Below are 55,215 nucleotides of genomic sequence, written 5' to 3' on the forward strand. Positions count from 1 at the left end.
ATCTGATCGCCCGGGTTGCCCTGGTGGTGCCGGGCGAGGCGTGCAGCCATTTCCAGTTGCCGGCGCCGCCCGGGCTCAAGCGTGAGGAATGGCCGCTGCTGCTGGAGGACCGTCTGTTGCAGGGGAGCGATGAGGTGCACTGTGCATGCATCGGTCGTACGGCAGGGCAACTGCGGTTGGTGGTCGTGGCGCGGGATCGGCTCGATGGCTGGTTGGCCCAGTGCGTGGAGTGGGGGCTGGAGGTAGAGCGTTGCTGGTCGCAGTTCCAGCTGTTGCCGACACTCGCCCCGGGCTGTGGATGGCAATGGCGACAGGCACATTCGACCCTGTACGCGCGGGTTGACGAAGAGGGCAGCGAGCACTGGCTGGCCTGGCCACAAGTGTTGGGCTCTGCACCTGCGCTGTGGGATACGCAGGCGCTTGAGCCGGTCGATGGACACTGGCCACAGCGGATTGCCGATCTCGATACCTTGCCAGCGCTGCGGGAAACGCGTCGTCCGCGCCAATCATTGAAGGTCACGGGGCTGCAAAAGCGCTTGGTAGCCGCCTGCCTGGTGCTCGCCGCCGTCTGGGGCGGTCTGTGGATCAGCCAGCAATGGCGCCAGGCCCAGCTGTATCGGCAGCAGGTGCTGGCGGTTACCGGCCCGCAAGCCACGCCACGCCAGGCAGCGCAGGCGCTCAGGCGGCTGCGTGACGCCGACGGCGAGCGGGTTTTGCGTCTGCGTCGGCTCGACGGTTTGCAAGGGCAGTTGCAGGGCTGGCTGCACGAGCACCCGCAGTGGCGCCTGCGCGCCGTGCGCTTCGATGGGCAGCGCTGGCATCTGCAATTGGACGGCGACGGCACGGTGCCGCCGTGGGATGAAATGGCCGCAACGGTCGGGGCGGCGGTACAGGTGCAGGCACAGGGCGTGGTGTTCGACCTGGGGAGCGGTTCATGATCCGCGTCTTTTTACAGCGCCAGCGTATGCGTCTGGCATGGGGGCTGATCGCGCTGTTGCTGATCGTCATCCTGGTGCGTGAGGCGAGCGCACGCTGGGCCGAGATGAGCCAGTGGCGCGGGCTGGCAGAAGCGGCGATCAGCCTTGAGGGCGGCCCGGTCTTGAGCCTGGAGCGTCTGCGTCAGTCTGCCCAGGCCCGGCACATCGAGCTGACGGAGGTCGAGCCGCAGGAGCAGGGCTGGCAGGTGCGTGGCTCGGTCGCGGACGAGCAGGCGCTGCTGGGGTGGTTGCAGGCGTTGCAGATCGAGGGCGCACAGCCGCTGCAATGGGGTATGGAACAGGAGGGCAAGCGCCTGCGCTTCGACCTGCGGGTCCGGCCATGAGGGCGCGCGTGCTGCTGTGGCCGGCGCTGGTGTGTGCTGTCACGCTGCTCGTCGAGTTGCCTGCACCCTGGCTGGTGCCAGGCAGGGCCGTCAGCGGCAGCCTCTGGCACGGACAGGCCGAGCAGGTGGGCGATGTCGGGCCGTTGAGTTGGCAGTGGCGACCGTGGCAGGCACAGGGCGAAATCCGCCTGGGTTATCAGGGCCAGGATTGGCTGATGCGGTTGAGCGGTTGGCCCTGGCGCTGGCGGGCGGATGTCGAGGCGCTCGAGGCTGCGGCGAGTGTGCCGGTGGCTTATCGCCTGGCGGGGCATTGGCAGGGGCGTGTCAATGTGAAGGGTGCGTGGCGACAGTGCGTCGGTGCCGAGGGGCGTTTGCAGGTGAACGACCTGGCGCTGGTATCGCCATGGTCGCTGGGGTTGGGGCAGGGCTGGCTCCAAATGCGCTGTGCAGGTGACTGGCACTTGCAGGGCGCGCTGGCCCTGCAAGGGCAGCACCAGCTCGATCTTGACGCCGACCTGCTGGCCAGGCGCGCCCAGGTCCGTTTCGAGGTCCAGCCTGAGGCCGCGCTGACACCCTTGCTGCGCGGCGCCCAGTGGTTGGGGCCGGAGGCTGCCAAGGGCGAGCGGCAGCTCAGGTGGTAGCTACAGTGCATGAGTCTGTTCCTTGCCAGCTCAATCCTTGTAGGAGCGGGCTTGCCCGCGAACACCGGCATAGCCGGTGCCATGCCCCCACCACCCACTCAACTCCAGGTCCGATAACCCCGCTTTTACCGGCCCATCCCCAGTTCCGCATCGTCCATCAATGCCTTGGCCAATGCGCTCAGGTAGTACGAAGCCCAGACCAGTTGCGGGTTCTCATCCATCACTGCGCTCAAGGTCATGTCGCGCACGTACCCCATCAACTCCGAAGCCTGCTCGCGTGCACGCTCGCACGGGATGCCCGGCTCGATGCAGAACAGCGGCTGGGTCATGCCCTTGCCTTGGTAGAACCGAGTCTTGCCAACGGTAGTGTTCGGTGTGGTGTCGCTTGTATCCATCCCTTCATCTCCCGAAAACCGCTTAGTGAGCTGTCTGCGGCTCTGCCGGCATCTGAATCTGTATCAAAGCCGACTCCAGCAAAATCCTTAGCGCTTCCATTTCATGAATGGCAGCCATTACCAGGAGCGAGACGGGGGACTTGGGTTGGAGGAGGACCGCTTGATGGGCCACGGTTTGTGCGCAGAGTGCGTACTCGGTGGCTTGGATGATGGTGTCTTCGAGAGAGTGGTTGTTGTGAGGTGGGTCGGGGACGATCTTTAACATAGCTATTTACCTTCATGTGCGGCCACCTACCTGCTGTCAAACAGAAGGGTGGCAGCTGTACGTGGGTTGACAGACCGGCGGAAATAGCAAAGTTCCGGCGCACGCGAGCGTGCCCGCACGTACAGCCGCCATCAAGGTTTGGCCATACGCTATTTACCGTCACAGCCTGTCAAAGCTGTGTCGTTGATGTGCAACGACGCGCCGAGACTAGAGCGCTGCCCCAGGAGCCGCAACGGAAAAAAGGCGCCGGGAGTATCTTTGGGAAATGGACTACAGGAAAGGCGTATTTTCTGATTTTCGAAGGATGCGATACGCATAGGCGACGCCAGGAATACCAGGCACCTACGCCACCCCCTTGTAGGAGCGGGCTTGCCCGCGAACACCGGCATAGCCGGTGCCATCCACCGCGGTGTTGCCATCGCGGGACCAGCCCGCTCCTACAGGATCTCCCTGCTCCTGCACTCAACGATCAGCGCGCACCTTTGCTCCCGACATTCGACACCCACTCCTCACTGCGGCTATGCCCGCTGGTGCGCAGCAGCCCCAGGTCCAGGGCATTCTCACCATCCGCCGCGCCCTTGCTCTTGGACAGTTCCGCAATGGCCGTACCCATGTCGACCGGCGAGTTGGAGAAGTCCACCGAGACATTGCGCTGGTAGTCACGACCCGTGAGCGTTTCGCGGCTGACCGACTGGGCCTGCAGATCGACGTCACCAGCGCTCGACTGGATCCGTGCCCCGACCAGACGCGCCTGGCCACCGACCTTCAGCTCGACGCCTTCATTGCCCTTGAGCGTGGCCTGGTGGGCGACGGTGTCGCGCTGGGTGTGGGACACCTCGACTTTCACGGTCGGCGACAGCTTCGGGTCCACCTTGCTCAGCGTCGGGCCAACCTTCTCGGTGACCTTGCCTGCCGCTGGGCCGGAGAGGGCTCCGGCAGCATCGAGATAACCCTGGGGATTCTTCTCGTGGCTCAGACGGGCGTCGGCCTTGACGACCAGTGTGTCGACGCGATCCTTGCGGCTGGCCAGCAGCAGATCGCCACCGATGTCGCCGCGGATCCGGTCGGCGTCCAGGCTTGCGCCTTCGATGCGGGTGTCACCTTGGCTTGCCAGCTCGATGCGGTCAGCGCGCAAGGTGCTGGCATTCCAGGTCTGGTTGTCGCGCTTGTCGAGATTGACCTGCACCCGCCCGTGCAGGCCGCGGATATCCTTGTCCGGGGTTTCGCCGCGGTTGAGCCTGAAACCGGCACCGGCAGTGATCTCCAGGTTGTCGCGCTGCTCCTTGTCGGACGAGGCTTCGAACAGCATGCCACCCTTGCTGGCCTCCAGCTTGATCTGCGCGGCCGAGGCTTGCAGGCCCTGGAGATGCAGGGCGATATCGTCGCGTGCACGGCTACTGATCTGCAGGGTGCCTTGGGTGTCGAAGCGGGCATCGACTGCCTGGCTGGCCTTCTCGTTGAGCTTGCCATTGGCGAAGTGACCACCCAGTGCGCCGCCTTTGCCCGTGCCGAACTTGGCTGCCAGCTCGAGCCCGCCGCCGAGGTTGTGGCCGCTGGCCTGCTGGCTGTCGTGGGCCGCCTTGACCTGCAACAGCCCGGCGCTGTCCAGTTCGATGCCGCCAGTCGGTGCTTCGCGGCTGCCGATGCGAGTGCCTTCGAGGATAAGGTCGGCGCCGCTGCTGAGCAGCACCTTGCCCTTGGCGTCGATCTGGCCGACCTGGGCCTTGCTTTCCTGGCGCTGGAGCTCGGTCAGGTCAAGGTAGCCGCGACCCTCGACACCGGTACTGCCGGGGCGGTTGCCCACCTTGGCCCAGGCATTGCCGTCGGTCTGGCGCTGGTGTTCGGAGCGCTGGTCGTGAGCTGCGCTCAGCAAGAGCTTGCCGTTGCTGGTGATGCTGAGGTCGCCGTTGCCGGCGTTGATGCGCGTACCTTCGTACAGGCCGTCGGCGCCCAGTTGGACCTGGATACCCGTTTGCCCATAGAGGCTGCCGACTCGGGCGTTGCGGGTGCTGTCTTCGCTGTTCGACGAGCCACCTTTAGCGCTGGCGCGCACATTGAGGTCGTTGCCGGTACTGGTGTCGACCCGCATGTCGACCTGGCTTGCCGACAGCGCCATGTCGCCCTCGCTGTGCATCCGGCTGCCCTGGACCTTGAGTGCCTCACCAGCCTTGGCGATCAGCGTGCCCCCCTGCAGATCGCTGGGTTTGGCGGTCTCCTGGTACTGGTCGCTGTCGCTGTCACCCCGCCACAGGTGCTTGCGATGGCGTACCTGCTCTTGGACACGTCGGCTCTGCTTGCCGGCTTCGATGCTCAGGTTGGTCGCGCTGTCGAGGTTGAGTTCGCCGCCGGCCTTGAGGGTGGCCGCTACCAGTTGCATGTCGCCGCCGGACTTCAGCGCCAGGCGGTCATCGGCTTGCAAGTGCGTGCCGGTAAGCGTGCGCTCGGTCTCGGTGGTGTTGCGTTCGTAGGTCTCGGTGGTGACGAACAGCCACTTCTTGTCCCATGACTTACGGTCACGTTCGATGTTTTCCCGGGCTGTGGTATCCAGCGTGAGTTTCTGGCCCGCATTGACGTTGATCGATTTGCCCTCGCCCGTGACGGCCTGCAGCCTCAGGTCGCCGCTGGCGCTGAGGTCGAGGTCGCCCTGTCGGCTGCGCAGTGCGGCGTTGCGCGTGCCGTCGTCACCGATGTGCAGCCCGCCGGCCGACTGGACGTGGATGCCATCGTACCCGTGCATGTCGATCGCGCCGATTCGCACGCCCGCGCCCTCGGCCGTGCTGACCACGCGGATGCGGCCGGCGTACATGGCGCCGAACAGGCTGGCATCGATGCTCGCCGGGGTGCCTGGCAGGTGTTCGAGGACCTGGCCGTTGCTGGCGTCGATGCGGTTGCGTCCGGCAATCAACTGCAGGTCGTCGCGGGTCTTGAGCGTACCCTTGCTGTCGATGCGCGGGGCGATCAGTTCGAGGGCGCCGCCATCGTTGCTCTGGCCACCGTCGAGCACGCTGAGCATGCCATGGGCGTTGCGTGAGTCGAGCAGGCGCACGCGGCCGTCCTCGAGCTGCACATCACCGACCAGGAAACCGGCGCGGGTCGTGTTGATGAAGCTGCCACCATTGAGGGTGATGCCATTGCTGTTGGCGAGGATGTAGTCGGCGGGGCGGCCGAAGATTTCCTGTGGGCCTTCGATCAGCGAGGCGTTGCGGCTGATCACTTCGTTGAGGATGGTCGAGGCAGCCTGCCCCTGGAACTGCGGGTTGGCGGCCAGGGCGCCTGCCAGTTGCGACTGGCCGGCCTGCAGGGCGTTGTTGAGCACCGCACCCGCCTGGCCGATGTTGTAGTGGAGGAACTGGTTGTGCGACAGGCCGCTGGCGTTGGGTGCGACGATCTCGATGACCGGCACGCCATGGGCGTTGTTGATCAGCGGGGTGCCGCCCGGTCCAGGAGCCGGTTGCAGGCTGCCTTGGGCGAGCAGGGCCGGTGAGGCGGCTGCCAGTGTGAGAAATATGCTCCAGCGCAGGGTGTCGGGGGTGGTCGCTTTGCGGGGCTTTTTATCGTTCACGGGGTTGTCTCTCTTGTTGTGGGTGAATCAGATCGTCAAGGTCCATTCGAACACCCAGAAGCCCGGCTCCAGGGTGCTGCGTGATCGGTCGCTGGCACTCAGCGCGCGCTGGTAGTCCAGGCGCAGGCGATTGCCCGGCGTGCCCAGTACCACGCCGAGCACGGCCCCGCTCAGGCGTTGCGAGCTGCTGCCGTGATCGAAGCGCGTCCAGCCCAGGTCCAGCCCGAGGTGCGGGCGGATTTCCAGGGGCAGGCTGAGTGGAAGGGTGTGGCTCAAGGTGTTGCGCCACACCGCACCGCTGGCGCCGGAGACGCTGTGCTGGCGAAAGCCGCGCACGGCGAGGTCGTCGGAGAGGGCAAGCTGTTCGATGGCCGGCAGGCGGTCGGGGCTGTATTGCAGGTTCAGTTCGCTCTGCCAGCGCCAGGGCCCCGGGTGCAGGTACAGGAGGTTGGCGCGGTACTTGCGAAAACCAGGCTCGGCGCTCTTGCGGCCAAGCGGTGCGCGGTCGGCACCGAACAGATCCACGCCTTGGGCGACGCCGACATAGGCGTTCCACAGGCCGCCTTCGAGCCAGAGCAGGTTGAGGCCCGCCTCGAGGGTGGTGAGTGTCGGACTCTGCTGGGCGATCTTCAGCGGGCCGAGCCAGTTGCCCACGCGTTTGTGGTCAAGGCGCAGGCTGGCGTTGAGCATGCCCTGCTGGTTGCGCCACAGCATGCGGTCGGCACTCAGCCCTTGCAGGCTGCTGCTGCCCCGGCTGCTGAGGCGGTTGCCGGGTAGCGGTGCGCGGTAGCTGAGCTGGCTGGCGTTCAGGGCGAAGGTCCAGGGGCCGTAGGGAACGCTGTAGTAGAGGCTGGCACCCTGGCTGCGCCCCGGTGCCTGGAAGACACTGGAGTTCAATGACAGGCGCAGGTCGTCGTTCAGCCCCAGCGGGCTGTCCAGGCCGAGGCTCAGGTTCAGGCGATGGCGGCCGGTGAGTGCGCTGCCGCGGTTGTCGAGGCGGCTGTCCAGATGCCAGCGCGAACCGATCCGGCGTAGTTCGAGTTGTATCCGCGTACCGCCGGGTACGTCGCCGGGCAACAGGTTGGCGCCCAGGTCATAGGCGCGCAGGCGGTTCAGTTGATCGAGCCCTTGCTCCAGGTCGGGCAGGTACAGTGGATGGCCGAGCATGTCGGGAAAGGCACCGGCCAGCGACAGCGGCAGCGCGGTATCCAACTCGATACTCTCGACGAAGCCTTCGACGATAACGATGTCGAGGGGGGCGCCAGCCTTGGGGGGATGTCTCAGATATGGGCGGCTTGCCGGATACCCCGCCCTTACGTAGCCTTCGGTGATTGCCAGGAGCAGTCGGTTGATGGCGTGCGCAGTCATGCACGAGTGCAGCAGCGGGCGCAGGCTCTGTTCGAGCGTGGCGTTGGTGATGCGCACGTTGCCGCTCAGGCGCAGGCCGCTGACCGGCCAGCATTGGGCTGAAGGGGTTGCCGATGGTGCCGGCTGCCCTGATCCTTGCGGGGCAGGGCGGCGCTGCCAGTGCTCCAGCCGCTGCTGTTGCTGCAATTGCTGAAGCTCGCGTTGCTGGTCGCGTAGCTGCTCGCTGGCGGTATCGGCTGCAAGGGCAACCGAGCTGGTCAGCAGCGCGAGCAATGCACTGATGATTGAAAGGCAGATAGCCGGAAACGGGGTGTTCGCCATCGAAGAATTCCGCAGAGGTCGTACGGTTCAAGTACTCGTTTGCGTGGATTCTAAAAATTCGAACAGTCGTTTGGATGCGATACATTGCCTGTATGGGTATCAGGCAAATAACCTTTTTGAGTCGGGATATTCTGAGGGCTTGCTGAAAATGTAGGACGCGCCGTCAGCCTGCGCCGTCTTTCTCAGGCGCGGGCGGGCTTCACGCTGGGGAAGTGGGAACTGCAAGGGTGAGCCCGAGGGCTCAGGGGCGAATCTCGATCATGGTCCCGTCCTTGACCATGCTCCACACTTCACGCATGTCGTCGTTGCGCATGGCGATGCAGCCTTCGGTCCAGTCGAGGGTGTGGAAGTACCACTCCGGGTATTCTTCGTTGATCGGTGTGCCGTGGATCATGATCATGCTGCCGGCATTGACCCCTTCGCGGCGCGCCTTGGCGGCGTCGCTGATGTTTGGGTAGGAGATGTGCATGGCCAGGTTGTAGCGGTCGCTGACCTTGCGCCAGTCGAGCCAGTAGAAGCCTTCAGGGGTGCGCTTGTCGCCTTCGCGCTCCTTGGCGCCCTTGGGTTGTTTGCCCAGGGAGATGCGGTAGGTCTTGAGTGGCTCGCCGCGGCTGATCAATTGCAGGCGCCGCTCTGACTTGAGCACCAGCACCTTGTCGATCTGCGGCTGGCTGCTGCTTTGCACAGGCCTGGCCTGGGGCTGCGTGCCCTGCGACGTGGTCGCGGGCAGGGGCTTGCGAATGATGGTCTCGGTGAACGCCGCCTGGGACACCGATGCAACGCACAAGCAAAAGAGGGCAAGCAACCAGCGCATGAAACGTATCCTGAAATAGCTAGGTGGACGACGAAACGTTCATCGGCGGCAGGTATTCATGGCCTATGGGGTACTGCTGCCCGATGCGGTCGCGATAATAGCATTCTAGTGTCCGCGTGACGGTGCGGAAAGCCAGTTCGTTCCAGGGTATTTCATGCTCTTCGAACAACCGCACTTCCAGGCTCTCGACACCGACGTCGAAGTCCAGGTCGGCGAGCTCTGCGCGGAAGAACACGTGCACCTGGTTGATGTGCGGCAGGTCGAACAACTGGTAGAGGGTGGTTGGGCCGACGCGTGCGCAGGCTTCCTCGACGGTCTCGCGACGAGCGGCCTGGTCAAGGGTTTCGCCGTTCTCCATGAAGCCGGCGGGCAGGGTCCAGAAGCCGCGGCGGGGCTCGATGGCGCGGCGACACAGCAACACCTGGCTGCCCCAGATCGGCAAGACGCCTGCGACGATGTTGGGGTTCTGGTAGTGGATGGTCTGGCAGGAGGGGCAGACGTACCGCAGGCGGCTGTCGCCCTCGGGAATCTGCTGAATGACCGGTTGGCCGCACGCGCTGCAGAATTTCATGCTTTTATTCCTGTGTGAGCCGCTATCTTGGCGCGGCCGACGGGGTTGTCGCAAGCCGTCGGGGCTTGGGTGCCTCGCGGCTTTGGTGCATCATGCAAGGCAGGCCTTGGAATCGAGAGTGCGTAATGCTGGACGAGCTTCTTCGCCGAATGAGCAACCATACCCCTGCGTCACTGGAGGCGGATCGCCGTTTTCCCGAGGCGGCGGTGCTGCTGCCCATTACCCGTAGCGAAGAGCCCGAGCTGGTGCTCACTCTGCGTGCCAAGGGGCTTTCCACCCATGGTGGCGAGGTGGCCTTTCCCGGAGGGCGCCGCGATCCGGAGGACCCGGACCTGGTGTTCACCGCCCTGCGCGAAGCCGAGGAGGAAATCGGCCTGCCGCCGGGGTTGGTCGAGGTGATCGGCCCCCTGAGCCCGCTTATTTCGTTGCACGGGCTGAAGGTAACGCCGTTCGTCGGGCTGATTCCGGATTACGTCGAGTACCAGCCCAACGATGCCGAAATCGCCGCGGTCTTCAACGTCCCTCTGTCGTTTTTTCGCCAGGACCCACGCGACCACACCCATCGCATCGACTACCAGGGGCGCAGTTGGTACGTGCCCAGCTACCGTTATGGCGACTACAAGATCTGGGGGCTGTCGGCGATCATGATCGTCGAGCTGGTCAACGTGCTGTTCGACGCCGGTATCAGCCTGCACCAGCCGCCAGAGCGCTTTATCCAGAACTGAGCGGGGTTCACCCGCCGACTGCGTTCAACCGTGAGGAACACGACATGAAATACCGCTTGGGCGACCTGCGGGTCGAAGCCCATCCCAGCAGTTGGGCTGCCCCCACTGCCACCTTGATCGGCAAGGTGCGCCTGCAGGCCCGGGCCAGTGTTTGGTTCGGCGCCGTGCTGCGCGGCGACATCGAGCTGATCGACATCGGCGAGGACAGCAATGTCCAGGACGGTACCGTCATGCACACCGACATGGGGTCGCCGCTGACCCTGGGCAAGGGCGTGACCATTGGCCACAACGCCATGCTGCATGGCTGCAGCGTCGGCGACTACAGCCTGGTCGGCATCAATGCGGTCATCCTCAACGGTGCGCGGATCGGCAAGCACTGCATCATCGGCGCCAATGCGCTGATCCCGGAAGGCAAGGAGATTCCCGACGGTTCGCTGGTGATGGGCTCGCCGGGCAAGGTGGTGCGCGAGCTGACCGAGCAGCAGAAGCGCATGCTCGAAGCCAGCGCCGCGCACTATGTGCACAACGCCGAGCGCTATGCGCGGGAGCTGGTGGTCGATGAAGACTGACGAGCGGCCGGTCGCCTCGCCGTGCGTGAACGTCTGTGCGTTGGATGAGCAGGACATCTGCATCGGTTGCCAGCGTACGGTGCAGGAGATCACCCGGTGGGCACGGATGGCCAATGACGAGCGCCGGGCGGTGATCAAGCTGTGCCATGAGCGGGCCGTGGCGGCGGGGTTGGTGATCGGTTGAGCTAGCGGCGGTTTGCCGCTGCGACTTGTCCCACGATGGGGCTGGCGCTAATCTGTCGGGCTTGCCCCTCGAATCTCCGGATCATGTTCTACCTCATCGCCTACATCAGCAGCGTGGTGCTCATCAACTACGCCTTCTCCAGCGCTCCGCACCTGGACGTGATCTGGTCCGCCTGGGGCGGGCTGGTGTTCATCCTGCGTGACATGGTGCAGACCCGTTACGGGCATGGCGCACTGATCGCGATGCTGGCGGCGCTGGTGCTGTCCTACGCGACTTCGGAGCCGGCCATCGCCCTGGCCAGCGCTACGGCGTTCTTCGTGTCCGAACTGATTGACTGGCTGGTGTTCAGCGTCACCCGCAGACCCCTGCGTGACCGCCTGTGGCTGAGCTCGGCGCTGAGCATCCCGGTGGACACCTTCATCTTCTTCGGCATGATCGGTGCACTGACGCCTGCCGTGATCGGCACGGCGATGGCCTCGAAGTTTGCTGGTGTGACGGCGGTCTGGCTGATCATGGCGTGGCGGGCGCGACGCGCGCTGGCGGTGGGTTGATCCGCGCCCGATTGATGTAGAATACCGGTCCTTTTTCAGCGGGCAGCACCAGCCGGCGCGCCCCGGACGCCTTCGAGGACCTGAAATGACCCGTATCGGAACCCCATTGTCGCCGACCGCGACCCGCGTACTGCTGTGTGGCTGCGGCGAGCTGGGCAAGGAAGTGGTGATCGAGCTGCAGCGCCTGGGCGTCGAGGTGATCGCCGTGGACCGTTACGCCAACGCGCCTGCCATGCAGGTCGCGCACCGCAGCCATGTGATCAACATGCTCGACGGCGTCGCCCTGCGTGCGGTGATCGAGGCTGAAAAACCGCACTACATCGTGCCGGAAATCGAGGCCATCGCCACCGCCACGCTGGTCGAGCTGGAGAACGAAGGTTTCAACGTGGTGCCGACCGCCCGCGCCACTCAGCTGACCATGAACCGCGAAGGAATTCGTCGCCTGGCTGCCGAAGAGCTGGAACTTCCGACCTCGCCCTACCACTTCGCCGACACTTATGAAGACTTCGCCAAGGGCGTGGCCGATGTTGGCTATCCGTGCGTGGTAAAGCCGGTAATGAGCTCGTCGGGCAAGGGCCAGAGCCTGCTGCGCAGTGATGCCGACCTGCAGAAAGCCTGGGACTACGCCCAGGAAGGTGGGCGTGCTGGCAAGGGCCGGGTGATCGTCGAGGGTTTCATTGATTTCGAGTACGAAATCACCCTGCTGACCGTGCGTCATGTGGGCGGCACCACCTTCCTCGCGCCGGTCGGTCACCGTCAGGAGAAGGGCGACTACCAGGAGTCCTGGCAGCCCCAGGCCATGAGCCCGAAGGCGCTGGCTGAGTCGCAGCGTGTGGCTCAGGCGGTCACCGATGCGCTGGGTGGTCGTGGCCTGTTCGGCGTCGAGCTGTTCGTCAAGGGCGACCAGGTGTGGTTCAGCGAAGTGTCGCCACGTCCGCATGACACCGGTCTGGTCACCCTGATTTCCCAGGACCTGTCGCAGTTCGCCCTGCATGCCCGTGCGATTCTTGGCCTGCCGATCCCGGTGGTGCGTCAGTTCGGTCCGTCGGCCTCGGCCGTGATCCTGCCCGAAGGCCAGTCGCAGCAGACCAGCTTTGCCAACCTCGGCGCAGCGCTGAGCGAGCCGGACACCGCCATTCGCTTGTTCGGCAAGCCGGAAATCAACGGCACCCGCCGCATGGGCGTGTGCCTGGCCCGCGACGAGTCGGTCGAAGCGGCGCGCGCCAAGGCGACCCGTGCTTCGCAGGCGGTGAAGGTCGAGTTCTGATCTGAGATCGCACGGGGCTGCTGCGCAGCCCATTCGCGGGCAAGCCCGCTCCTACAGACTCCTGCAGGAGCGGGCTTGCTACAACTGCTCAAAGCTCGGTATGGCGAGTTTCCTTCAGGCACAGCACTGCAATCAGGCTGATCACCGCCGCCACCGATACATATCCCCCCACCCAGCTCAAACCTCCCATGCTCACCAGTTGCTGGGCAAAGAACGGTGCCGCCGAGGCGCCGACGATGCCGCCCAGGTTGTAGGCCGCCGAGGCCCCGGTGTAACGCACGTGGGTCGGGAACAGCTCAGGCAGCAGCGCGCCCATCGGGGCGAAGGTCACGCCCATCAGGAACAGTTCGATCGCCAGGAACAGCGCCACGCCGGCAGTGGAACCCGAGGTCAGCAGGGGTTCCATGGTGAAGCCTGAGGCAATCGCCAGCAGCCCACCGACGATCAGCACCGGCTTGCGCCCATAGCGGTCGCTGAGCCAGGCCGAAAGCGGCGTAGCCAGGGCCATGAACACCACGGCGAAGCACAGCAGGCCGAGGAAGGTTTCGCGACTGTAGCCGAGTGTGGAGACGCCATAGCTGAGCGAGAACACCGTGGAGATGTAGAACAGTGCGTAGCACACCACCATCGCCGCAGCACCCAGCAAGGTGGGCATCCAGTACTTGGCGAACAGGTCGACCACCGGCATTTTCACCCGCTCTTGACGGGCCACGGCCTTGGCGAAGACCGGGCTTTCCTCGAGCTTCAGGCGTACGTAAAGGCCCACCAGCACCAATGCAGCGCTGAGCAGGAACGGAATACGCCAGCCCCATTCACGGAACTGTTCGTCGCTGAGCACCAGTGCCAGGGTCAGGAACAGACCGTTGGCGGCGAGGAAACCAATCGAGGGGCCCAACTGCGGGAACATGCCGAACCAGGCGCGCTTGCCGGGCGGTGCGTTCTCGGTGGCGAGCAGGGCTGCACCGCCCCATTCGCCGCCCAATCCCAGCCCCTGGCCGAAGCGCAGCACGCAGAGAATGATCGGGGCCCATACGCCGATGCTGTCATAGCCTGGCAGGACACCGATCAGTGTGGTGGACACCCCCATCAGCAGCAACGAGGCGACCAGGGTCGACTTGCGCCCGATGCGATCACCGAAGTGGCCGAACAGGGCCGAACCCAGCGGCCGGGCGAGGAAGGCGATACCGAAGGTGAGGAAGGCTGCAAGCATCTGCGCGGTGCCTGAGCCGGACGGGAAGAACACCGGACCGATCACCAGCGCCGCAGCCGTGGCGTACACGTAGAAATCGTAGAACTCGATGGCGGTGCCGATGAAGCTGGCGGTGGCGACCCGGGCGGGCGAATTGACCGGAGTCGCCGAGACAGGTTCGGCGTAGGTGTTGCTGGTTGTCATGCGTAGGTCCCTGAACAGTCGTTCGCGCGGCCGATCAGGCGGGCCGCAGCGTATTGTTGTGGTTCGCCAGGCTGACGAGGGCCCCGGGGTGGCAGGGCGCGGACGCTGTTCGGGATAGGACGCAGGGCCGCTGGCACGTCAGTGAGGCGGACTGGCCGTGGGGCGCCGGGTGCGGGTAGCAGGCGGGACGGCAGGGCTGGGTAAGCGTGGCCCGAGTATAGCTATCGGGTTACGGTCCAGACCAGTACCTTGCTGGCGCAATTGTCCTCGGTTTCGAGGATTTCCAGGCGGTAGCGTCCGACTTTCAGGCAAACCGCGCTTGCCGGGATGCTTTCCAGTGCTTCGGTGACCAGGCCGTTGAGGGTTTTCGGGCCGCCGTCGCAGGGCAGGTGCCAGCCCAGGCTGCGGTTGAGCTCGCGCAGCGAGGCGGTGCCTTCGATGATGAAGCGGCCATCGGGCTGGGGATGGATATGGGGGTTGTCCAGGCTCTGCTCGTCCTCGAACTCGCCGACTATTTCTTCAAGGATGTCTTCGAGCGTCACGATCCCCAGCACTTCGCCGTACTCGTCCACGACCACGCCCATGCGCCGCTGCTGCTTGTGGAAGTTCAGCAGTTGCAGTTGCAGCGGGGTGCTTTCCGGGACGAAGTAGGGCTCGTAGCAGGCGGCCTGGAGTTTCTCCAGGGTCAGTTCGGCGCGTGGCAGCAGGTGGCTGATGAGCTTGGTGTTGAGGATCGCTTCGACCTGGTTGATGTCGTTGTGATAGACGGGCAGGCGGGTGTGGCGGCTGAGGATCAGCTGTTCGATGATCTGTTCGATCGGGTCGTCGAGGTTGATGCCATCGACTTCGTTGCGCGGGACCAGGATGTCGTTGACGGTAATCCTGTCCAGCGCTTGCAGGCCCTCGATCAGGCCCTGGCGTGGGGTTTCGTGCGGCTCGTCGTCATCCAGGGCGTCTTCGTCCTGTGGGTGCAGGGCGACGGCGGTAGGCTGCACGCGGAACGGGCGCAGGATCACTTTGGCCATGCCGTCGAGCAGGCAGGCCAGCGGCTGCAGCGCTGCCAGTGGCAGCTTGAGCAGGCTGCCACCGAGGCTGGCGAAGGCGTGCGGGTTGCGTCGTGCCAGGCGCCGCGGCAGGTACTCGGCCAGCACCAGCAGCGTCAGCGTGGCACAGAGCCCGGCCAGCCAGAAGCCATGTTCGCCGCTGTAGCGCTGGCCGATCAGGCAGGCCAGGCCCAGCACCAGCAACTTGCCGAGGCTGGCGCAAAGGACCAGTGCCTGGGCGGGCAGGGTGGGGGCTTCTGTCTCGCTGGAGCGGGCGTGGCCGTTGAGTTGCTGGCGGGCGGCCTCGACCGCACTGAACAGCGCCGACCACAGCAACGCCAGTACCAGGGTGCCGAGCAGCGGGGCGTACGGCAAAGTGTCCATGATTGCCCGTCAGATGTGCAGGATGAATTCGCGGACCAGCTTGCTGCCGAAGTAGGCCAGCATCAGCAGGCAGAAACCCGCCAGGGTCCAGCGGATCGCCTTGTGCCCGCGCCATCCCAGGCGATTGCGCCCCCACAGCAGGACGCTGAACACGATCCAGGCCAGGCACGACAGCGAGGTCTTGTGCACCAGGTGCTGGGCGAACAGGTTCTCGAAGAACAGCCAGCCGGAGATCAGCGACAGCGACAGAAGGATCCAGCCCGCCCAGAGGAAGCCGAACAGCAGGCTTTCCATTGTTTGCAGTGGGGGGAAGTTGCGGATCAGTCCCGAGGGGTGCTTGTGCTTGAGCTGGTGGTCCTGGAGCAACAGCAGCAGGGCCTGGACCACGGCGATGGTGAACAGGCCATAGGCGAGGATCGACAGCAGGATATGCGCCAGGATGCCGGGCTCTTCATTGACCAGCGGCACGGTGCCGGCTGGCGCGAACTGTGCCAGCAGCGCTGTCACTGCACCCAGCGGGAACAGCAGCACCAGCAGGTTCTCCACCGGAATGCTCAGGCAGGCGAGCAGCGTCAGGGCGATCACCGCGGTGGCGATCAGGCTGGCGGCGCTGAAGAAGTCGAGGCTCAGGCCCAGTGGGGTGAGCAACTGGAAGAACAGGGCGCCGGTCTGTGCGACAACGGCAATCACGCCCAACAGGCCGAGCAGGCGTTTGTCGACCTTGGCACCCTGTGCCAGGCGCGAGCCTTGATAGGCGGTCGCGGCAATATAAAGGATGGCCGCGATCAGGTTGGGGATGAGGCTGGGTGAGGAGAGCATAGGTCCTGGTAGGCGAGCCCTAAAGGAGGGGAGTTTGGCATAGAACGCGGTTGCCTAGGAAGACTGCAGGCCGTGTCGGCCTTTTCGCGGGCTCAAGGTTTCATGGAGGCGGCGGTTCGGCGCTGTGACTTGCCCGCGAAAAGGCCGCCGCCGCTGCCGCTCAGCGCCAAGGTGTGCGCCGTCGCCGCTCTCCGTTATAATGCCCGGCTTGCTGTGCCCTGCGCGTGTGGATATCCGCCAGGGCGCCTGAACAACCTCGGCTTTATTGGGCCTGAAAGGATCACCATGTTCGAAAACCTGACCGACCGCCTGTCACAGACGCTGCGCCATGTCACCGGCAAGGCCAAGCTGACCGAAGAGAACATCAAGGACACGTTGCGTGAAGTGCGCATGGCCCTGCTCGAGGCCGACGTCGCCCTGCCGGTGGTCAAGGACTTCGTCAACAGCATCAAGGAGCGCGCGGTCGGCACAGAGGTGTCGCGCAGCCTGACGCCGGGCCAGGCCTTCGTGAAGATCGTCCAGGCCGAACTGGAAAGCCTGATGGGCGCGGCCAACGAAGACCTCGCGCTCAATGCGGCTCCGCCAGCTGTGGTGTTGATGGCGGGCCTGCAGGGCGCCGGTAAGACCACCACCGCCGGCAAGCTGGCGCGCTTCCTTAAAGAGCGCAAGAAAAAGACCGTCATGGTGGTGTCCGCCGACGTCTACCGCCCGGCGGCGATCAAGCAGCTCGAAACCCTGGCCAACGACATCGGCGTGACCTTCTTCCCGTCCGATATCAGCCAGAAGCCGGTCGATATCGCCGAGGCGGCGATTCGCGAAGCCAAGATCAAGTTCATCGACGTGGTCATCCTCGACACCGCCGGCCGTCTGCACATCGACGCCGACATGATGGACGAGATCAAGGCCCTGCACGCGGCGGTCAAGCCGGTCGAGACGCTGTTCGTGGTCGATGCCATGACCGGCCAGGACGCCGCCAATACCGCCAAGGCCTTTGGCGAGGCGCTGCCGCTGACCGGCGTGGTGCTGACCAAGGTCGATGGTGATGCCCGTGGCGGTGCCGCGCTGTCGGTGCGCGCCATTACCGGCAAGCCGATCAAGTTCATCGGTATGGGCGAGAAGACCGAAGCCCTCGAGCCTTTCCACCCTGACCGCATCGCCTCGCGCATCCTCGGCATGGGTGACGTGCTCAGCCTGATCGAGCAGGCCGAGCAGAACATCGACAAGGCCAAGGCCGACAAGCTGGCCAAGAAGCTGAAGAAGGGCAAGGGCTTCGATCTCGAAGACTTCCGCGACCAGTTGCAGCAGATGAAGAACATGGGCGGCCTGGGTGGCCTGATGGACAAGCTGCCCAGCATCGGTGGCGTCAACCTGTCGCAGATGGGCAATGCCCAGGGCGCGGCCGAGAAACAGTTCAAGCAGATGGAGGCGATCATCAACTCCATGACCCCTGCCGAACGTCGCGATCCTGACCTGATCAGCGGTTCGCGCAAGCGCCGTATCGCCCTGGGCTCCGGCACGCAGGTGCAGGATATCGGCCGACTGATCAAGCAGCACAAGCAGATGCAGAAGATGATGAAGAAATTCTCCGCCAAGGGCGGCATGGCCAAGATGATGCGTGGCCTGGGCGGGATGCTGCCGGGCGGCGGCATGCCGAAGCTGTAACCGAATCCGCTTGGTCGCCTTGATTTCAAGGCGGCCAGGCAGACCCCGCCTCGGCGGGAAAGCGCCGCAAAACAGCGGCTTAAGCGGCAGGTCTGGATTGCTTTGCATGGCTCTTGCGAAAAAGCCATTTGCAAATGTCCGTGTATTCCCTGAGAATATGCGGCCTTTTGGGCACCCGTGTGCCTATTTGGCATTCAGATTTGCAGCACTGACTGCAGTACCGACTATAGGAACGATGTTCACATGGTAACCATTCGTCTGGCCCGTGGCGGCTCGAAAAAGCGCCCTTTCTACCACCTGACCGTGACCAACTCGCGTAACGCCCGTGACGGCCGTTTCGTTGAGCGCGTTGGCTTCTTCAACCCGATCGCCTCGGGCGCCGAAGTCAAGCTGTCGGTCAACCAGGAACGCGTCACCTACTGGCTGAGCCAGGGCGCGCAGCCGTCTGAGCGTGTTGCTCAGCTGCTGAAGGACGCTGCCAAGGCTGCTGCCTGAGCAGTATGAACGCGACGCCAGAAAAGGCTGACGACCTCATCGTCGTTGGCAAGATTTTTTCGGTTCACGGCGTTCGCGGCGAGGTGAAGGTGTATTCCTTTACCGATCCGATTGAAAACCTGTTGGATTATCCGCGCTGGACGCTTCGGCACGAAGGCAAGGTAAAGCAGGTCGAGCTGGTCAGCGGTCGTGGCTCCCAGAAGGGCCTGGTCGTGAAACTGAAAGGCCTCGACGATCGCGATGAAGCCCGTCTTCTGAGCGGTTACGAAATCTGCATTGCGCGGAGCCTTTTGCCCAACCTGGCCGCCGACGAGTACTACTGGTACCAGTTGCAGGGCCTGAAGGTCATCAACCAGGACGAACAACTGTTCGGCAAGGTCGATCACCTGTTGGAGACCGGTGCGAACGATGTAATGGTGGTCAAGCCTTGCGCAGGCAGCCTGGATGATCGCGAGCGTCTGTTGCCCTATACGGAGCAATGCGTGCTGGCAATCGACCTGGAAGCAGGTGTGATGCGAGTCGAATGGGACGCGGATTTCTAGACGATGGGTAACCTTCGCGTAGAAGTCATCACGTTGTTCCCCGAGATGTTCTCGGCCATCACGGAGTACGGCATTACCAGTCGTGCGGTGAAACAGGGGTTGCTGCAAGTGACCTGCTGGAACCCACGGGACTACACCACTGATCGTCACCACACGGTGGATGATCGGCCGTTTGGCGGTGGTCCGGGCATGGTGATGAAGATCAAGCCTCTGGAAGACGCCCTGGCCAGTGCCAGGCAGGCGACCGGAGCATCGGCGAAGGTGATCTACCTCTCGCCACAAGGCCGCAAGCTGACTCAGCAGGCGGTCAAAGGCCTGGCCGAACAGGAATCGTTGATCCTGATCGCCGGTCGTTATGAAGGCATCGACGAGCGTTTTATCGAAGCTCATGTCGATGAGGAGTGGTCGATTGGTGACTATGTACTTTCCGGTGGCGAGCTGCCGGCCATGGTACTGATCGATGCGGTTACGCGGCTGCTGCCCGGAGCTTTAGGGCATGTGGACTCGGCGGAGGAAGACTCCTTCACCGATGGTCTGCTGGATTGCCCGCACTACACCCGACCTGAGGTGTATGCGGATCAGCGTGTACCCGACGTGTTGCTAAGTGGCAACCATGCACACATCCGGCGTTGGAGAATGAAGCAGTCCCTTGGTAGGACCTTCGAACGACGCGCCGATCTTCTGGAAAGTCGCTCGCTTTCTGGAGAAGAGAAGAAGCTGCTCGAGGAATACCTCCGCGAGCGGGACGATAGTTAACGTATCGATGGTGGATCAAGTTATCCATCTTAGGAGCACAGCATGACCAACAAGATCATCCAGCAGCTCGAAGCCGAGCAGATGAGCAAGGAAATCCCGACCTTCGCACCAGGCGACACCATTGTCGTTCAGGTTAAAGTGAAGGAAGGCGATCGCTCGCGTCTGCAGGCGTTCGAAGGCGTTGTTATCGCCAAGCGTAACCGCGGTCTGAACAGCGCCTTCACCGTGCGCAAGATCTCCAGCGGCGTTGGCGTAGAGCGTACCTTCCAGACCTACAGCCCACAGATCGACAGCCTGGCCGTGAAACGTCGTGGTGACGTGCGTAAAGCCAAGCTGTACTACCTGCGCGACCTGTCCGGCAAAGCCGCTCGCATCAAGGAAAAACTGTCCTGAGTACAGTTTGACCGGCGGCCTTGGTCGCCTTGCGAGAGAAAAAGCAGCCTTCGGGCTGCTTTTTTGCATTTTGTGGTATTGGTGTTGCCTGCTTCGCGGGTCGCCCCGCTGCCATTCCCTTGCGATTCGAGTACCCCATGACCACCACCCCAAGAGACCAGGAAATCCAGCGCCGTACCGAGCTGTCGATCACTCGCGTGACCAAGGCCGTATTTCCCAATACCACCAATCACCACAACACCTTGTTTGGCGGCACCGCGCTGGCCTGGATGGATGAGGTGTCGTTCATCGCCGCTACGCGTTTCTGTCGCCTGCCGCTGGTGACCGTGTCCACCGACCGCATCGACTTCAAGCACCCGATCCCGGCGGGCTCGATCGTCGAGCTGGTTGGCAGCGTGATCAAGGTGGGCAATACCAGCTTGCAGGTACAGGTCGATGTGTTCGTCGAGAACATGTACCTCGACGGCCGCGAGCGTGCGATTCATGGGGTGTTCAGCTTTGTCGCCATCGACGAGGACAAGCGACCGGTGCCAGTACTGGCTCAGGCCTGAGTTCTCCAGTGCGGGCCCTTTCGCGGCTAAAGCCGCTCCCACAGGCGCTGCGCGATCCCTGTAGGAGCGGCTTTAGCCGCGAAGAGGCCGGTACAGACAACAATTATGCGGCTGTGAAACACTAAGCCCACTTTCAACACCCAGCAGCCCTCCGAATGCCCGCCCTGGACCACCCCCTGATCGATCAGTTTCTCGATGCCCTCTGGCTGGAAAAAGGCCTGTCCGACAACACCCGCGTTTCCTACCGCAGCGACCTGGCCCTGTTCAATGGCTGGTTGCAGGAGCGTGGCGTCGCTTTGCCTGAAGCTGGCCGCGATTCGATCCTCGACCACCTTGCCTGGCGCTTCGATCAGGGTTACAAGCCGCGCTCCACTGCGCGGTTTCTCTCTGGTGTGCGTGGCTTTTATCGCTATCTGCTGCGGGAAAAACTCATTGGTGTCGATCCGACCTTGCAGGTCGATATGCCGCAGCTGGGTAGGCCTTTGCCCAAATCCCTGTCGGAAGCGGATGTCGAAGCGCTGCTCAAGGCACCCGACCTGGCCGAAGCCATCGGCCAGCGCGACCGAGCCATGCTCGAGGTTCTCTACGCCTGCGGCCTGCGGGTCACCGAGCTGGTGAGCCTGACCCTCGATCAGGTCAACCTGCGCCAGGGTGTACTGCGGGTGATGGGCAAGGGCAGCAAGGAACGTCTGGTGCCGATGGGCGAGGAGGCGGTACTGTGGATCGAGCGCTACGTGCGCGACGGTCGCGGCGAGCTGCTCAACGGTCGCCCCAGCGATGTGCTGTTCCCCAGCCTGCGGGGCGAGGAAATGACCCGCCAGACGTTCTGGCACCGCATCAAGCACCACGCGCGCGTGGCCGGTATCGACAAGCCACTGTCACCGCATACCTTGCGTCACGCCTTTGCCACCCATCTGCTCAACCATGGTGCCGACCTGAGGGTGGTGCAGATGCTGCTGGGGCACAGCGACCTTTCCACCACGCAGATCTACACCCACGTCGCCAAGGCACGTTTGCAGCAGTTGCATGCCCAGCACCATCCGCGTGGATGAATGATTTTCATGTTCCGCCCGGCGGCCATCAGACAGTGATTTCGTCGCGGCCTGATGTGGTAGGCTTGAGCGGTTTGCACCAGGGACTGTCTGGTCGCCGCGATTTTTTCCGCAGGCGACGTCCTCCGGTCCCCGTCCGCCTTCAGGAGTACCCCATGCGCGTGACCCAGATGTTTGCCGCCGCCGCCCTGGCGCTGGCCAGTACCTTTGCCGTCGCTGCGGCCACCGATGTCAACGCCGGTGCCGAGCAAGCCATTCGCAACACACTCAAGACACTGGAACTGGAAGTCCCGATCGAAAGCGTCGCCACCAGCCCGGTCGGCGGTCTCTACGAAGTCAAGCTGCAGGGCGGTCGCGTGCTCTATGCCAGCGCAGATGGCCAGTTCGTCATGCAGGGCTACCTGTACCAGATCCAGGATGGCAAGCCGGTCAACCTGACCGAGAAAACCGAACGCCAGGGCATCGCCAAGCTGATCAATGGTATTCCTGCGACTGAAATGGTGGTTTACCCGGCCAAGGGCGAAACCAAATCGCACATCACCGTGTTCACCGACACGACCTGCCCGTACTGCCACAAGCTGCACGCCGAGGTGCCCGAGCTGAACAAGCGCGGTATCGAGGTGCGCTATGTCGCCTTCCCGCGCCAGGGCCTGGGCTCGCCGGGTGACGAGCAACTGCAGGCTGTCTGGTGCTCCAGTGACCGTCGCGCGGCGATGGACAAGATGGTCGACGGCAAGGAAATCAAGGCGGCCAAGTGCGCCAACCCGGTCAGCAAGCAGTTCCAGCTCGGCCAGTCGATCGGTGTCAACGGCACGCCGGCGATCGTGCTCGAAAGCGGCCAGGTGATCCCGGGCTACCAGCCGGCACCGCAGGTGGCCAAGCTGGCCCTGGCCGGCCAGGCGCAAGCCGCCAAGTAATTCATTCAATACGCCGTCGTCATGGGGTGACGGCATGTTTCACGGTCGGCGCAGGTGCCGGCCGTTCAATGGGGAGTTCACAGTGAAACCGGTCAAAGTAGGCATCTGTGGGTTGGGGACCGTCGGTGGCGGTACCTTCAATGTACTTCAGCGCAACGCCGAGGAGATTGCCCGCCGTGCCGGGCGCGGTATTGAAGTGGCCCAGATTGCCATGCGCTCGCAGAACCCGAACTGCCAGATTACCGGTACCCCCATTACCGCTGATGTGTTCGAAGTCGCGACCAACCCCGAAATCGACATCGTCATCGAGCTGATCGGTGGCTACACCATTGCCCGCGATCTGGTGCTCAAGGCCATCGAGAACGGCAAGCACGTGGTCACCGCCAACAAGGCGCTGATTGCCGTGCACGGCAACGAGATTTTCGCCAAGGCCCGTGAAAAGGGCGTGATCGTGGCCTTCGAGGCGGCGGTTGCCGGCGGCATCCCGGTGATCAAGGCGATCCGCGAAGGCCTGTCGGCCAACCGCATCAACTGGTTGGCCGGGATCATCAACGGCACCGGTAACTTCATCCTCACCGAAATGCGTGAAAAGGGCCGTGCTTTCCCTGACGTGCTGGCCGAAGCCCAGGCGCTGGGCTATGCCGAGGCCGACCCGACCTTCGACGTCGAGGGCATCGATGCTGCGCACAAGCTGACCATCCTGGCCTCCATCGCCTTCGGTATTCCGCTGCAGTTCGACAAGGCCTACACCGAGGGCATCACCCGCCTGACCACTGCTGACGTCAACTACGCCGAAGCCCTGGGCTATCGCATCAAGCACCTGGGTGTGGCCCGCCGCACTGCCGACGGCATCGAGCTGCGCGTGCACCCGACGCTGATCCCGAGCGACCGCCTGATCGCCAACGTCAACGGCGTGATGAACGCGGTGATGGTCAACGGCGACGCTGCTGGCTCGACGCTCTACTACGGCGCCGGTGCCGGCATGGAGCCGACCGCTTCGTCGGTGGTCGCCGACCTGGTCGATGTGGTGCGTGCCATGACCTCCGACCCGGAAAACCGCGTTCCGCACCTGGCCTTCCAGCCGGATTCGCTGTCGGCGCACCCGATCCTGCCGATCGAGGCGTGCGAAAGCGCCTATTACCTGCGGATCCAGGCCAAGGATCACCCAGGCGTGCTGGCCCAGGTCGCCAGCATCCTGTCCGAGCGTGGCATCAACATAGAGTCGATCATGCAGAAGGAAGCCGAAGAGCAGGACGGCCTGGTGCCGATGATTCTGCTGACCCACGGCGTGGTCGAGCAGCGTATCAACGATGCCATCGTCGCCCTTGAAGCCCTGCAGGATGTGGTCGGCAACGTCGTGCGTATCCGCGTCGAACAGCTCAATTAATTCAGCGGCGGGCCGCGACGGCGGCCCGCGCCCAGAACCGAAGGTTTGCACAATGCGCTATATCAGTACTCGCGGCCAGGCTCCGGCCCTGAATTTCGAAGACGTCCTGCTGGCAGGTCTTGCCAGCGACGGCGGCCTGTACGTGCCGGAAAACCTGCCGCGCTTCACCCAGGAAGAAATCGCTTCCTGGGCCGGCTTGCCGTATCACGAACTGGCGTTCCGAGTGATGCGCCCCTTCGTCACCGGCAGCATCGCCGATGTCGACTTCAAGAAGATCCTCGAGGAAACCTACGGTGCCTTCGCCCACGCCGCGGTGGCACCGCTGCGCCAGCTGAATGGCAACGAGTGGGTGATGGAGCTGTTCCACGGCCCGACGCTGGCGTTCAAGGACTTCGCCCTGCAACTGCTCGGCCGTCTGCTCGACCACGTGCTGGTCAAGCGTGGCGAGCGCGTGGTGATCGTCGGTGCCACCAGCGGTGATACCGGTTCTGCCGCCATCGAAGGCTGCCGCCGTTGCGACAACGTCGACATCTTCATCCTGCACCCGCACCAGCGCGTGTCGGAAGTTCAGCGTCGGCAGATGACCACCATCCTCGGTGACAACATCCACAACATCGCCATCGAAGGCAACTTCGACGACTGCCAGGAGATGGTCAAGGCCAGCTTCGCCGACCAGTCCTTCCTCAAGGGCACTCGCCTGGTCGCGGTCAACTCGATCAACTGGGCGCGGATCATGGCCCAGATCGTCTACTACTTCCATGCGGCACTGCAGTTGGGCGGCCCGGCGCGCTCGGTCGCGTTCTCGGTCCCGACCGGCAACTTCGGCGATATCTTCGCCGGTTACCTGGCGCGCAACATGGGCCTGCCGATCAGCCAGCTGGTGGTGGCCACCAACCGCAACGACATCCTGCACCGCTTCATGAGCGGCAACCAGTACGTCAAGGACGCGCTGCACCCAACGCTCTCGCCGTCGATGGACATCATGGTCTCGTCCAACTTCGAGCGCCTGCTGTTCGACCTGCACGGTCGCAACGGCGCGGCGATCGCCGAGTTGATGGCCAACTTCAAGCAGGGTGGAGGCTTCAGCGTGGAGCAGGATCGCTGGACCGAGGCGCGCAAGCTGTTCGACTCCCTGGCAGTGAGTGACGAGCAGACCTGCGAGACCATCGCCGAGGTGTTCAAGGCCACCGGCGAAGTGCTTGATCCGCACACCGCCATCGGCGTCAAAGCCGCTCGTGAGTGCCGTCGCAGCCTGGATACGCCAATGGTGGTGCTGGGCACCGCGCATCCGGTCAAATTCCCCGAGGCAGTGGAGAAGGCCGGTGTCGGCAAGGCCCTCGAGCTGCCTGCGCACCTGAGCGACCTGTTCAGCCGCGAGGAGCGTTGCACGGTCCTGGCCAATGACCTGAAGACGGTCCAGGCCTTCGTCAGCCAGCACGGCAACCGCGGCAAGCCGCTGTAAAACGCGGTACTCGAGGGCATTGGCGGGGCAAGTCGGAACATCGGCTTGCCCCGTTTGCGTTTGAGCGGTTCTTTAATTACAGAATCATCCTTCGTCTTTTCAGGCTTTTCCTATTTGAGTCCCTATGCTGCTTTTCTAGAGTGGGCGCCCTGTCCATCAGGGCTCGCAGCCCTCAGGAGCGGCTCATGCACCGGCTCAACATTCTTATCGTCCAGTCTCATCCCGCCCAGCAGATCGCTTTGCACCAGGCCTGCAATGCCCTGGGGGTTTTTAACGTGCGCATCGCCTGCGATCTGGCCAGCGCCAAGGCAAGCATGGCGCAGATGCGAGCCTTGGACATGCTCATCATCGACCATGGCATGCCGGCGCTGAGCGCCCAGGCACTGTTGAAGCACGTGACCCGGCAGGGCCATGCGCGTGCGCTGCTGTTCGTCGGACAGCCCCCTGTGCGCGGCCCTGATCTCGCTTCCGAGGCCCAGCGTCAGGGGCAGTGGGTCGTTGCCCAATTGCCCTGGCCGTTGTCGATGAGGGGGTTGCAGGCGGCATTGCAGCGGCTGCGTCGACCGCCGCGCAGGCACTCCGGGCGGGATATCGAAACTGTCATGTTGCCCACGCATGCTGGCTGATACAGGCGCGAGCGAACTTTCCCAAGTGCCTGACGGTCAGTTCCGATAGGTCCCCGACAAAGCGAGTACGCCGGATGGAAAGAATCTGCTCCCTGCTCAACGATGCCCTGTCCCCTTATCACACCCGACTCGACGATGCGGATGCGCGCGGCAATCGCCAACTCACCGTGCTCGATGCGCAGGGCAACGAGGTATTGCGCCGCGCCGTGAGCGTGCGCCAGCTACAGGAGCAGCGCTTGCTGGTCGATCTGGTCGACGGTCTGCACCGCGACCTGCAGATCGTCGAAGGACGTCTGCAGCCCTGTGTGATCGCGGCATTGCAACACCGGCACCAACCTCAGGGAACCTTTGCCTGAGTGCCTCGTCAGATTTTATAGGGTGCTCGAACGCTGCTTTGCTCCGGTAGCGTTGGATCGCCGTACAGAGTCCATTCAAGGGCTTTGCGTTGACCCCGGATGTCTTCCCCAGCATCCGGGGTTTCTTTTGCCTGCGTCATGGCTTGATGCTGGTCGGAGCGGGAGCCTCCTCGACCAGGCGTCGGGTCTGTTCCAGGTACTCTGTGCGCAGTTCGGGGTCAAGCCAGTTGGCGTAGAACTCAGGGAGGACTTCCTGGCGCAGGTGTGGCAACAGCTTGTCGATATGGGCGATGGCCTCGCGTCCTAGTGGGGTGTCGGAGCAGCCCACATGCAGAAACTGGTAGCGATTCGCCCCTTTGATCGGGTGGAACTGGTAGCTGTCCAGCGAGCCGCCCTGTTGCTGGACCAGGTAGCGCACCTCTGGCCAGTAGCCAAGCACCAGTTGCAGGCGCCCCAGCTGCTGCATCTGCAAGAGATTGGCGGTGGCATCGTTGCCGTAGTGGCGGCTCAGCGTGGCTTCTGGCAACAGCCGCAGGATATCGTCGACCACTGCCCCGTAGCTGCGCTGGGCCACGATTCCCAGTTTCAGCCCGGGACGCTCCAGCAACTGCTTCAGGTCCACAGGCGAGCCTTCCCCGGGATCGTCCAGCAGCCTCTGGTCAGCCTTGCGGATGACTAGCCCGCCACTGAGGATGGGCAGCGAGGGTTGGGAAAAGTGCACGAAACGGGCGCGTTCCGGCGTCCATAGCAGGGTCGGGTCGCAGGTGAAGCTGTGCTCTTGGAGCATCTGGATGCCACGGGCGCGATTCACCCGAAGGACTGTGTGATCGTATTCTGGCATCTGCTCGATGAGCAGAGGCAGCATGCGGTCGACCACGCCCTGGCCCTTTTCCTGGCCTTCGAGAATGGTGAACGGCGGCAGGTCGCGCACCAGCCAGGTCAGGCGCTCACGGGCCTGGCCCTGCTGCCAGGGCAGCAGCAGGGCGCAGAGCAGCACACACAAGCGCATCATGCTGGTTCGGCGCCCGATCAGACCGCCCCCTGCTCGCGCAGGCGTGCCACCTGGGCATCGCTGTAGCCCAGCCCGGCGAGCAGCGTCGCCGTGTGCTCCCCCAGCGCAGGCCCGACCCACTCCGTGGAGCCTGGTGTCTGCGACAGCTTGGGCACGATACCTGGCATCTTGAAGGGCTTGCCGTCCGGGAGTTTCGCCTGGAGGAACATTTCCCGGGCGAGGAATTGCGGGTCGCTGAACATGTCCTCGGCCGAATAGATGCGGCTGGCAGGCACGCCGGCATCGTTCAGTGACTGCATCACCTGTTCCAGCGGCAGGCTGTTGACCCAGCGGTCGATCACCCCGTACAGCTCGTCGCGACGCAGGTCACGACCATCGTTGCTGGCCAGGGTCGCGTCCTCGGCCAGGTCGTCGCGGCCGATGGCCTGCATGAAGCGTTTGAAGATCGCATCGCCGTTGGCGCCGATCTGCACGTGCCGGCCGTCGGCACTGGTGTGGATGGAGGAGGGGGTGATGCCCGGCATGATGTTGCCGGTGCGCTCGCGAATGAAGCCGAACACGTCGAACTCCGGCACCATGCTTTCCATCATCGCAAAGATTGCCTCGTACAACGCCACATCCACCACCTGCCCTTCACCGCCATTGACCTCGCGATGTCGCAGGGCCATCAGCGCGCCGATCACGCCCCAGAGGGCGGCAATCGAGTCGCCGATGGAAATGCCCGTGCGCACGGGCGGGCGATCCTCGAAACCTGTGATGTAGCGCAGGCCCCCCATGGACTCGCCGACTGCACCGAAGCCCGGCTGGTCCTTCATCGGCCCGGTCTGGCCGAAGCCTGACAGGCGCACCATCACCAGGCGTGGGTTGAGGGCATGCAGCACGTCCCAGCCAAGGCCCAGTTTCTCCAGCACGCCAGGACGGAAGTTCTCGATCAGGATGTCAGCGCCGGCCAGCAATTGCTTGAGGATCTCGCGCCCTTCGGGGTGCTTGAGGTTGAGGGTAAGCGATTGCTTGTTGCGTGCCTGGACGAACCACCACAGCGAAGTCCCTTCATACAGTTTGCGCCACTTGCGCAGCGGATCGCCGCCATCAGGTGATTCGACCTTGATCACCTCGGCGCCGAATTCGGCGCAGATACGCGAAGCGAAGGGACCGGCGATCAAGGTGCCGAGCTCGATGACCTTCAGACCGGCGAGGGGTTTGGCGGGGGTGGGCATGGTGCGTCCGTGGCGACAGAAAAGAGGCTTGGTTTTATCACAGCTGGTCAATGGCAGATACTGTTGCAAGGCAGAGTCCTGTGCACGCAGATGCGCAACCACCCACCCCAACAAACTCGGATCGGTTAAACTCTGCGACTTTCTCCAAAGAAGCCCCTTTCCCATGGCCCAGCCTTCCACTACCTACAAGTTCGAACTGAATCTGACCGACCTCGACCGCGGCGTGTACGAAAACGTCCGTCAGACGATCGCTCGTCACCCGTCGGAGACTGAGGAGCGCATGGCCGTCCGTCTGCTGGCCTACGCCCTTTGGTACAACGAGAACCTGTCGTTCGGCCGCGGTCTGTCGGATGTCGATGAAGCTGCCCTGTGGGAAAAAAGCCTGGATGATCGCATCCTGCACTGGATCGAAGTCGGCCAGCCCGACGCCGAGCGCCTGACCTGGTGCTCGCGTCGCACCGAGCGCACCAGCCTGCTGGCCTACGGCAGCTTGCGGGTGTGGGAGAACAAGGTGGTCGGCGCTGTCAAGGGCCTGAAAAACCTGAGTATCGCTGCTGTTCCGCAGGAAGTCCTGGAGGTTCTGGCCACCGACATGCCGCGTACCATCAAATGGGATGTGATGATCAGTGAAGGCACGGTATTCGTCACCGACGACCGTGGCCAGCACGAAGTCCAACTGCAGTGGCTGCTCGGTGAGCGCGGCTGACCTGATCCGATCTGACCGCCGAAGACCCCATGCGTATCGAACCCCGCCCCCTGCCATCGGCATTGCCCTTCCTCGGTAACCTGCCGCCCCTGTTGACCCGCCTGTATGCCGCGCGCGGCGTGCAGAGCGAGTCCGAGCTGGACAAGAGCCTGGCGCGCCTGTTGCCGTACCAGCAACTTAAAGGAATCGAGGCGGCCGTCGACCTGTTGGTCGAGGCCCTGGACCTGCGTCAGCGCATCCTGATCGTTGGCGACTTCGACGCCGATGGCGCCACCGCCAGCACCGTGGGTGTGCTGGGGCTGCGACTGCTGGGTGCGGCCCATGTGGATTACCTGGTGCCCAATCGCTTCGAGTACGGCTATGGCCTGACCCCCGAGATCGTGCAGGTGGCATTGCAGCGTCAGCCACAGCTGCTGATCACTGTCGATAACGGTATCTCCAGCGTCGATGGCGTGGCGGCGGCCAAGGCGGCCGGGCTCAAGGTCCTGGTCACCGACCACCACCTGCCTGGCGAGCAGTTGCCCGACGCCGATGCGATCGTCAACCCGAACCAGCCAGGCTGTACCTTCCCCAGCAAGTCGCTGGCTGGCGTGGGGGTGATCTTCTACGTGCTGATGGCCCTGCGTGCCCGCCTGCGCAGCCTTGGCCGCTATGAGACGCAAGCCCAGCCGAACATCGGCGAACTGCTCGATCTGGTGGCGCTGGGCAGTGTCGCCGACGTGGTGCCGCTGGATGCCAACAACCGTATCCTCGTGCACCAGGGCCTCGAGCGCATTCGTGCCGGGCGCGCTCGCCCCGGGCTGAAGGCAATCCTCGAAGTGGCGCGCCGCGATCACCGGCGCATCACCTCGACCGACCTGGGTTTCATCCTCGGACCACGGCTCAATGCCGCCGGTCGGCTGGACGACATGAGCCTGGGCATCGAATGCCTGCTGTGCGAAGACGCCGCCGTGGCGCTGGACATGGCCGGGCAACTGGACGGGCTCAACCAGGATCGCAAGTCCATCGAGCAGGGCATGCAGCGTGAAGCCCTGGCCCAGCTCAAGGACTTGCCGGTCGAGTCCATGCCCTATGGCCTGTGCCTGTTCGACGCCGACTGGCACCAAGGTGTGATCGGCATCCTCGCCTCGCGCCTGAAGGAGCGCTACCACCGGCCGACCATTGCATTTGCCGATGCGGGCGAGGGTATGCTCAAGGGGTCTGCGCGTTCGGTGCCGGGCTTCCATATCCGTGATGCGCTGGATGCCGTGGCCGCGCGCCACCCGCACCTGATCAGCAAGTTCGGCGGCCATGCCATGGCCGCAGGCTTGTCGCTACCGGAGGCCAACTTCCAGGCCTTTGCCGATGCGTTCGACGAAGAGGTGCGGCGCCAGTTGTGCGAGGACGACCTGACCGGGCGCCTGCTGTCCGATGGCACCCTGGCGGTCGAGGAATTCCATCTGGACCTGGCTCGTGCCCTGCGCAATGCCGGCCCTTGGGGGCAGCATTTTCCCGAGCCGCTGTTCCATGGCGTGTTCCAGTTGGTCGAACAGCGCGTGGTAGGGGAGCGGCATTTGAAAGTGGTGCTCAAGAGCGAGTGCGGCTCGGTGAAACTTGATGGGATCGCCTTCGGCATCGACCGCGAAATCTGGCCCAATCCGACAGTGCGTTGGGTGGAGGTGGCCTACAAGCTCGATGTGAACGAGTTTCGCGGCAATGAAAGCGTGCAGTTGATGATCGCGCACATGGAGCCGCGCTGACACGGGGCAGGTGTCAGCGCGGGGCGTCCATCCGGCGGAACTTCCCCCCAAGGTAATCTGGTCTAGTCTCAACAAAGACCGGTACCGGGCCACGGCCGCACACGAGTGTCCGGGTCGGATGACCATTGGAGTCCTTGGGAGGTCCCCTCATGAGCCTGCTGCTTGAGCCGTATACCCTGCGTCAGCTGACCCTGCCCAATCGCATTGCGGTATCACCAATGTGCCAGTACTCGAGCGTCGATGGCCTGGCCAACGACTGGCATCTGGTCCACCTGGGCAGTCGCGCCGTCGGTGGCGCCGGGCTGGTGATCACCGAAGCGGTGGCTGTCACTGCCGATGGAAGAATCACTGCCGAAGATCTCGGGTTGTGGAACGACGACCAGATCGCCCCGCTGCAACGTATCACCCGCTTCATCACCTCCCAGGGCGCCGTCCCGGGCATCCAGCTGGCGCATGCCGGGCGCAAGGCCAGCACCCATCGTCCCTGGCTGGGCAAACACGGTAGCGTCAAGATCGAGGACGGCGGCTGGCAGCCGGTCGGGCCTTCGAAGATTGCCTTCGACCCGGAGCATACGCCGCCGCGCGAGCTGAGCCACGATGAAATCCAGGGCGTCGTCCAGGCCTTCGTCCAGGCCGCCGAGCGTGCGAAGACGGCCGGGTTCAAGGTCGTCGAAATCCATGCGGCCCACGGCTACCTGCTGCATCAGTTCCTCTCACCTCTGAGCAACCAGCGGCGTGACGAGTACGGCAGCTGCTTCGAGAACCGTATTCGTCTGACGCTTCAGGTGACCGAGGCCGTACGTAAGGTGTGGCCGCAGGAGTTGCCGCTATTCGTGCGGGTCTCGGCAACCGACTGGGTCGAAGATGGCTGGAACCCCGACGAAACGGTCGAGCTGGCGCGTCGTCTGAGGGCGCTGGGGGTCGACCTGATCGACGTGTCCTCGGGCGGTACCTCGGTCAATGCCGAAATCCCCACCGGCCCGGGTTACCAGACTCGCTTCGCCGAGCGCGTACGCAAAGAGTCGGAAATTGCCACCGGCACCGTGGGCATGATCACCGAACCCGCCCAGGCCGAGCACATCCTGCGTACCGGTCAGGCCGACGTGATCTTCCTCGCCCGCGAACTGCTGCGCGACCCCTACTGGCCGCTGCATGCCGATGATGACCTGGGTGGCAACAAGGCAACCTGGCCTGCGCAGTACCAGCGTGCGACCAGCCGGGCCAACCCGATTCATGAGTCGGACTTGCGGGATTGACAGATCCGCACGGTGGAAACGCTCGACGAGACTAATGCAACATCCCGAAGCAAATGCATTAAGCGAGAATTCAGGCTGCGGGCCTAATCTGGAGCTTCCCTATCCGTCCAGGAGTCATCCAGATGAACACCCGTGGTCTGCTCGATCAATTGCTCAAGTCCGGCCAGTCGCTGCTGCAGAACCAGCAGGGCAAGGGCGGGGCGGGCAAGGTGCCCGGTATTGGCGACCTGCTCGGGGGTGGCCAGGGCAAGGGGGCAGGCCTTGGCGGCCTGCTTTCCGGTGCCGGAGGCGGGGCGCTGGCGGCCGGGGCCATGGGCCTGCTGCTGGGCAGCAAGAAGGCGCGCAAGTACGGTGGCAAGGCACTTACCTATGGTGGCCTCGCTGCGCTTGGCGTGCTTGCCTACAAAGCCTATGGCAACTGGCAGGCGCGCCAGGGCCAGGCTGCGGCGCAGGAGCCACAGACCCTCGATCGCCTGCCGCCGGCCCAGGCCGAGCAACACAGCCAGGCGGTGCTCAAGGCGCTGGTGGCGGCGGCCAAGTCCGATGGCCATATCGACGAGCGCGAGCGTGAACTGATCGAAGGCGAATTCGTGCGCCTGGACAACGATCGCGAGCTACAGGCCTGGCTGCATGCCGAGCTGAACAAGCCGCTCGACCCTGCCGAAGTGGCCCGTGCCGCGCAGACGCCTGAAATGGCCGCGGAGATGTACCTGGCCAGTGTAATGATGGTCGATCAGGAGCACTTCATGGAGCGCGCCTACCTTGACGAACTGGCCCGTCAGTTGCGCCTGGACCCGAACTTGCGCGAGGAACTGGAGCGCCAGGTGCGGGACGCTGCAGCGCAGTGAGGTGGCGATTGGCCATTTAATCGGCAGGGATGCCTGAATACTCCGCAATTCAACCGATAAAGCGCCTGGCGGCTAGGCTATACTTCGACGATTTTCCCGCTCGTGAAGAATTCCTGAGGGCTGATTGTGAAGAACTGGACCTTGCGCCAACGGATCCTGGCAAGTTTCGCCGTGATCATCGCCATCATGCTGTTGATGATCGTCGCGGCGTATTCACGCCTGGTGACCATCGAAGCCAGTGAGCAGGCAGTGGGTACGGACAGCATTCCGGGGATCTACTACAGCTCGATGATCCGCAGCGCCTGGGTCGACAGCTACGTCGCCAGCCAGCAGTTGGTCGGCTTGTCCGATCATCGCGAACTGACCTCTGCCGATATCGAACTGTTCAAGGGTTTCCACGACCGACTCAGGGCGCAGATGACCAACTACCAGGGCACGATCCAGGATGCGCAGGACCAGGCATCCTTCGACACCTTCGTGCGCCTCGAGGAGGATTACGTCAAGGTGGTCGACCAGGTCCTGGCAGCCTACCGCGAGAAGAACTACCCCGAAGCCGAGCGTCTGATCGCCGAAGTGCTGACACCGGCCTGGACCGCTGGGCGCAAGCACCTGAACACGGTGATCGACCGCAATACCGAATCCGCCAATGCCGCCACCCGCGAGATCGTCAGCGCCGTGGCCACCGCCAAGGGCAGCATGATCGTTTCGCTGATCCTGGCGATCGTCGCCGCCGGCATCTGCGGCCTGCTGCTGATGCGCGCCATCAGCGCACCCATGCAACGCATCGTGCACGCCCTCGACAAGCTGCGCTCGGGTGACCTCAGTGCGCGCCTGAACCTGGACCGCAAGGATGAGTTCGGCGCCATCGAGAACGGCTTCAATGAAATGGGCGAGGCACTTGCCAACCTGGTGGCCCAGGCCCAGCGCTCATCGGTGCAGGTGACCACCTCCGTCACCGAGATCGCCGCCACCTCCAAGCAGCAGCAGGCCACCGCCACCGAAACCGCGGCAACCACCACGGAAATCGGCGCCACCTCGCGCGAGATCGCCGCGACCTCGCGCGACCTGGTGCGCACCATGACCGAGGTGACCAGTGCCGCCGACCAGGCTTCGAGCCTTGCCGGCTCCGGCCAGCAAGGCCTGGCGCGCATGGAGGAAACCATGCACCAGGTGATGGGCGCCGCCGACCTGGTCAACGCCAAGCTGGGCATCCTCAACGAGAAGGCCAGCAACATCAACCAGGTGGTGGTGACCATCGTCAAGGTCGCCGACCAGACCAACCTGCTGTCGCTCAACGCCGCCATCGAGGCGGAAAAAGCCGGCGAGTACGGTCGTGGTTTTGCCGTGGTAGCCACCGAAGTGCGTCGCCTGGCCGACCAGACCGCAGTGGCCACCTACGACATCGAGCAGATGGTGCGCGAGATCCAGTCCGCAGTGTCGGCTGGGGTCATGGGCATGGACAAGTTCTCCGAGGAGGTGCGCCGTGGCATGTTCGAGGTGCAGCAGGTCGGCGAGCAGCTCAGCCAGATCATTCATCAGGTGCAAGCGCTGGCGCCACGGGTGCTGATGGTCAATGAGGGCATGCAGGCACAGGCCACCGGCGCCGAGCAGATCAACCAGGCGCTGGCTCAGCTCAGTGATGCCAGCACGCAGACGGTCGAGTCGTTGCGCCAGGCCAGTTTCGCCATCGACGAACTGAGCCAGGTGGCTGCCGGGCTGCGTGGCGGTGTGTCGCGCTTCAAAGTCTGACGGTGATGAACGATCTGCAACCGCGTGATCAGCGTCAGGCCGAAGCCAAGGGCGTGTTGTACCTGCTGTTCCATATCGGCGGACAGCGCTTTGCCCTGGATGTGCGCGAGGTGATAGAGGTGCTGCCGTTGCGTCCGCTCAAGCCCATCGCCCAGGCACCCGCCTGGGTCGCCGGGATTCTGGGGCATCGTGGCGCGCTGGTGCCGGTCATCGACCTGTCGTCCCTGAGCTTCGGTGAGCCTGCGCCGCAGCGCACCAGTACGCGCCTGGTACTGGTGCGTTATGGCGCTGACCTGCAACTGGGGCTGGTGCTCGAGCAGGCGACCAACACCTTGCGTTGCCAACCCGACGAGTTCCAGCCCTACGGGGTGGACAACGGCGAGGCGCGTTACCTGGGGCCTGTGCGACAGGATGCACAGGGGCTGTTGCAGCGCATCCAGGTCGACGACCTGTTGAGCGATGCCGTGCGCCTGCTCTTGTTCCCTGATCAATCCACGCAGGTGGCAGGATGATCGAACAACGCTTCTTCCGCTTTCTGCAGGAGCGCATCGGCCTGGATGTGGAGTCGGTGGGCGCGCCGATGGTCGAGCGGGCCTTGCGCCAGCGATGTGTGGCACTCGCCGCGCGTGACCTCGACGATTACTGGCTGCGCTTGCAGCAATCGTCCGGTGAGCAACAGGCGTTGATCGAGGCGGTGATCGTTCCCGAGACCTGGTTCTTCCGTTACCCCGAGTCGTTCACGGCATTGGCCGGGCTGGCTCGGAAACGCCTGGTCGAGCTGGCCGGATCACGGCCGCTGCGTATCCTCAGCTTGCCGTGCTCGACCGGCGAGGAGCCCTATTCGATTTCCATGGCGCTGCTCGATGCGGGTCTGCCGCCATCGGCCGTGCGCATTGATGGGATGGACATCAGCCCCAGTTCCCTCGCCCGTGCCGAGCAGGCCGTGTATGGCCGCAACTCGTTCCGCGGCAGTGAACTGGCGTTCCGTGAGCGGCATTTCGACTGCGCCGATGACAGTTACCGCTTGCATGAGCGCGTGCGTCAGCAGGTCAGCCTGCAGCCTGGCAATGTGCTCGATCCTGCCCTGCGCAGCCGCAAGGGGGTCTACGATTTTGTCTTTTGCCGCAACCTGCTGATCTATTTCGACGTACCCACCCAGCAGCGGGTCTTCGAGGTGCTCAAGCAATTGCTCCACGACGATGGCGTGCTGTTCATCGGCCCGGCCGAGGGCAGCTTGCTGGCGCGTCTGGGCATGCGGCCGATCGGCATCGCGCAGTCGTTCGCCTATGTGCGTCAGGACCAGGTCGGCGTGCAGCCGCCGGTCAGCCCGGTGCCGCCGGCACGACCCAGCGTCCCGCCGGTAGCTGCGCCGCGTCCTGTCGCCATGCCCGTGGTGGCGCCATCCCTGGCCCGTGCTGCTCGCCCGCCCGCCAGGCCGGTTGCGTTGCCGACCGTGAACGAGAACGAAACCGAACTGCTGGCAGCCATCGCCCGTCAGGCCAATGCCGGGGCCAGCGAGCAGGCCCGCGCCAGTTGCGAGCGCTACTTGCGCCTGTTCGAGCCCAAGGCGCAGGTCTACTACTGGCTGGGGCTGCTCAGCGATACCCAGGGCGATGCCGGCGAAGCACTCAAGCATTACCGCAAGGCCCTGTACCTGGAGCCCCAGCACACCGAGGCACTGCTGCACCTGGCCACGCTGCTGGCATCCCAGGGGGATGTCACAGGGGCACGGCGTCTGCAGGAAAGGGCGGCGCGGGCGGGCAGGGAGTCTGAACGATGAGCGGTGCCTACTCGATGGACCTGATCGCCCAGGACCATGACGATATCGACGATTGCTGGAATCGCATCGGTGTCCATGGCGACAAGCAATGCCCCCTGCTGGACCGGCACATCCACTGCCGCAATTGCGAAGTGTATGCCGCTGCGGCTACCCGCCTGCTCGACCGCTACACCTTGCTGCAGGACGAGCATGTGGAGATGGCGCAGGTGGAGCAGGTGGAGCAGGGCACTGCCGGTCGCTCCATGCTGCTGTTCAGGCTGGGCGAGGAATGGCTGGCACTGGCCACTGCCTGCCTGGCGGAGATCGCGCCGCTGCAAGCCGTTCACTCGCTGCCGCACCAGCGCTCGCGGATGCTGCAGGGGGTCGCCAACGTGCGGGGTGCGCTGGTGCCGTGCCTGTCGTTCCCTGACCTGCTGGGCATGGAGCTGGCGCCAGCACAGGAGCGCAGTGGGCGGGTGATGCCGCGGATGTTGATCCTGGCTGCCGAAGGTGGGCCGGTGGTATTGCCGGTCGACGAGATCGACGGCATCCATCGCCTGGACCTTTCGCGCTTGCACGAGGAGCACGACACGGCCCATTTCACACTGGCGGTGATGCAGTGGCGTGGCCGCAGTGTGCGCGTACTCGATGACCAACACCTCCTGTCTGCCGTGAAGCGGAGCCTGTCATGACCCCGGAGCAAATGCGCGACGCATCGTTGCTCGAGCTGTTCAGTCTCGAGGCCGAGGCCCAGACCCAAGTGCTCAGTGCCGGGCTGCTGGCCCTCGAGCGCAATCCGGCCCAGGGCGATCAGCTGGAAGCCTGCATGCGTGCGGCGCACTCCCTCAAGGGCGCGGCGCGTATCGTCGGCATCGATGCCGGTGTCAGCGTCGCCCATGTCATGGAGGATTGCCTGGTCGCGGCCCAGGAGCGGCGCCTGTTGCTGCGCCCCGAACACATCGATGCCTTGTTGCAGGGCACTGACCTGCTGATGCGCATCGCAACGCCCGGGGACACCCAGGGCGAGGCGGCGGTGCCGGCGTTCCTGGTACAGATGGCCATGTTGCTCGACCCTTCGGCGCCTGCGCTGGACGCTGCCGGCGCATCGGCTGAACCTTTGCCTCTCGCGATGCCGCCCGAAGTGCCCGCGATGCCTGTGGAGCCTGAGCCGGAAGTGGAGCCTGCTCCCGCACCCAGGAGCGGCAAGCGCACAGGCGAAGGCGGTGAGCGCGTGCTGCGGGTCACCGCCGATCGCCTGAACAGTCTGCTCGACCTGTCGAGCAAGTCGTTGGTGGAAACCCAGCGGCTCAAGCCCTATCTCGCCAGCCTGCAGCGCCTCAAGCGCATGCATGGCCAGGGTATGCGCGCCCTCGACGGGCTCAAGACCCAGCTCGAAGGCAGCGGCCAGAGCGCCGAAGTGCTCGACGCCCTGGCCCAGACCCAGCGCCTGCTCGCCGAAACCCAACAGATCCTCCAGCAGCAGGCTGCCGACCTCGACGAATTCGGCTGGCAGGCGAGCCAGCGCGCGCAGTTGCTGTACGACACTGCGTTGGCCTGCCGGATGCGCCCCTTCGCCGATGTGCTGACCGGGCAGAGCCGTATGGTGCGCGACCTGGGGCGCTCCCTGGGCAAGCAGGTGCGGCTGCTGATCGAGGGGGAGAAGACTCAGGTCGACCGTGATGTGCTGGAAAAACTCGAGGCGCCGCTCACGCACTTGCTGCGCAATGCTGTCGATCATGGCATCGAGCAGCCCGAGCGACGCCTGCTGGCGGGCAAGCCCGGTGACGGCACGCTGCGCCTGCGCGCGTCGCATCAGGCCGGGTTGCTGATTCTCGAACTGAGCGACGACGGTGCGGGTATCGACCTTGAGCGCCTGCGCCGCAGCATCGTCGAGCGGGCACTGTCGCCCGCCGAGACCGTGGCGCAGATGAGCGAGGCCGAGTTGCTCACCTTCCTGTTCCTGCCCGGTTTCAGCCTGCGTGACCAGGTCACCGAGGTGTCTGGCCGTGGGGTCGGCCTGGACGCGGTGCAGCACATGGTGCGCGAACTGCGCGGGTCGATCGAGCTCACTCAGGTGGCAGGGCAGGGCTGCTGCTTCCACCTGGAGGTGCCGCTGACCCTGTCGGTGGTGCGCAGCCTGGTGGTCGAGGTCGGTGGCGAAGCCTATGCCTTCCCGCTGGCGCATATCGAACGCACCCTCGACGTACCGGCCGAGGCCATCGTGCAGATCGAAGGCCGCCAGCACTTCTGGCACGAGGACCGCCACATCGGCCTGGTCGCCGCGAGCCAGTTGCTCAACCGTCCGGCCGCGCAGGACGAGGCGGACAGCCTGCGCGTGGTGGTCATTCGTGAGCGCGAGCAACTGTATGGTGTGGCCGTGGAGCGCCTGATCGGCGAGCGGGTGCTGGTGGTGATGCCGCTCGACCCGCGTCTGGGCAAGGTCCAGGACATTTCCTCTGGCGCCTTGCTCGACGATGGTTCGGTGGTGCTGATCATCGATGTCGAAGACCTCTTGCGCTCGGTGGACAAGCTGTTGAGCACCGGGCGCCTGGAGCGTATCGATCGCGGTGCACGGGCGGGCCGGGGTGTGGTGCGCAAGCGCATCCTGGTGGTCGACGATTCGCTGACGGTACGCGAGCTCCAGCGCAAGCTGCTGGGTACGCGCGGATACGACGTAGCGGTGGCGGTCGATGGCATGGATGGCTGGAACGCCCTGCGTAGCGAAGACTTCGACCTGCTGATCACCGACATCGACATGCCGCGCATGGACGGTATCGAACTGGTCACCCTGGTGCGTCGCGACAGTCGCCTGCAATCGCTGCCGGTGATGGTGGTGTCGTACAAGGACCGGGAAGAGGACCGCCGACGTGGACTGGATGCCGGCGCCGACTATTATTTGGCCAAGGCCAGCTTCCATGACGATGCGTTGCTGGATGCGGTGGTGGAGTTGATCGGAGGAGCCCAGGGATGAGGATCGCCATCGTCAATGACATGCCCATGGCTGTCGAGGCGCTGCGCCGTGCGCTGGCCTTCGAGCCCGCGCACGAAGTGATCTGGGTGGCCAACAATGGCGTCGAAGCCGTGCACAAGTGTGCCGAGCAGACGCCGGACCTGATCCTCATGGACCTGATCATGCCGGTGATGGATGGCGTGGAGGCGACTCGCCGGATCATGGCCGAAACCCCTTGCGCCATCGTCATCGTCACGGTGGATCGCAAGCAGAATGTGCACCGGGTGTTCGAGGCCATGGGCCACGGCGCCCTCGATGTGGTCGATACGCCGGCACTGGGTGCGGGCGATGCCCGGGAGGCGGCGGCGCCTTTGCTGCGCAAGATCCTCAACATCGCTTGGTTGATCGGCCAGCAGCGCTCCAGCGCAGTCCGCTCCGTGGCGGCGCCGGTCCGCAATCTAGCGCGTCGTTGTGGCCTGGTGGCCATTGGCTCGTCCGCAGGCGGGCCAGCCGCGCTTGAGGTACTGCTCAAGGGGCTTCCGCAGGATTTTCCGGCGGCCATCGTGCTGGTCCAGCATGTCGATCAGGTGTTCGCCGCCGGCATGGCCGAATGGCTGAGTGGTGTGTCCGGGCTACCGGTACGCCTGGCCCGTGAGGGTGAACCACCGCAGCCGGGGCAGGTGTTGCTGGCAGGCACCAACCACCACATCCGGCTGTTGCAGAATGGCCAACTGGCGTATACCGCCGAGCCGGTCAACGAAATCTACCGCCCCTCGATCGACGTGTTCTTCGAGAGCGTGGCGCGCTTCTGGCGCAGCGATGCGGTGGGCGTGCTGCTCACCGGCATGGGCCGCGATGGCGCGCAGGGGCTGAAGTTGATGCGCGAGCAGGGTTTCCTGACCATCGCCCAGGACCAGCAAAGCAGTGCGGTGTATGGCATGCCCAAGGCCGCCGCAGCGATCCAGGCGGCGGTCGAGATACGACCGCTGGAGCGAATTGCCGGGCGACTTATGGAAATCTTTCCGAAATGACGATATGTATTGAGTCACGCCGCCTGGCCGGTAGTGACCTGGTGAATAGGGATGAATGACCTACCGATCGATGGTTTCACGACGATCAACGAAAGCGCCGCGATGGTCCTGCTGGTCGACGACCAGGCGATGATCGGCGAGGCGGTGCGTCGTGGGCTGTCCCACGAGGAGAACATCGACTTCCACTTCTGTGCCGATCCACACCAGGCAGTGGCCCAGGCCATGCGCATCAAGCCGACGGTGATCCTCCAGGACCTGATCATGCCGGGTCTGGACGGCCTGACGCTGGTGCGCGAGTACCGCAACAACCCGGCGACCCAGGATATCCCGATCATCGTCCTGTCGACCAAGGAAGACCCGCTGGTCAAGAGTGCGGCCTTCGCCGCCGGGGCCAACGACTACCTGGTCAAGCTGCCGGACACCATCGAGCTGGTGGCGCGTATCCGCTATCACTCGCGCTCCTACCTCACCCTGCTACAGCGTGACGAGGCCTACCGCGCCCTGCGCGTCAGCCAGCAGCAGTTGCTCGACACCAACCTGATGCTGCAGCGGTTGATGAACTCCGATGGCCTGACGGGGCTGTCCAACCGCCGCCATTTCGACGAATACCTGGAACTGGAGTGGCGCCGCGCCATGCGCGAGCAGCAGCAGCTGTCGCTGCTGATGATCGATGTCGACTACTTCAAGGCCTACAACGACGGCTTCGGTCATCTGGCCGGTGACGAAGCGCTGCGCCAGGTGGCCGAGGCAATCCGCGGCTCCTGCTCGCGCCCAAGCGACTTGCCGGCGCGCTATGGCGGCGAGGAGTTCGCTCTGGTGCTGCCCAACACCTCGCCGGGTGGTGCACGGCTGATTGCGGAAAAACTGCGTCAGACTGTGCTCGCCCTGAATATTCCGCACAATGCCCCGCAATCCGATGCGCGCCTGACGGTAAGCATCGGATTGGCCACCCAGACACCGATGGTGGGCAGCCACTGTCGGCAGTTGATCTCTGCCGCAGACAAGGGGCTTTACCTGGCCAAGAATAGTGGGCGTAACCAGGTTGGCATTGCATGACGCGGTTCTGCATGAAATGAATCTGCACTTGCCCGCCCTCAAGGCTGAACGGCCTGATCGGCTTTGTTGTAGCTGAACGGTGAGTGGGTGAGCTGTTTCAGGTTCAGCGCCACTACCGGTACCCATATCCCGGTGTTGGCCTTGAACTTGGTCTGGAATGACTTGGCATTGTTGAGCGAAGCGCTGTTGCCGACCTTGTAGAAGAACGCCTCGATTGGCAGCTGGGCACCATAGTTCTGCGGCCAAAGATTCACCATCAACTCATTCCAGGCCGCTTTGATGTTCGGCGGTGGATTGCTGCGTACCTTGTAGCTGATCGCGAACTGTGCGGCATTCTGGGTACTCAGTGAGCATTGATAGTTTCGGTCGGGCAGTTTGCTGGAGTACGCATACCAGGTGGCCTCCGTTGTCACGTTTACACTGGCGCAGGTGCTGAGGTCTGCCGCTGCCACGCTTCGCGGTTTCAGGCCACAGCCCTTGCCAGAGCGAACGCCGACTGCCGTCGCTGCATCATAGGCGTAGATGCACAGGTACTCCATACCCTTGCCTTTTGCGGCAGCCTCGGCTTGCGGAAGGAAGATGAATCCTGCATCCCGGTAGAAATTGCTCACAACGGAATCGACGCGAAAGTAAGAGAAGGACACGGCACCCAGTTTAATTGCGGATGGGCTCGGGTCCCACGGGTTGAAGGGGCCGTCGTCCACTGAGCGAATGATGATGCCATTACAGTAGTAGGCAGGCAGATTTCCCGGGCAAGTATTTTCCCTGGCGTTGTAACGAGCATTCAGATTAGCGGCAATTCTTGAACCGGGGTCGGTACCGGTTTGTGTCACCCGAACGTTGAACGGCGGCGAGATGAGCAGCGGATTACCGCCGACACCGACACTGCCCGTGACCACGGCGGTACTTCCAATATCCTTGGCGATTTCGCTTCTGGGAATCTGGAACATCAGCGGTACATTGGGGGTCTTGACGACCTGAGTTTTTGCAAGCCATTCGCTGCGACCTTTCCAGCGCATGCCCACCGTATCGTTCAGCGTCATGGGCTTGTAGAGAAAGCTGACGGTGACCGAATCGCCAATGGCATCGACATCCACGGTGCTGGAACCGGAGTTGGGGAAGCGCGGGCGGTACAGTTCCAGTTGGGTCGCCGCCTGAGTCGATGACTGGATCGCCGCCACCGCAGGTGTTTCTGCCTGGTGAGTCTGGCAAGCGGTCATCGCCAGCAGCGCCAACAACAGAGCACTTGGGCCTATGCGGTAAGTACATGGCTTTACTGGCATTATCATCATGACTTCCTTGTTCGTGAGATAGAAGCGGTCATGGTGACGCTGACGTTAGTTTGGCGTGTACGCCAGCGCTCCACGAAATCAGAAGGGCGCAATAAAGTTGAGGGTGAGCAGGCTAATGACTTTGTTGTGCCCTCCGGGTATTAAGATTTTTTATCTTCTGATTCAAAAACCCGGACTTCGAGTGTTTTGCTGATCGAGAGCGGCTTCCCAGGAATACCTACGCTGGCCGTCAGTTTTGATGTCCATTTGTTGCCGAGGTCTGTTTTGACCACACCATAAGGAATGACGAACGTCATGACTTTCTCATCTTTCACTTTCTGCAGAGGCAGGTCGTACGTCGCATTCCCACGCCAGCGCATGCCTACTGTGTGGCCTTCCGCAATGTCGTCATACTCGAAGGTGACCTTGAGTTCTTCTCCCAACTTATCCAAATAGATCTTGTTATCCTTGAAGTCCGGAACCTCAGGGGGGTTGTATACATCTTCTTCAGTCGCTGCTTTAGTTACACTGTTCATTGTATGTCTCCTTGCGCAACTGCGCCTGACCTTGTCAATGTTGGTGGTGCCTGCAAGCTCATTAGTGCATAGGCTGTGGTACTTATCTACTGACAAAAATACTAGGTCGAAGAGGTTTGCAATCGACGTTCCCGCGCTCGCTCGTTACCCCCTGCCAGCGTTCGGTGCTGATCACTTTTGCCGAAGTGCGGCGCCCGACGGGTCTGCCGCCTTGGCTCGGACTGGGTTATACTCGCGGGCTTTTCACCGAATTCGTGCGAGTAGCCAGAAGCCATGGAAATCCAACCGATCCTGAACACCATCAAGGACCTCACCGAACGTTCCCAGTCCATTCGGGGGTATCTTTGACTACGATCACAAAGCTGATCGTCTGATCGAAGTCAACCGCGAGCTGGAAGACCCCAACGTCTGGAACAAGCCGGAGTACGCGCAGGCCCTGGGCCGCGAACGTGCCATGCTGGCGCAAGTGGTCGAGACCCTCGACAAGCTGTCCAACGGCCTGGTCGACTGCCAGGACCTGCTCGACATGGCGGTCGAGGAAGGTGACGAAGCTGCCGTCGGCGACGTTGTGACCGAACTGGAAGGCCTGGAAGAAAACCTTGCCCAGCTCGAGTTCCGTCGCATGTTCAGCGGCGAGATGGACATGAACAACGCCTACCTGGACATCCAGGCCGGCTCCGGTGGCACCGAGGCGCAGGACTGGGCCAACATCCTGCTGCGCATGTACCTGCGCTGGGCCGACAAGCGCGGTTTCGACGCCACCATCATCGAGCTGTCCGAAGGTGAAGTCGCCGGTATCAAGGGCGCCACCGTGCACATCAAGGGCGAGTACGCCTTCGGCTGGCTGCGTACCGAAATCGGCGTGCACCGCCTGGTGCGCAAGAGCCCGTTCGACTCCGGTGCCCGTCGCCACACTTCTTTCTCGGCGGTGTTCGTCTCGCCCGAGATCGACGACAAGGTCGAGATCGAGATCAACCCGTCCGACCTGCGCATCGACACCTACCGTTCCTCCGGCGCGGGTGGTCAGCACGTCAACACCACCGACTCGGCGGTGCGTATCACCCACGTGCCGACCAATACCGTGGTGGCGTGCCAGAACGAACGCTCCCAGCACGCCAACAAGGATACCGCCATGAAAATGCTGCGGGCCAAGTTGTACGAGCTGGAAATGCAGAAGCGCAACGCCGCCTCGCAGGCGCTGGAAGACAGCAAGTCGGATATCGGCTGGGGTCACCAGATCCGCTCCTATGTACTCGATGACTCGCGTATCAAGGACCTGCGTACCGGTGTCGAGCGCAGTGACTGCCAGAAGGTCCTCGACGGCGACCTCGACCAGTACCTGGAAGCCAGCCTCAAGCAGGGGCTGTAAACCGCACACCACCGCCGCGATACGAGGCCATGGGCCCGTATCGCGTGCCCTGCCCGACAGGGGCACCGAATACCTGATGGAAACAATGACGACATGAGCGACCTCAAGACCGAATCGCAAGACCTGCAACAGGAAGAAAACACCCTGATCGCCCTGCGCAAGGAAAAACTTGCCGCCGAGCGTGCCAAGGGCAACGCCTTCCCCAACGACTTCCGTCGCGACAGCTACTGCAACGACCTGCAGAAACAGTACGCGGACAAGACCAAGGAAGAGCTGGAAGCAGCCGCGATCCCGGTCAAGGTTGCCGGTCGCATCATGCTCAACCGTGGCTCGTTCATGGTGATCCAGGACATGACCGGGCGCATCCAGGTCTACGTCAACCGCAAGACCCTGCCCGAAGAAACCCTTGCCGCGGTCAAGACCTGGGACCTGGGCGACATCATCAGCGCCGAAGGCACCCTGGCTCGCTCGGGCAAGGGCGACCTGTACGTCGAGATGACCGACGTGCGCCTGCTGACCAAGTCGCTGCGTCCGCTGCCGGACAAGCACCACGGCCTGACCGACACCGAGCAGCGCTATCGCCAGCGTTACGTCGACCTGATGGTCAACGAGGAAACCCGCCACACCTTCCGTGTGCGTTCGCAGGTGATCTCGCATATCCGCAAATTCCTGATCGAGCGCGACTTCCTCGAAGTCGAGACGCCGATGCTGCAGACCATCCCTGGCGGCGCTGCGGCCAAGCCGTTCGAAACCCACCACAACGCCCTGGACATGGCCATGTTCCTGCGCATCGCGCCGGAGCTGTACCTCAAGCGGCTTGTTGTCGGTGGTTTCGAGAAGGTCTTCGAGATCAACCGCAACTTCCGTAACGAAGGCGTTTCGACCCGGCACAACCCCGAGTTCACCATGCTCGAGTTCTACCAGGCCTACGCCGACTACCGCGACAACATGGACCTCACCGAGGAGCTGTTCCGCGAGCTGGCGCAGTTGGTCCTGGGGACTACCGACGTGCCATACGGCGACAAGGTATTCCACTTCGGCGAACCGTTCGCGCGCCTGTCGGTGTTCGATTCGATCCTCAAGTACAACCCCGAGCTGACTGCCGCCGACCTGCAGGACGTCGACAAGGCCCGCGCCATCGCCAAGAAAGCCGGTGCCAAGGTGCTGGGGCACGAAGGTCTGGGCAAGCTGCAGGTGATGATTTTCGAAGAGCTGGTCGAGCACAAGCTGGAGCAGCCGCACTTCATTACCGAGTATCCGTTCGAAGTGTCGCCGCTGGCCCGTCGCAACGACGACAATCCGGCCGTGACCGATCGCTTCGAGCTGTTCATCGGTGGCCGCGAGATCGCCAACGCCTACTCCGAGCTCAACGATGCCGAAGACCAGGCCGAGCGCTTCCTGGCGCAGGTTGCCGAGAAGGACGCCGGTGACGACGAAGCCATGCACTACGATGCCGACTTCGTGCGTGCCCTGGAATACGGCATGCCGCCGACCGCCGGTGAAGGCATCGGTATCGACCGCCTGGTGATGCTGTTGACCAACTCGCCGTCGATTCGCGATGTGATCCTGTTCCCGCACATGCGTCCGCAGGCTTGAGTGAATTGAAAAAGCCGCCTCCAGGGGCGGCTTTTTCTTGCTTGGCTGTGTAGTGTCTGTACCGGCCCTATCGCGGGACAGACAATGAACATCCCCCAGACAGACACCGAGGTCCCCACCGTGCCCCCCGCAAACGCCCAGCAAGGCGCCGCCGGCGTAGCCAACGCCGTCGCCGAGAGCGTGCAGTACCAAGGTCGCAAGACCAGTCGCCAGGGCAGCGAGCAACGCCGCCAGCAGATTCTCGACGCCGCCATGCGCATCGTCGTGCGCGACGGTGTGCGCGGTGTGCGCCACCGTGCAGTGGCGGCAGAGGCCGAGGTGCCGCTGTCGGCCACCACCTATTACTTCAAGGATATCGAAGACCTGCTCACCGATACCTTCGCCCAGTACGTCGAGCGCAGCGCCGCCTACATGGCCAAGCTGTGGGCCAACACCGAGGTTGTGCTGCGCCAGCTGCTGGCCCAGGGCGACGGCAGCCCGCAGTCCCGTGCACGTCTTGCCGACGAAGTGGCGCGCATGACCGCCGACTACGTCACCCGCCAGCTGTGCAACCGGCGCGACTTCCTCATGGCCGAGCAGGCCTTCCGCCAGGAGGCGCTGCTGTGCCCGCGCCTGGCCGAGCTGGTGCGGGCCCACGAGCAGATCCTGCTGCATGGCGCGCGGCAGATGCTTCAGGTGGTCGGCTCGCGCCAGCCCGAGCAGGACGCCCTGGTGTTGACGGCCATCATCGAGCAGATGGAATATCAAGGGCTGCTCAAAGAAGCGAATGCCCAGGCCGATGGGCAGATGCTCGCTATCCTTACCCGTTACCTGCACCTGGTGCTGGCCGCGGTCTAAGGCGCAGCCGACCTTTTCAAGGAGAACCTGATGAAAGCCTGGCGTGTGCTGTTGTTGACCTTGTCGTTCCTGCTGCTGGGCGGGTGTCTGGTGACCTTCGACGAACCGCTGGCCAGTAACGAACCAGCCCCCAAGGCCTTGCTGGGCCAATGGAGCAGCAAGGACGCCTGGGGCCAGCCACTGAAGCTGACCATCAGCCGCGTTGGCGGCAACACCTACAAGGCCGTGGCCCGCGCCCAGGGCAAGGCGCCCGAGGATTACACCTTCAGCGTTTCGCGCCATGGCAATCGCTGGTACCTGTCGGCAGGCGTGCCCAAGCGCCTGGGCGGCAAGTTCCTGATTGGCGGTTTCGAAGTCGTCGATGGCAAGCAGTTGGTGCTCTACAACCTCGATGTCGAGCAAGTCCAGCAGGCCGTGGACAACAAGGAATTGAGCGGTCGCAGTACCGAGGTGCCCGAAGACAATGGCCCGGGCGTCCTGATCGACAGCCCCGCCGAGCGGGTGCTGGCCTATCTGGACGACCCCGCCAACTCCGACCTGTTCGTCGAGGTGGCGCGGTTCCAGCGGGCCGGCAAATAGCGGATACCGCGTACCTGTAGGAGCGGGCTTGCCCGCGAATAGGCCCTTGCAAGGAGTCTCCGTTGGACGAATACCAGCAAACCATCCGCACATTGTCCGACCGTATCGTCGCGGCCCAGACCCCGATCCGGGTGCTGGACGCGGTGAAATGGGACGACGGCATTCGCCAGGGTTTTCTCAAGGCCAAGGGCAAGGAGCCGCCAGCGGTAGACCATGCGTACTACCACAGCCGCCCTCTGTCGTTCGACTCCAGCGCGGTGAAGGCCGAGTTCCAGGCCATCGAGCGCGACATCATCCGCCAGCTCGGCCAGTTCAACCCGGTCGGGCAGATCATGAAGCGCATGTGCCGCGAGTACCGCATGGTGGTGCGCATGCTCGAGGCGCGCGGCACCGAGGATTTCGGGCTGATCTCCCAGGAGCTGTATGGCGCCGCCTCCGACGCCTTCCACGCAGGTGACCCGACCCTGGCCGACCTGGGGCTGATGCTCTCGGACTACCTGAACAACATCGATGGGCGTGGCGATCTGAAGGACGAGCCGAAAAACCTTACTGCCAAGGAAGCGGTGGAGATCCTCCAGCGCCGCCTGAACAAGGTCTTCGGCGAGGCGGAAGAAACCATCCGCGTGTTCGAGTCCGATGGCATCGTCGCCGATGCGGCGGCCGGTGCCGACTACATCAAGGTGCGTGCCGACGCCATGTTCAACAGCCGCGACGTCCGCGCGCTGGAGGTTCACGAAGGGCTGGTGCATGTGGGCACCACGCTCAATGGCCTCAACCAGCCGATCTGCACCTTCCTGGCCAAGGGCCCGCCCTCGTCGACCGTGACCCAGGAGGGCCTGGCCATCCTCATGGAGGTGATCGCCTTCGCCTCCTATCCCAGCCGCTTGCGCAAGCTGACCAACCGCACCCGCGCCATTCACATGGTGGAGCAGGGCGCGGACTTCCTGCAGGTATACGAGTTCTTCCGGGGCCAGGGTTTCGAAATGGCCGAAAGCTATGGCAATGCCAGCCGAGTATTCCGCGGCTCGGTGCCCAATGGTCTGCCGTTCACCAAGGACTTGTCCTACCTCAAAGGTTTCATCATGGTTTACAACTACATTCAGTTGGCCGTGAGGAAAGGCAAGCTGGAGCAGATTCCGCTGCTGTTCTGCGGCAAGACCACGCTGGAAGACATGCGCACCTTGCGCCAACTGGTCGAGGAGGGCCTGGTGGCGCCGCCGAAGTACTTGCCCGAACAGTTCCGTGACCTCAACGCGCTGTCGGCCTGGATGTGTTTCTCCAACTTCCTCAATCACCTGAGCCTGGATCGCATTGAAGCCGACTACGCGAACATTCTCTGAGCGCTGCCGCACCCTGTTGCTCGGGCTCGGGTTGTCTTGCCTGGCCGGTTGCAGCAGCCTGCTGTTCTATCCAGAGCCGGGCCAGCCGTTCACCCCCGAGCGCGCGCACCTGCAGTACCGCGATGTCACGCTGACCACCCAGGATGGCACCCGCCTGCATGGTTGGTGGCTGCCGGCCAAGGCGGGCGTCGAGGTCAAGGGCACGGTGCTGCATCTGCACGGTAATGGTGGCAACCTGGCCTGGCACCTGGGCGGCAGTTACTGGCTGCCCGAGCAGGGTTATCAGGTGCTGATGATCGACTACCGTGGCTATGGTTTGTCCCAGGGCACGCCGACGCTGCCGGCGGTGTACCAGGATATCGATGCTGCGCTGGGCTGGTTGGGCAAGGCGCCCGAAGTGCAGGGCAAGCCGCTGGTGCTGCTGGGCCAGAGCCTGGGTGGTGCGATGGCCATCCATTACCTGGCCGGCCATCCCGAGCAGCGCCAGCGTTTCAGTGCGCTGGTCTTCGATGGGGTGCCGGCGAGTTACCGCGACGTCGGGCGCTTCGCCCTGAGTACGTCGTGGATGACCTGGCCGCTTCAGGTGCCGCTGTCGTGGCTGGTGCCCGACGCTGACAGCGCGATCCACTCCATCGAACGCCTGGACAGCCCGCCCAAGCTGTTCTTCCACAGCATCGATGACAACCTGGTGCCCATGGCCAACGGTATCCGCCTGTACCAGCATGCCCCGCCGCCGCGCGTGTTGCAGTTGACCCGTGGCGACCATGTGCAGACCTTCGCCGACCCGACCTGGCGTCAGGTGATGCTGCGCTTCCTCGACGACCCCAGCCACTTCAACGGCCTGCGCCGATTGGCGGAGGTCCCGAACTACCCTGACGAGAAGAATGCGCAATGAGTGAAGAACGCAACGCCATCCCGCTGATCCTGACCGGTGTCGGCAGCATCATCGTGACGGTGGGTGCCTTGTGGTACTACGGCTACCTGCATTTCGCCAAGCCCGAGGATGCCCTGCTGCTGCAGGACTACACCATGCTCAAGACGATTCCGGGTGAGGACTACCGGGTTTCCCTCGATCCATCGCCGCAGGTGGCGCAGTGCGTCGAGGGTGTGCTGGTGTTGTTCGACACTCAGCAGAAGGGCCTGACGGGCGTGCTGGTCGATAACCGCAAGCGTGCGATCCGCTGCATGGGCCAGGACACGCCGCAGCAGGTACAGTGAATCTGATCTTGCGCACATGAAAAACCCGCCATCAAGGCGGGTTTTTCATATCGCTCACAGCGCGTATCAGCGAATCGCAGCACGTGGCTGGACCGGTTGGTTATCGTTGGAGATGGTCACCTCCACACGACGGTTCTGCGCACGGCCCGAGGCGCTGGAGTTGTCCGCGACCGGATACTCCTTGCCATAACCCTGGGCGACTACGCGGGATGGGTCGATGCCGGCACGCACCAGCGCACGGCGTACGCTTTCGGCGCGACGCTCCGACAGGCCTTGGTTGTAGTTCGCCGAACCGACGCTGTCGGTGTAGCCCTCGACAATCACCTTGCGCTCAGGGTTTTCCTGAAGGAAGTTGGCCAGGGTGGTGATGTTCGGCAGGGCGCTGCTCTTGAGGTCGGCCTTGTTGAAGTCGAACAGCACATCGCCGAAGGTCACCAGCGTACCGCGGTCGGTCTGCTTGGCGTTGAGGCTGTCCTGCAGTTTCTTGATCTGCGCGTCGCGGGCCTCCAGCTTGGCCTGGGCGCGTTGCGCCGCAGCGTTTTTGATATCGGCTTCTGCGGTGCGCAGGGCGATGGTCTGCTTGGCGACTTCGACACGCTGGTTGGTCAGGTAGGCCAGTTGATCGACCTTCTTCTCATCTTCGCGATCCATGTAGGCCTTGTCGGCCTTGTTCAGCCAGTCCTGGGCGTCCTTGGTCTCGAGGGCTGCCAGCTTGCTCGACTGCGGATCGCTCTGCAGCGCCGAGAAGTTGGTGCGGGCCGATTCGAGGTTGGCGTTCGGGTCGTGCGAGCACGCAGCCAGACCGACGCTCAGGGCCAACAGGGCAGGGATCATTACGTAATTGCGCATAGTGTTCATCCTTTGATCGATAACGAAGGCAGGGGAATACCGGGCAGGCCTCACTGGGCGCTGCGCAGGCCTTCCTCACGTACGTCCTGAACGCCTTGGCGGGCATCCTGCACGGCTTTCTGGGCCTTGGCTGCCTGTGCCTTGCGCTCGGCGACGCGGGCGTCCCATTCGGCCTGTTCGGCCAGTCGCTTGGCTTCGTCGTACTTCTTGTCATGCATGGCGATTTCCGCCTGCTTGAACTTGTCTTGCGCCGCTTTCATCTCCACGGCGGCAAACTCGGTGCCGCCTGCGCTGACGGCAGAGTTCACGGCAGACTGGGTCACCGCGTACTGCTCGGTCGGCGGGTTGCCAGCACAGCCAGCCAGTACCAGGCTGCTGCCAAGCGCCAGCGCGGCCAGCTTGAGCCCGCGCAGAGAGTTGGACGGGAATTTTTCGGTGCGGGTCTTCATGGTGGTCAACTCCATTGGATCACTCCTGATAACGATGTCCGTAGCAGTCCATCGCTCCCTGACATACACATGTGCTCGAGTCCAAGGCCAAACACCATGCGTGCAGGGTTTTTGCGTGATGGCTATTGGCTCCGACTTGAGCGTTTTCAGAATAGTTCAGAAAAAGTTGCGTAGGCTTCGTAATTATTTCTGACTGGTCGGTCAGTACTTTTCCTACGGAACTATTGCCGCGCGGGGCAGTATTCGTTGGCCTTCCGGCTCAGGCGTCGCGCTTGGGAAGCGGCTGGCTCAGGTCCTGCAGATGCCGCCGCGACAGGCTTAGGAAGCGTGGCGTGGGGCCGATATCTTCATACAGCGGATCACCTTCTTCATCGGTGGCGATCACCTGCTGGCCCTTCACGTAGGGGAAACTGGCTTCGAGTTCTTCGAGCGCGGCGGCGACCAGCTCGCCGAGCAGTTCTTCGGTGGTGCGCTTGGGGTACATCTCGACCAACGCGGCCAGGCGCGCCTCGGATTCCAGGTCAAGGTGCAGGTGGTGCCCGGTGGGGCTGAGGGTGCCAGCGGCGTTCTGTTCCCAGTGTTGTGCGAGCTCGCGGATTTTCATGATGACCTCTGTAGAACCGTGACATGAGCTGTGAGGGCCGTCTCTTCACTTTAGTTGCATTGGCCGATCCCGGCTTGCCTTGCGGGGGCGCCTGTGGGCACTCTTGGAGCAATGACCTGGGCGGCAGCGCGGGTGGACCGCGCGATAAGGAGAGCCAATGACCGATATCGATGTGCGCTTGCGTGAGGATGTCCATCTGTTGGGTGAACTGCTGGGCGAGACCATCCGCCAGCAGCATGGCGAGGCATTCCTGCAGAAGATCGAGGATATTCGTCACAGCGCGAAGGCCGATCGCCGTGGCGCGGCCGAGCAGTTGAGCTCCACGCTTGGCGATCTTGCAGACGATGACCTGTTGCCGGTCGCCCGAGCCTTCAACCAGTTCCTCAACCTGGCCAACATTGCCGAGCAGTACCAGTTGATCCATCGCCGTGGCGCCGACCAGCCGGCACCATTCGAGGACCGCGCATTGCCCGAGTTGCTGGCGCGGCTCAAGCAGGCCGGGCACGCCGACGATGCCTTGGCCCGGCAACTGGCCAAGCTGGACATCCAGCTGGTACTCACCGCCCACCCCACCGAGGTGGCGCGGCGTACGCTGATCCAGAAGTACGACGCCATCGCCGCGCAGCTTGCCGCCCAGGACCATCGCGACCTCACGCCGGCCGAACGCCAGCAGGTGCGCGAACGCCTGCGTCGGTTGATCGCCGAAGCCTGGCACACCGAGGAGATTCGCCGCACCCGTCCAACGCCGGTCGATGAGGCCAAATGGGGCTTTGCGGTGATCGAGCATTCGCTGTGGCAGGCGATTCCCAGCCACTTGCGCAAGGTCGACAAGGCGTTGTTCGAGGCCACGGGCCTGCACCTGCCGCTGGAGGCGGCGCCAGTGCGTTTCGCCTCGTGGATGGGCGGCGACCGCGATGGCAACCCCAACGTCACCGCCTCGGTCACCCGCGAGGTGCTGTTGTTGGCACGCTGGATGGCGGCCGACCTGTTCCTGCGCGATATCGACTACCTCGCCGCCGAACTGTCCATGCAACAGGCCAGCGACGCCCTGCGCGCCAAGGTGGGTGACAGCGCCGAGCCCTACCGCGCCTTCCTCAAGCAACTGCGTGATCGTCTGCGTGCCACCCGGGCCTGGGCCCATGCCGCATTGGCCGGCCCGCAGCCTGCAAGTGCCGAAGTGCTTGTCGACAATCGCCAACTGATCGAGCCCTTGCAGCTGTGCTATCAGTCCCTGCATGCCTGTGGCATGGGGGTGATCGCCGATGGTCCGTTGCTCGACTGCCTGCGCCGGGCGGTGACCTTCGGCCTGTTCCTGGTGCGCCTGGACGTGCGTCAGGATGCGGCCCGGCACCGCGACGCGCTGTCGGAGATCACCGAGTACCTGGGGCTCGGGCGTTATGCCGAGTGGGATGAAGAACAACGTATCGCCTTCCTCCAGGCCGAGCTGAAAAACCGCCGGCCGCTGCTGCCCGCCCACTTCCAGCCCCAGGCGGAGACCGCCGAGGTGCTCGCCACCTGTCGCGAGATCGCGGCGGCGCCCGCGGCTTCTCTGGGCTCCTATGTCATCTCCATGGCGGGCGCCGCCTCCGATGTGCTGGCGGTGCAATTGCTGCTCAAGGAGGCCGGGCTGACCCGGCCGATGCGCGTGGTGCCGCTGTTCGAGACCCTTGCTGACCTGGACAACGCGGGCCCGGTGATGGCGCGCCTGCTTGGCTTGCCCGGTTATCGCGCCGGGCTGCACGGGCCGCAGGAGGTGATGATCGGTTACTCGGACTCGGCCAAGGATGCCGGTACCACGGCGGCAGCCTGGGCGCAGTACCGGGCGCAGGAAAACCTGGTACGCATCTGCCGTGAACACCAGGTCGAGCTGCTGCTGTTCCACGGCCGCGGTGGCACCGTCGGCCGTGGCGGTGGCCCGGCCCATGCGGCGATCCTTTCCCAGCCGCCAGGGTCGGTGGCGGGGCGTTTCCGCACGACCGAACAGGGCGAGATGATCCGCTTCAAGTTCGGCCTGCCGGGGATCGCCGAACAGAACCTCAATCTCTATCTGGCGGCGGTGCTCGAGGCGACCTTGCTGCCGCCGCCACCGCCCGAGCCTGCCTGGCGCGAACTGATGGACCAGCTCGCCGCCGATGGGGTGAAGGCTTATCGCGCGGTGGTTCGCGAGAACCCTGATTTCGTCGAGTACTTCCGTCAGTCCACCCCGGAGCAGGAACTTGGGCGCCTGCCGTTGGGCAGTCGGCCAGCCAAGCGCCGGGCGGGCGGCATCGAAAGCCTGCGGGCCATCCCGTGGATCTTCGGCTGGACCCAGACGCGCCTGATGCTCCCTGCCTGGCTGGGATGGGAAACCGCGCTGGGCAATGCCCTGGCGCGTGGCCAGGGTGAGCTGCTGGGGCAGATGCGTGAGCAATGGCCGTTCTTCCGCACTCGCATCGATATGCTGGAGATGGTGCTGGCCAAGGCCGATGCGGAAATTGCCAAGGCCTACGACGAACGTCTAGTGCAACCGGCGCTGCTGCCTTTGGGGGCACATCTGCGCGACCTATTGTCGCAGTCGTGCCAGGTGGTGTTGGGCCTGACCGGCCAGCCGGTGCTACTGGCGCACAGCCCGGAGACCCTGGAATTCATCAGCCTGCGCAACACCTATCTGGACCCGCTGCACCGCCTGCAGGCGGAACTGCTGGCGCGTTCGCGGGTGCGCGAAGCCGCTCTGGACAGCCCGCTGGAGCAGGCCCTGCTGGTGACCGTGGCCGGTATTGCCGCCGGTTTGCGCAACACCGGCTGAGGCCGTCGGGCAGCGCCGCACCGGGTTGTACGGTGGTGCAGCCGGGGGATGCATCGGGGTAGGTTGC

54 protein-coding genes and 1 pseudogene (1 of these 55 only partly in view) are annotated in these 55,215 nt (G+C 63.7%); 39 read left to right on the plus strand and 16 right to left on the minus strand.

Annotated elements, in window-relative coordinates; all coding sequences use genetic code 11:
- The 3 genes in view from gspL to AC2CGW_RS13635 are tightly spaced (at most 8 nt apart) and all read left to right on the plus strand, a layout consistent with a single transcriptional unit that may run on beyond the window.
- Window positions 1-938, plus strand: partial view of a type II secretion system protein GspL gene (gspL, locus tag AC2CGW_RS13625; protein WP_484574172.1) — the 3' portion only. The gene continues 136 nt to the left of window position 1, outside the view; 938 of the gene's 1,074 nt are visible here — the last part of the coding sequence; the start codon falls outside the window, past its left edge; it ends in the stop codon at window positions 936-938.
- Window positions 935-1,321 carry a type II secretion system protein GspM gene (gene gspM / locus AC2CGW_RS13630; RefSeq protein ID WP_186668734.1) on the plus strand — a complete coding sequence of 129 codons (387 nt, stop codon included), beginning with the start codon at window positions 935-937 and terminating at the stop codon, window positions 1,319-1,321. Before gspL ends, gspM begins: the two co-directional genes overlap by 4 nt.
- Window positions 1,322-1,329: 8 nt before the next feature.
- Entirely contained in the window at window positions 1,330-1,962 is a 633-nt protein-coding gene (locus AC2CGW_RS13635) for a hypothetical protein (RefSeq protein ID WP_484574173.1), read from the plus strand.
- A gap of 125 nt (window positions 1,963-2,087) precedes the next feature.
- Here the strand turns inward: AC2CGW_RS13635 and AC2CGW_RS13640 are convergent, their stop codons facing one another.
- From AC2CGW_RS13640 to AC2CGW_RS13665, 6 genes and pseudogenes are all read right to left on the minus strand, one after another.
- On the minus strand, window positions 2,088-2,357 hold the full coding sequence (locus tag AC2CGW_RS13640; protein ID WP_484574174.1) for a DUF3077 domain-containing protein: 270 nt from the start codon (window positions 2,355-2,357) through the stop codon (window positions 2,088-2,090).
- 22 nt (window positions 2,358-2,379) lie between these two features.
- Complete coding sequence (locus AC2CGW_RS13645; protein WP_186720666.1) at window positions 2,380-2,622, minus strand: hypothetical protein; 243 nt, start codon at window positions 2,620-2,622, stop codon at window positions 2,380-2,382.
- 469 nt (window positions 2,623-3,091) lie between these two features.
- On the minus strand, window positions 3,092-6,184 hold the full coding sequence (locus tag AC2CGW_RS13650; protein ID WP_484574175.1) for a two-partner secretion domain-containing protein: 3,093 nt from the start codon (window positions 6,182-6,184) through the stop codon (window positions 3,092-3,094).
- A 27-nt stretch (window positions 6,185-6,211) separates the two neighbouring features.
- Window positions 6,212-7,873 carry a ShlB/FhaC/HecB family hemolysin secretion/activation protein gene (locus tag AC2CGW_RS13655; protein ID WP_484574176.1) on the minus strand — a complete coding sequence of 554 codons (1,662 nt, stop codon included), beginning with the start codon at window positions 7,871-7,873 and terminating at the stop codon, window positions 6,212-6,214.
- Window positions 7,874-8,114: 241 nt separating this feature from the next.
- Window positions 8,115-8,534 (minus strand): annotated as a pseudogene (locus AC2CGW_RS13660) (L,D-transpeptidase family protein); the annotation flags it as partial.
- Window positions 8,535-8,706: 172 nt separating this feature from the next.
- Complete coding sequence (locus tag AC2CGW_RS13665; RefSeq protein ID WP_186711273.1) at window positions 8,707-9,258, minus strand: NUDIX hydrolase; 552 nt, start codon at window positions 9,256-9,258, stop codon at window positions 8,707-8,709.
- A 125-nt stretch (window positions 9,259-9,383) separates the two neighbouring features.
- On the opposite strand from AC2CGW_RS13665, the gene AC2CGW_RS13670 reads away from it, so the two are divergent.
- From AC2CGW_RS13670 to purT, 5 genes are all read left to right on the plus strand, one after another.
- Window positions 9,384-9,983 (plus strand): CoA pyrophosphatase, encoded by a 600-nt coding sequence (locus AC2CGW_RS13670; RefSeq protein ID WP_054894676.1) that lies wholly within the window; start codon window positions 9,384-9,386, stop codon window positions 9,981-9,983.
- 44 nt (window positions 9,984-10,027) lie between these two features.
- Window positions 10,028-10,552, plus strand: coding sequence for a gamma carbonic anhydrase family protein (locus AC2CGW_RS13675; RefSeq protein ID WP_186668719.1), 525 nt, complete (start codon window positions 10,028-10,030; stop codon window positions 10,550-10,552).
- Complete coding sequence (locus AC2CGW_RS13680) at window positions 10,542-10,736, plus strand: DUF1289 domain-containing protein (protein ID WP_426353192.1); 195 nt, start codon at window positions 10,542-10,544, stop codon at window positions 10,734-10,736. Before AC2CGW_RS13675 ends, AC2CGW_RS13680 begins: the two co-directional genes overlap by 11 nt.
- 83 nt (window positions 10,737-10,819) lie before the next feature.
- Complete coding sequence (locus AC2CGW_RS13685) at window positions 10,820-11,287, plus strand: VUT family protein (protein ID WP_065863171.1); 468 nt, start codon at window positions 10,820-10,822, stop codon at window positions 11,285-11,287.
- An 85-nt stretch (window positions 11,288-11,372) separates the two neighbouring features.
- Entirely contained in the window at window positions 11,373-12,554 is a 1,182-nt protein-coding gene (gene purT / locus AC2CGW_RS13690; protein ID WP_112897568.1) for a formate-dependent phosphoribosylglycinamide formyltransferase, read from the plus strand.
- 88 nt (window positions 12,555-12,642) lie between these two features.
- On the opposite strand, the gene AC2CGW_RS13695 is transcribed toward purT, so the two are convergent.
- From AC2CGW_RS13695 to AC2CGW_RS13705, 3 genes are all read right to left on the minus strand, one after another.
- Window positions 12,643-13,947, minus strand: coding sequence for an MFS transporter (locus AC2CGW_RS13695; RefSeq protein ID WP_186711272.1), 1,305 nt, complete (start codon window positions 13,945-13,947; stop codon window positions 12,643-12,645).
- A 221-nt stretch (window positions 13,948-14,168) separates the two neighbouring features.
- Window positions 14,169-15,374: a transporter associated domain-containing protein gene (locus tag AC2CGW_RS13700; RefSeq protein WP_186720670.1), complete on the minus strand. Its 1,206-nt coding sequence runs from the start codon at window positions 15,372-15,374 to the stop codon at window positions 14,169-14,171.
- Between the two features lie 9 nt (window positions 15,375-15,383).
- On the minus strand, window positions 15,384-16,193 hold the full coding sequence (locus tag AC2CGW_RS13705) for a cytochrome C assembly family protein (protein ID WP_186668713.1): 810 nt from the start codon (window positions 16,191-16,193) through the stop codon (window positions 15,384-15,386).
- A gap of 285 nt (window positions 16,194-16,478) precedes the next feature.
- Between AC2CGW_RS13705 and ffh the strand changes: the two genes are divergently transcribed.
- The 12 genes from ffh (at window position 16,479) to AC2CGW_RS13765 (ending at window position 26,392) form a co-directional block, all read left to right on the plus strand.
- Window positions 16,479-17,855: a signal recognition particle protein gene (ffh, locus tag AC2CGW_RS13710; RefSeq protein ID WP_063543302.1), complete on the plus strand. Its 1,377-nt coding sequence runs from the start codon at window positions 16,479-16,481 to the stop codon at window positions 17,853-17,855.
- 243 nt (window positions 17,856-18,098) lie between these two features.
- Window positions 18,099-18,350: a 30S ribosomal protein S16 gene (rpsP, locus tag AC2CGW_RS13715; protein ID WP_008094480.1), complete on the plus strand. Its 252-nt coding sequence runs from the start codon at window positions 18,099-18,101 to the stop codon at window positions 18,348-18,350.
- Between the two features lie 5 nt (window positions 18,351-18,355).
- Window positions 18,356-18,892, plus strand: coding sequence for a ribosome maturation factor RimM (rimM, locus tag AC2CGW_RS13720; protein WP_054895624.1), 537 nt, complete (start codon window positions 18,356-18,358; stop codon window positions 18,890-18,892).
- Between the two features lie 3 nt (window positions 18,893-18,895).
- The gene (gene trmD / locus AC2CGW_RS13725; RefSeq protein ID WP_186711270.1) at window positions 18,896-19,648 is read left to right on the plus strand and encodes a tRNA (guanosine(37)-N1)-methyltransferase TrmD; all 753 of its coding nucleotides are present in this window, start codon (window positions 18,896-18,898) and stop codon (window positions 19,646-19,648) included.
- Between the two features lie 42 nt (window positions 19,649-19,690).
- Window positions 19,691-20,041 (plus strand): 50S ribosomal protein L19, encoded by a 351-nt coding sequence (gene rplS / locus AC2CGW_RS13730; RefSeq protein ID WP_023629812.1) that lies wholly within the window; start codon window positions 19,691-19,693, stop codon window positions 20,039-20,041.
- A gap of 137 nt (window positions 20,042-20,178) precedes the next feature.
- Window positions 20,179-20,592, plus strand: a complete 414-nt coding sequence (locus AC2CGW_RS13735; RefSeq protein ID WP_063543306.1) for an acyl-CoA thioesterase — start codon at window positions 20,179-20,181, stop codon at window positions 20,590-20,592.
- 155 nt (window positions 20,593-20,747) lie between these two features.
- Window positions 20,748-21,644 carry a site-specific tyrosine recombinase XerD gene (gene xerD / locus AC2CGW_RS13740; protein WP_186720672.1) on the plus strand — a complete coding sequence of 299 codons (897 nt, stop codon included), beginning with the start codon at window positions 20,748-20,750 and terminating at the stop codon, window positions 21,642-21,644.
- Window positions 21,645-21,799: 155 nt separating this feature from the next.
- Window positions 21,800-22,561 carry a DsbC family protein gene (locus tag AC2CGW_RS13745; protein ID WP_186668705.1) on the plus strand — a complete coding sequence of 254 codons (762 nt, stop codon included), beginning with the start codon at window positions 21,800-21,802 and terminating at the stop codon, window positions 22,559-22,561.
- A gap of 82 nt (window positions 22,562-22,643) precedes the next feature.
- Entirely contained in the window at window positions 22,644-23,948 is a 1,305-nt protein-coding gene (locus AC2CGW_RS13750; protein ID WP_054895086.1) for a homoserine dehydrogenase, read from the plus strand.
- A gap of 52 nt (window positions 23,949-24,000) precedes the next feature.
- Window positions 24,001-25,410, plus strand: a complete 1,410-nt coding sequence (thrC, locus tag AC2CGW_RS13755) for a threonine synthase (protein WP_484574177.1) — start codon at window positions 24,001-24,003, stop codon at window positions 25,408-25,410.
- Between the two features lie 185 nt (window positions 25,411-25,595).
- Window positions 25,596-26,036, plus strand: a complete 441-nt coding sequence (locus tag AC2CGW_RS13760) for a DNA-binding transcriptional response regulator (RefSeq protein WP_186668701.1) — start codon at window positions 25,596-25,598, stop codon at window positions 26,034-26,036.
- Between the two features lie 74 nt (window positions 26,037-26,110).
- Window positions 26,111-26,392, plus strand: coding sequence for a DUF3509 domain-containing protein (locus tag AC2CGW_RS13765; RefSeq protein WP_186711312.1), 282 nt, complete (start codon window positions 26,111-26,113; stop codon window positions 26,390-26,392).
- A gap of 136 nt (window positions 26,393-26,528) precedes the next feature.
- Here AC2CGW_RS13765 and AC2CGW_RS13770 read toward each other — a convergent pair whose 3' ends face one another.
- Together AC2CGW_RS13770 and AC2CGW_RS13775 are read right to left on the minus strand one after the other, a co-directional pair.
- A complete protein-coding gene (locus AC2CGW_RS13770; RefSeq protein ID WP_186668802.1) occupies window positions 26,529-27,401 on the minus strand; it encodes a TIGR02285 family protein in 873 nt (290 codons plus the stop codon).
- Between the two features lie 20 nt (window positions 27,402-27,421).
- Complete coding sequence (locus AC2CGW_RS13775) at window positions 27,422-28,621, minus strand: CaiB/BaiF CoA transferase family protein (protein WP_186668697.1); 1,200 nt, start codon at window positions 28,619-28,621, stop codon at window positions 27,422-27,424.
- Window positions 28,622-28,784: 163 nt separating this feature from the next.
- On the opposite strand from AC2CGW_RS13775, the gene AC2CGW_RS13780 reads away from it, so the two are divergent.
- The 11 genes from AC2CGW_RS13780 to AC2CGW_RS13830 all read left to right on the plus strand — a co-directional run bounded on the left by AC2CGW_RS13780 (window position 28,785) and on the right by AC2CGW_RS13830 (window position 41,715).
- Window positions 28,785-29,327, plus strand: coding sequence for a YaeQ family protein (locus tag AC2CGW_RS13780; protein ID WP_186668695.1), 543 nt, complete (start codon window positions 28,785-28,787; stop codon window positions 29,325-29,327).
- 29 nt (window positions 29,328-29,356) lie between these two features.
- The gene (gene recJ, locus AC2CGW_RS13785) at window positions 29,357-31,066 is read left to right on the plus strand and encodes a single-stranded-DNA-specific exonuclease RecJ (RefSeq protein ID WP_186668694.1); all 1,710 of its coding nucleotides are present in this window, start codon (window positions 29,357-29,359) and stop codon (window positions 31,064-31,066) included.
- Window positions 31,067-31,215: 149 nt separating this feature from the next.
- Window positions 31,216-32,322 (plus strand): NADH:flavin oxidoreductase/NADH oxidase, encoded by a 1,107-nt coding sequence (locus AC2CGW_RS13790; protein ID WP_186668692.1) that lies wholly within the window; start codon window positions 31,216-31,218, stop codon window positions 32,320-32,322.
- Between the two features lie 122 nt (window positions 32,323-32,444).
- Window positions 32,445-33,170: a tellurite resistance TerB family protein gene (locus AC2CGW_RS13795; RefSeq protein WP_186668690.1), complete on the plus strand. Its 726-nt coding sequence runs from the start codon at window positions 32,445-32,447 to the stop codon at window positions 33,168-33,170.
- 126 nt (window positions 33,171-33,296) lie between these two features.
- The gene (locus AC2CGW_RS13800; protein ID WP_186668688.1) at window positions 33,297-34,919 is read left to right on the plus strand and encodes a methyl-accepting chemotaxis protein; all 1,623 of its coding nucleotides are present in this window, start codon (window positions 33,297-33,299) and stop codon (window positions 34,917-34,919) included.
- A gap of 5 nt (window positions 34,920-34,924) precedes the next feature.
- On the plus strand, window positions 34,925-35,431 hold the full coding sequence (locus AC2CGW_RS13805) for a chemotaxis protein CheW (protein ID WP_186668686.1): 507 nt from the start codon (window positions 34,925-34,927) through the stop codon (window positions 35,429-35,431).
- A complete protein-coding gene (locus AC2CGW_RS13810) occupies window positions 35,428-36,699 on the plus strand; it encodes a CheR family methyltransferase (RefSeq protein ID WP_411383899.1) in 1,272 nt (423 codons plus the stop codon). Before AC2CGW_RS13805 ends, AC2CGW_RS13810 begins: the two co-directional genes overlap by 4 nt.
- Window positions 36,696-37,370 (plus strand): chemotaxis protein CheW, encoded by a 675-nt coding sequence (locus AC2CGW_RS13815; protein ID WP_186668682.1) that lies wholly within the window; start codon window positions 36,696-36,698, stop codon window positions 37,368-37,370. The genes AC2CGW_RS13810 and AC2CGW_RS13815 overlap by 4 nt, the downstream gene beginning before the upstream one ends.
- On the plus strand, window positions 37,367-39,649 hold the full coding sequence (locus tag AC2CGW_RS13820) for a hybrid sensor histidine kinase/response regulator (RefSeq protein ID WP_186668680.1): 2,283 nt from the start codon (window positions 37,367-37,369) through the stop codon (window positions 39,647-39,649). Before AC2CGW_RS13815 ends, AC2CGW_RS13820 begins: the two co-directional genes overlap by 4 nt.
- Window positions 39,646-40,659, plus strand: a complete 1,014-nt coding sequence (cheB, locus tag AC2CGW_RS13825; RefSeq protein ID WP_186668678.1) for a chemotaxis response regulator protein-glutamate methylesterase — start codon at window positions 39,646-39,648, stop codon at window positions 40,657-40,659. Before AC2CGW_RS13820 ends, cheB begins: the two co-directional genes overlap by 4 nt.
- Window positions 40,660-40,710: 51 nt before the next feature.
- A complete protein-coding gene (locus tag AC2CGW_RS13830) occupies window positions 40,711-41,715 on the plus strand; it encodes a response regulator (RefSeq protein ID WP_288374438.1) in 1,005 nt (334 codons plus the stop codon).
- Window positions 41,716-41,753: 38 nt separating this feature from the next.
- Here AC2CGW_RS13830 and AC2CGW_RS13835 read toward each other — a convergent pair whose 3' ends face one another.
- Entirely contained in the window at window positions 41,754-42,953 is a 1,200-nt protein-coding gene (locus tag AC2CGW_RS13835) for a hypothetical protein (protein WP_186720680.1), read from the minus strand.
- 194 nt (window positions 42,954-43,147) lie between these two features.
- A complete protein-coding gene (locus AC2CGW_RS13840) occupies window positions 43,148-43,522 on the minus strand; it encodes a hypothetical protein (RefSeq protein ID WP_288374441.1) in 375 nt (124 codons plus the stop codon).
- Between the two features lie 273 nt (window positions 43,523-43,795).
- On the opposite strand from AC2CGW_RS13840, the gene prfB reads away from it, so the two are divergent.
- The 7 genes from prfB (at window position 43,796) to AC2CGW_RS13875 (ending at window position 50,461) form a co-directional block, all read left to right on the plus strand.
- Window positions 43,796-44,891 (plus strand): peptide chain release factor 2 gene (gene prfB / locus AC2CGW_RS13845; RefSeq protein WP_186668670.1). Its coding sequence is split into 2 segments (ribosomal slippage): window positions 43,796-43,867 and window positions 43,869-44,891, totalling 1,095 coding nucleotides; the frame shifts between segments, so codons are not numbered across the junction.
- A gap of 93 nt (window positions 44,892-44,984) precedes the next feature.
- Window positions 44,985-46,487 (plus strand): lysine--tRNA ligase, encoded by a 1,503-nt coding sequence (gene lysS / locus AC2CGW_RS13850; RefSeq protein WP_054895070.1) that lies wholly within the window; start codon window positions 44,985-44,987, stop codon window positions 46,485-46,487.
- Between the two features lie 84 nt (window positions 46,488-46,571).
- On the plus strand, window positions 46,572-47,324 hold the full coding sequence (locus AC2CGW_RS13855; protein WP_186710640.1) for a TetR/AcrR family transcriptional regulator: 753 nt from the start codon (window positions 46,572-46,574) through the stop codon (window positions 47,322-47,324).
- A gap of 30 nt (window positions 47,325-47,354) precedes the next feature.
- Window positions 47,355-47,903 (plus strand): LolA-like protein, encoded by a 549-nt coding sequence (locus tag AC2CGW_RS13860; RefSeq protein ID WP_186668666.1) that lies wholly within the window; start codon window positions 47,355-47,357, stop codon window positions 47,901-47,903.
- A 62-nt stretch (window positions 47,904-47,965) separates the two neighbouring features.
- Window positions 47,966-49,243, plus strand: a complete 1,278-nt coding sequence (locus AC2CGW_RS13865) for a flavohemoglobin expression-modulating QEGLA motif protein (protein ID WP_186668664.1) — start codon at window positions 47,966-47,968, stop codon at window positions 49,241-49,243.
- Window positions 49,215-50,138 (plus strand): alpha/beta hydrolase, encoded by a 924-nt coding sequence (locus AC2CGW_RS13870; protein ID WP_288374443.1) that lies wholly within the window; start codon window positions 49,215-49,217, stop codon window positions 50,136-50,138. Before AC2CGW_RS13865 ends, AC2CGW_RS13870 begins: the two co-directional genes overlap by 29 nt.
- Window positions 50,135-50,461 (plus strand): PA3694 family proteiin, encoded by a 327-nt coding sequence (locus tag AC2CGW_RS13875; RefSeq protein WP_063543336.1) that lies wholly within the window; start codon window positions 50,135-50,137, stop codon window positions 50,459-50,461. The genes AC2CGW_RS13870 and AC2CGW_RS13875 overlap by 4 nt, the downstream gene beginning before the upstream one ends.
- Before the next feature lie 66 nt (window positions 50,462-50,527).
- On the opposite strand, the gene lptF is transcribed toward AC2CGW_RS13875, so the two are convergent.
- From lptF to AC2CGW_RS13890, 3 genes are all read right to left on the minus strand, one after another.
- Window positions 50,528-51,310, minus strand: coding sequence for a lipotoxin F family OmpA-related lipoprotein LptF (lptF, locus tag AC2CGW_RS13880; protein ID WP_186668660.1), 783 nt, complete (start codon window positions 51,308-51,310; stop codon window positions 50,528-50,530).
- A gap of 50 nt (window positions 51,311-51,360) precedes the next feature.
- On the minus strand, window positions 51,361-51,774 hold the full coding sequence (locus AC2CGW_RS13885; protein WP_054895063.1) for a DUF4398 domain-containing protein: 414 nt from the start codon (window positions 51,772-51,774) through the stop codon (window positions 51,361-51,363).
- A 244-nt stretch (window positions 51,775-52,018) separates the two neighbouring features.
- Window positions 52,019-52,363 (minus strand): pilin assembly protein, encoded by a 345-nt coding sequence (locus tag AC2CGW_RS13890; RefSeq protein ID WP_186710644.1) that lies wholly within the window; start codon window positions 52,361-52,363, stop codon window positions 52,019-52,021.
- 157 nt (window positions 52,364-52,520) lie between these two features.
- On the opposite strand from AC2CGW_RS13890, the gene ppc reads away from it, so the two are divergent.
- A complete protein-coding gene (ppc, locus tag AC2CGW_RS13895; protein WP_288374447.1) occupies window positions 52,521-55,148 on the plus strand; it encodes a phosphoenolpyruvate carboxylase in 2,628 nt (875 codons plus the stop codon).
- Window positions 55,149-55,215 lie beyond the last annotated feature (67 nt).

The sequence above is a fragment of the Pseudomonas sp. SYWMCR5 genome (assembly GCF_057197165.1).

What these genes read in the sequence shown, in the direction of transcription:
- gspM (WP_186668734.1), top strand. Translation starts at nt 935, where the DNA reads ATGATCCGCGTCTTTTTACAGCGCCAGCGTATGCGTCTGGCATGGGGG.
- AC2CGW_RS13640 (WP_484574174.1), bottom strand. Translation starts at nt 2,357, where the DNA reads ATGGATACAAGCGACACCACACCGAACACTACCGTTGGCAAGACTCGG.
- AC2CGW_RS13645 (WP_186720666.1), bottom strand. Translation starts at nt 2,622, where the DNA reads ATGTTAAAGATCGTCCCCGACCCACCTCACAACAACCACTCTCTCGAA.
- AC2CGW_RS13655 (WP_484574176.1), bottom strand. Translation starts at nt 7,873, where the DNA reads ATGGCGAACACCCCGTTTCCGGCTATCTGCCTTTCAATCATCAGTGCA.
- AC2CGW_RS13665 (WP_186711273.1), bottom strand. Translation starts at nt 9,258, where the DNA reads ATGAAATTCTGCAGCGCGTGCGGCCAACCGGTCATTCAGCAGATTCCC.
- AC2CGW_RS13670 (WP_054894676.1), top strand. Translation starts at nt 9,384, where the DNA reads ATGCTGGACGAGCTTCTTCGCCGAATGAGCAACCATACCCCTGCGTCA.
- AC2CGW_RS13675 (WP_186668719.1), top strand. Translation starts at nt 10,028, where the DNA reads ATGAAATACCGCTTGGGCGACCTGCGGGTCGAAGCCCATCCCAGCAGT.
- AC2CGW_RS13680 (WP_426353192.1), top strand. Translation starts at nt 10,542, where the DNA reads ATGAAGACTGACGAGCGGCCGGTCGCCTCGCCGTGCGTGAACGTCTGT.
- AC2CGW_RS13685 (WP_065863171.1), top strand. Translation starts at nt 10,820, where the DNA reads ATGTTCTACCTCATCGCCTACATCAGCAGCGTGGTGCTCATCAACTAC.
- purT (WP_112897568.1), top strand. Translation starts at nt 11,373, where the DNA reads ATGACCCGTATCGGAACCCCATTGTCGCCGACCGCGACCCGCGTACTG.
- AC2CGW_RS13695 (WP_186711272.1), bottom strand. Translation starts at nt 13,947, where the DNA reads ATGACAACCAGCAACACCTACGCCGAACCTGTCTCGGCGACTCCGGTC.
- AC2CGW_RS13700 (WP_186720670.1), bottom strand. Translation starts at nt 15,374, where the DNA reads ATGGACACTTTGCCGTACGCCCCGCTGCTCGGCACCCTGGTACTGGCG.
- AC2CGW_RS13705 (WP_186668713.1), bottom strand. Translation starts at nt 16,193, where the DNA reads ATGCTCTCCTCACCCAGCCTCATCCCCAACCTGATCGCGGCCATCCTT.
- ffh (WP_063543302.1), top strand. Translation starts at nt 16,479, where the DNA reads ATGTTCGAAAACCTGACCGACCGCCTGTCACAGACGCTGCGCCATGTC.
- rpsP (WP_008094480.1), top strand. Translation starts at nt 18,099, where the DNA reads ATGGTAACCATTCGTCTGGCCCGTGGCGGCTCGAAAAAGCGCCCTTTC.
- rimM (WP_054895624.1), top strand. Translation starts at nt 18,356, where the DNA reads ATGAACGCGACGCCAGAAAAGGCTGACGACCTCATCGTCGTTGGCAAG.
- trmD (WP_186711270.1), top strand. Translation starts at nt 18,896, where the DNA reads ATGGGTAACCTTCGCGTAGAAGTCATCACGTTGTTCCCCGAGATGTTC.
- rplS (WP_023629812.1), top strand. Translation starts at nt 19,691, where the DNA reads ATGACCAACAAGATCATCCAGCAGCTCGAAGCCGAGCAGATGAGCAAG.
- AC2CGW_RS13735 (WP_063543306.1), top strand. Translation starts at nt 20,179, where the DNA reads ATGACCACCACCCCAAGAGACCAGGAAATCCAGCGCCGTACCGAGCTG.
- xerD (WP_186720672.1), top strand. Translation starts at nt 20,748, where the DNA reads ATGCCCGCCCTGGACCACCCCCTGATCGATCAGTTTCTCGATGCCCTC.
- AC2CGW_RS13745 (WP_186668705.1), top strand. Translation starts at nt 21,800, where the DNA reads ATGCGCGTGACCCAGATGTTTGCCGCCGCCGCCCTGGCGCTGGCCAGT.
- thrC (WP_484574177.1), top strand. Translation starts at nt 24,001, where the DNA reads ATGCGCTATATCAGTACTCGCGGCCAGGCTCCGGCCCTGAATTTCGAA.
- AC2CGW_RS13760 (WP_186668701.1), top strand. Translation starts at nt 25,596, where the DNA reads ATGCACCGGCTCAACATTCTTATCGTCCAGTCTCATCCCGCCCAGCAG.
- AC2CGW_RS13765 (WP_186711312.1), top strand. Translation starts at nt 26,111, where the DNA reads ATGGAAAGAATCTGCTCCCTGCTCAACGATGCCCTGTCCCCTTATCAC.
- AC2CGW_RS13770 (WP_186668802.1), bottom strand. Translation starts at nt 27,401, where the DNA reads ATGCGCTTGTGTGTGCTGCTCTGCGCCCTGCTGCTGCCCTGGCAGCAG.
- AC2CGW_RS13775 (WP_186668697.1), bottom strand. Translation starts at nt 28,621, where the DNA reads ATGCCCACCCCCGCCAAACCCCTCGCCGGTCTGAAGGTCATCGAGCTC.
- AC2CGW_RS13780 (WP_186668695.1), top strand. Translation starts at nt 28,785, where the DNA reads ATGGCCCAGCCTTCCACTACCTACAAGTTCGAACTGAATCTGACCGAC.
- recJ (WP_186668694.1), top strand. Translation starts at nt 29,357, where the DNA reads ATGCGTATCGAACCCCGCCCCCTGCCATCGGCATTGCCCTTCCTCGGT.
- AC2CGW_RS13790 (WP_186668692.1), top strand. Translation starts at nt 31,216, where the DNA reads ATGAGCCTGCTGCTTGAGCCGTATACCCTGCGTCAGCTGACCCTGCCC.
- AC2CGW_RS13795 (WP_186668690.1), top strand. Translation starts at nt 32,445, where the DNA reads ATGAACACCCGTGGTCTGCTCGATCAATTGCTCAAGTCCGGCCAGTCG.
- AC2CGW_RS13805 (WP_186668686.1), top strand. Translation starts at nt 34,925, where the DNA reads ATGAACGATCTGCAACCGCGTGATCAGCGTCAGGCCGAAGCCAAGGGC.
- AC2CGW_RS13810 (WP_411383899.1), top strand. Translation starts at nt 35,428, where the DNA reads ATGATCGAACAACGCTTCTTCCGCTTTCTGCAGGAGCGCATCGGCCTG.
- AC2CGW_RS13815 (WP_186668682.1), top strand. Translation starts at nt 36,696, where the DNA reads ATGAGCGGTGCCTACTCGATGGACCTGATCGCCCAGGACCATGACGAT.
- AC2CGW_RS13820 (WP_186668680.1), top strand. Translation starts at nt 37,367, where the DNA reads ATGACCCCGGAGCAAATGCGCGACGCATCGTTGCTCGAGCTGTTCAGT.
- cheB (WP_186668678.1), top strand. Translation starts at nt 39,646, where the DNA reads ATGAGGATCGCCATCGTCAATGACATGCCCATGGCTGTCGAGGCGCTG.
- AC2CGW_RS13830 (WP_288374438.1), top strand. Translation starts at nt 40,711, where the DNA reads ATGAATGACCTACCGATCGATGGTTTCACGACGATCAACGAAAGCGCC.
- AC2CGW_RS13840 (WP_288374441.1), bottom strand. Translation starts at nt 43,522, where the DNA reads ATGAACAGTGTAACTAAAGCAGCGACTGAAGAAGATGTATACAACCCC.
- lysS (WP_054895070.1), top strand. Translation starts at nt 44,985, where the DNA reads ATGAGCGACCTCAAGACCGAATCGCAAGACCTGCAACAGGAAGAAAAC.
- AC2CGW_RS13855 (WP_186710640.1), top strand. Translation starts at nt 46,572, where the DNA reads ATGAACATCCCCCAGACAGACACCGAGGTCCCCACCGTGCCCCCCGCA.
- AC2CGW_RS13860 (WP_186668666.1), top strand. Translation starts at nt 47,355, where the DNA reads ATGAAAGCCTGGCGTGTGCTGTTGTTGACCTTGTCGTTCCTGCTGCTG.
- AC2CGW_RS13875 (WP_063543336.1), top strand. Translation starts at nt 50,135, where the DNA reads ATGAGTGAAGAACGCAACGCCATCCCGCTGATCCTGACCGGTGTCGGC.
- lptF (WP_186668660.1), bottom strand. Translation starts at nt 51,310, where the DNA reads ATGCGCAATTACGTAATGATCCCTGCCCTGTTGGCCCTGAGCGTCGGT.
- AC2CGW_RS13885 (WP_054895063.1), bottom strand. Translation starts at nt 51,774, where the DNA reads ATGGAGTTGACCACCATGAAGACCCGCACCGAAAAATTCCCGTCCAAC.
- AC2CGW_RS13890 (WP_186710644.1), bottom strand. Translation starts at nt 52,363, where the DNA reads ATGAAAATCCGCGAGCTCGCACAACACTGGGAACAGAACGCCGCTGGC.
- ppc (WP_288374447.1), top strand. Translation starts at nt 52,521, where the DNA reads ATGACCGATATCGATGTGCGCTTGCGTGAGGATGTCCATCTGTTGGGT.